We start from the raw sequence: 57,671 nt of genomic DNA, 5'->3' as shown, positions 1-57,671 counted from the left end.
CTAGGTTCAGCGCCTCGATGAAGCTTTCGGTGGTCTTCTTGACCAGCGGATCGTCGCTGTTGCGCAGTTCCTCTACCAGCTCGACCGAGGCCTTGGCGCCCGCTTCCATGATGTCTTCGGGGAAGTTGCGGACAATCACGCCATGATCTTCGACCAGCGTTTTCAGCGCACGCGGGTCATTGGCGATGAAATCGGCCGAAACCTGATCGTATTCCGCCTGGCTCACATCGCGGATGATTGCCTGAAGATCGTCAGGCAGTTCCTGATACTTCTTCTTGTCCACGACAAGTTCGGTCGCCAGACCCGATTCCACGAAGGACGGCATGTAGTAGTTCTTGGCGACCTGGTAGAACCCGAGCGCCAGATCGTTGTAGGGGCCGACGAATTCGGCGGCGTCGAGGGTGCCCGATTGCAGCGCCTGGAAAATTTCGCCAGCCGCCATGTTGGTGACCGTAGCGCCCAGTTTCTCCCAGACCTGACCACCCAGGCCGGGCGTGCGGAAACGAACGCCCTTGACGTCCTCGACGCTGTTGAGTTCGTCGCGGAACCAGCCACCGGCCTGGGTGCCGGTGTTGCCCGACAAGAAGCCCTGCACGCCGAACTGGTCATAGATTTCGTCCCAGATTTCCTGACCGCCGAGGAAGCGGACCCATGCGGTCAGCTCGGGCGTGGTCATGCCATAAGGCACGCCGGTAAAGAACGACAGGGCAGGGGATTTGTTCTGCCAATAGTAAGCCGCCCCGTGGCTCATTTCCGCGGTGCCATCAATCACGGCATCCAGCGATTGCAGCGGCGGCACCAGCTCGCCTGCCGAGTAGACCTGAACGGTCAGGCGGCCGCCCGAGGCTGCCGTGATACGATCCGCCAGACGCTGCGCGCCGACGCCAAGGCCGGGGAAATTCTTTGGCCATGTGGTGACCATGCGCCAGGTGATGTTGCCCTGGGCAATGGCCGGTGAGGCCAGAGCCGTGGCGGCGGCACCCGCACCGGCAATACCTGCTTTACGAATAAAACTACGACGATCCATGTTTCATACTCCCGAAATGGAAAAGTTCCGCGGCACATGAGTCTTGCAAACGCAAAATGCCGCTTCGCCCGCCCAGATAATCGACGCTTTCGGGAAATGTCCATGCTTGGGGGCGAATTGAAATGAATGGGAATGCGCCGGTCTAATTCAAACATGTTTTGTACTGAAAACCGGACGGAAGATTTCGGCGTCTTCTAGATGATGCAGGTGCTATGGCCAGATTTCGCAAGCGCTGGAATACCCGGTGCGGCTCCGGGCGAAACCCCGATCAGGTTCGCGGGGTTTCGGTCCCCGCCAGCAGCGCCCCGATCTGAGAGCCGAGAAGAAGCTCTGATACCTGGCCAAAGTGGTGTGCCCGCAGGTTTCCGTTCTGGTCGATCAGTAGCAGGCTGGGTGTTCCGCGAAGCCCGTAGGCTGCCATGGTCAACGGAATGGCGTCCGGTCCCGCCGTGTCGACACCCACGGGGAAGGTTACGCGGAATTCATGCAAGAACGCCTGCAACGAGGTAGGGGTCATTGCAGAATGATGCTCGAACACCGCGTGCAGGCCGATTACGGCGAGCTTTTCTGGCGGGAAGGCGCACTGTACTGACTGCGCCAGCGGTATGCCGTGCAGAATGCAGCCCGGGCAGAGCATCTGGAACGCTTCGATCACCACCACTTTGCCGCGCAGATCATCGAGTGACAAGGCAGCGTCAGAGTTGAACCATTGCGATACGATCAGGTCGGGTGCGGTGTTCATTTTTCTCTCCTGTCGTTGGTGGTTGGCGCAATTGTCTGAAACGGCACGCTACCACAGGTAGTCTTGCGTTTCGCGAAGCCCAGTGCATCTGGCATTTCGCGAAACGCGCAGTGAGAGTTTTCAGTCGACCCGGCCGGGCAGAGACAGATCCCCTGATGCGACGTCGAAGACATCCGTGACACAGGCCAACGGGGCGTGCAGGTCGGCGTTGATGCGCAAGGCCGCCGTGACGCCGTCATAGGACGCGGTGTCAATCAGATCTGCCTCTGCTGCCGCCAATGCCACATTGATCGTGATCTGCGGGCCGTCGAATGTCGGCGTATATCCCGGGCTGTCGAGGAACATCGGCACGCCGGGCCAGGTTGCCGGCATCTTTGGTGTTTCGCCAGCCGGGATATCGCGCACCGAGAGCGCGCCGGGACCGCAATCGTCGTTTGCCACCAAAACCAGCCAATGGCTGTGCCAATGCGCACCATCGTTTCCGGTATCGCCGTCGACATTCTCATCATAAAGCGGTGTGTCGTCGAAATCGGGATGGTTGGTCGCTGCAAGCGCCAGAATGCCGGTGCCACTTTCGAAGCCGACGGTTTCAGGATCAAGGGTGGTGGGCCAGACATAGGCCCAGATGGCGGAGCCTGCAAAATCGCCCGTGGCATCCGGCATGGCCGTTCCGGCGGCGCCATTTGCCGTCATGTGAAAGGTGATCACGCGCCCCTCGCGGTGCACATGCGCCTTCAGGATGTCAAAGGCCGCGACAGTTCCGGCCGTTTCACCCGTGATCACCGCGCCCTGATGGGCATGATCCCCGTCGGCGAGCGCGGCGGTTCCGGCGATGCAGAGCGCGCCGAGTGCAAGATGTTTCATCATTGTTTCGTCTCCCATTGGTTGATGAGGTGATTGGTAGTAGCGAGTCGAAACTATTGCAATGATAATTTCGACTCGCTACAAAGGCGTATGAACGAAATGGATCAGATACGCGCCCTGATCGCGCGGTTGGCGCGATTGGACGCGGCCGATGGCTGGACGGGCGACCTGAACCCCGCACAGCGAAACGCACTGGATTACCTGTCGCGCGCCAATAATCTGTCGCGTGCGCCATCGCATGTGGCGGGGTATCTGGGGTCGACGCGCGGCACCGCGTCACAAACGCTCAAGGCATTGCTGCGCAAGGGCTATGTGACGGAAGAACGCTCTGACAGTGACCGGCGGTCGATCCGCTACGATCTGTCAGAGGCGGGGCAGGCGGCGCTTCTTGAGCAGTCACGCCTGCTGGGTGCGCTTGGCGAAATCCCACAGGACGAGCTTGCCGAATTACACGATGTTCTGGCCCGCGTTCTGGAGGCTGCTGCGCGCCGCAACGGGTTTCAGCCGTTCGGGATTTGCCGGACTTGCCGCCATTTCGACGCGCGCGGATCGGGCGGGTATTGCAAGCTATTGAGCATTCTGCTGGCCCCGCCGGAGATCGAAAAGATCTGCCACGAGCACGCGTCTGCCTGAGATGCGCGCGGTGCAGCCCGCGTCTCTGTCGCGGCTCACCGGGTCACTGTTACAGGGTGATCACGCGGAAACAGCGTCGCGGATCGCGGTAACGGCGGCAAGCATGTCTATGGTGAAGCTCTCGATCAGGTAATCCGGCCAGCTGGAGAGTTTGACGGCCATGAAATCCGTCTCGGGATCGAGGTAGATCAGTTGGCCGAAAACGCCGCGTGCCATGAAGTCGCCGCGCTCGGCGTCATGGATCCACCACTGACGGCTATAGGCGCCCTTGGGTGAGCTGATCGTGTAGGGATCGCCAAAGACGCTGGGATCGCCCGTGCGGCTGCCTGTGACCCAAGATTCGGGCACGACCTGCGCATCGCCCACGCGGCCACCATTCAGCATCATCAGGCCAAAGCGCGCATAGTCGCGCAGCGTCGCGTTGAACCCGCCATCCGCGAGCGCCGTGGCAGCGCCATCGACGGTAAAGAACCCGTCACGTTCGCAGCCCAGTCGCGACCAGATCCGGTCCGACAGCAGCGCTGAAAGCGATTGGCCGCTGGCCCGTTCCAGCACCCAGGCCAAAAGGTCGGTTTCGATCGAGCGGTACTTGAACGCCTCGCCATGGGGGCGTTCCTGCGGCAATGTCAGGATCACGTCGCGGATGGTCGGGATCGCCTCGCCATAGGCGGGGGGGCGCCAGCCGCTGGCGATGTCGATGCGGGTCATGTCAGAGCCCGGTGTGCCGTAATCTTCGACAAAGCGCACGCCCGAGCGCATATCGAGTACCTGATCCAGCGTCGCCGCGGCATAGCCGCAATGCGCCAGTTCGGGCACGATATCCGCGAGCGGCACATCCAGCGCCACCTTGCCTTCGCCGTGCAATACGCCGACCAGCGCGCCGACGATGGATTTTCCGACGGATTGCGACAGGTGCGGCGTTTGCCTGCGCATGTCGTTGAAATAGCTTTCGGTAATTACATGGCCCCGGTGCATCACCAGAAACCCGTCGGTGTAGCTGCTGGTCAGCCAGTCCTTGACCGATTTGGTGCTGCCGTCGCGCGCGGTGAAAGTGACCGCGTCCAGCTCTTGCAGATCGCTGTGGAATGGGCGCATAGGCGCTGTGCCGCGCCACACGTCGGCGGTGGGAAACAGGCTGCGCATGTTCTGGAATGACCAGCGGTTGAACGGGGGCAAGTCCCAGTTTTCCAGCGTCGGGCGTTTTTCGGGCGGCGGGGGAAACCCGCGCATGATGCCCAGATCTCGTGCCGTACGCGGGTTTTGCTGCGTCGCTGCAAGGGGGGATGTGGGCATCGGGAAAATTCCTCGGTTCAATCGGAAAGCGGGCGGGGCAGATCGCTGCCCCGCCCTTGGCTGAAGGTTATTGCTTCAGCTTGGTCCAGATCTTGTTGTACATGTCCGTCACTTCCTGCGAGCAGGGCTTGACGAAGTCGGGCGTGGGCGCGTCCGCTGGCATGACGATCTCAGGTGCGCTCAGCATCTCTTCGTCCATGAACGCCTCGGAGCCCTTGATACCATTTGCATAGCGCGCAAAGTTCGAGATCAGCGCGGCGTTCTCGGGCTCCATGATGAAGTTCACGAAGAGTTTCGCGTTCTCCATGTTCGGCGCGTCCTTCAGAACCGCGACGTTGTCCATCCAGCCGGTGAAGCCTTCGACCGGATAGGCATATTGCAGCGTCGGGCGTTGGGCGCGGGCGCGCATGGCGGCACCGTTCCAGTTCTGGCTGAGATCGACGTCGTTCGATGTCAGCTTTTCGATCGTGGAATAGTCCATCGTGCGCCAGTACTGCTTGGCGTTGATCAGCAGCTCGGTAACGTCGCGCAACTCGTCGGTGTTGGAGTTGCAGCGATCATAGCCCTTGTAGCGCAGGCCGGCATTGATCACGTCATGCATATCGTTGAGCATGTTGATCCGGCCTTTCAGCTCTTCTGGCGGATCGAACATCAGGGCGAGCGTGTTGATATCGCCGCCAAAAACTTCGGTGTCGACGGTGAAGGAAGTTGTACCCCACTGCCATGGCACCGAGTAGTTGCGGCCCGGATCCCACCAGACATCAACCCACTTGGGGTCCATGTTGCCGAAGTTTTCCATCTCGTTCGGCTTGATCTCTGCCAGCATGCCTTGCTCGATCATGATCTTCACGGTCGAATCGCCGGGCACCACGATGTCATAACCAGTGTTGCCTTCGCGGACCTTGGCCAGCATCGTCTCGTTGGAATCGTAGCCATCGAGATTGACTTCGATATCGTATTTTTCCTCGAACTTTTCGATCAGCTCGGGGCTGGTGTAGTTGCCCCAGTTGTAGATGTTGAGCTCGCCCTCGGCGAGGGCCGGCGTCGCGAGCATGAAGCTCGCCGCGACCAGCGCGGGTATGGAACGTTTGAGTGTCATCGAAGTACCTCCTGTTGATTATCGTCTGTTGGTTATTTCTTTTTGTTTCCGAGAGTGAAGAACGCCGAGACCAGCACGATCGACAGCAGCAGGAGCAGTGTCGAGACGGCGTTGATCTCGGGCGTGATGCCACGGCGGATCTGGCCCAGGATGTAGACGGGCAGGGTCGTTTCACCGGGGCCAGCGACCATCAGGGTGATGATCACATCGTCGAGCGATACCACGAAGGCCAGCATGCCACCCGCCACGATGCCGGGGGCCAGCAACGGCATGGTGACCTTGCGAAACACCTGGATCGGTGTCGCGTAGAGGTCTGCCGCCGCCTGTTCCAGCGTCAGGTTCATATCCTCCAGCCGGGCCCGGATCGGCATGTAGGCAAAGGGTATGCAGAACACGGTATGCGCCAGCATCAGGTAGCCGATGCCGGTGACGCCGGTCAGCTGCTTGATGATCGAGAAGAACGACAGGGTGGCGACGGCGGTGACGATCTCTGGGATCATCAGCGGCTGGTTGATGATCGCATAGCTCAGCATCTGGCCACGGAAGGGCGGCGTGCGCGTGGTGGCCAGCGCCGCCATGGTGGCAAATGTCGTTGCGAACAGCGTCGAGACGGCCGCTACCTTGAGCGATACGATCGTGGCGTTGCGGATGCCTTCGTTATCGAAGGCGGCGTAATACCAGCGCAGGCTGAATTCGGTCCAGCGCACAACCGACCGGTTGTCGTTGAACGAGAAGATGATCAGCACGACGATCGGGGCATAGAGGAACACGATGCAGAACCAGGCCATGAAATCAAAGCCGGGCTGCTTGCGCAGGTCCTTCATCTTGCGGCGAGGTTCAGCCATGACTGTTGCCCTCCTTGCCAGCGTAGCGGACATAGACGATGAGCGACATCATCACCACCACCATCAGGATGAGCGCCGCCGCTGACCCGAAAGGCCAGTTGCGCGAGCCACCGAATTGCAGTGCGATCAGGTTGCCGATCATCAGCTCCTTGCCGCCGCCCAGCAATTCGGGCGTGATATAGGCCCCGAGGCCGGGGATGAAGACGAGGATGCAACCGGCAACGATGCCGGGCTTGGCCATCGGCACGATCACGTGCCGCAGCACCTGAAAGCGCGTCGCGTAAAGATCATAGGCGGCCTCGACCAGGCGGAAGTCCAGTTTTTCCAGTGACGCGTAAAGCGGCAGCACCATGAAGGGCAAGTAGCTGTAGATCAGGCCGAGAAACACCGCGAAATCGGTGTAGAGGATCGTCAGCGGCTGATCGATCAGGCCGATACTCTGAAGGCTGAGATTGACGATACCTTCGTCGCGGATGATCAGCAGCACCGCATATGTGCGGATCAACAGGTTCGTCCAGAACGGGAGGGTGATCAGGAAGAGCCAGAAATTGCGCTGAGACGGTGGTTTGCTGGCGATGAAATACGCGGTGGGAAACCCGATCAGCAGCGCCCCGACAGTGGCCCCGAAGGCCAGCCCGATGGAGCGGCCATAGATGCTGAGATACGTCCCCGAGAAGCTGAGCGTGTCGTCAAAGATGTCCCGCTCGAACAGGAATTGCACATAGGCGTCGGTGGAAAACTCCCACGTGACCCCGCCATAGACGCCGGGGCTGAGAAACGAATAGATCAGCGTAATGGTCAGCGGAAACAGCCCGAAGACGCCAATCACGATCAGTGTCGGCGCCAGCAGTTGCCGGCGGCGGCGGCGGGTGTCCGCTTCGACCCGGCGTCTGGCCTCGTCAAGACGCGCATCGGCGCCGCTATGTTGCACCGCGCCCATCAATCTACCAGCACCTGAACCCGGTCGGGCAATATCAGCCCGACCTCGTGACCGTCATCGAGAACCTCGCCGGTGGTGCGTACGATCACTTCGGAGCCGCCTTTGAGTGCGACATGAACGTTACTGCCGGCCCCGAAATAGACCACGTTGGTCACGGTGCCTTTCAGCTTGGCGGCGCTGTCGCGGGCATCGGCCAGGCGCATGTTTTCCGGTCGGATCGCGACCGACACCGCCCCTGCAGGCACGTCCGCTTCGGGCAGGTCGGCAGGCAGGGTGGCCCCGCCGGGCAACGTGACGCGGCCCGTTGTGCCGCTGACCTCGTCAAGATCGACCTCGAAGATATTGATATCGCCGATGAAATCGGCGACGAAGCGGCGCGCCGGCTGATTGTAGATCTGCTTGGGGCGTCCGACCTGAAGGATATGGCCTGCCTTCATGACCGCGATGCGGTCGGACATGGTCAGCGCCTCTTCCTGATCGTGGGTGACGAAAACGAAGGTGATGCCGGTTTCGCTTTGCAGCCGCTTCAGCTCTATCTGCATTTCCTTGCGCAGCTTGAGGTCAAGCGCCGAGAGCGGCTCGTCCAGCAGCAGCACCTTGGGATGCGGTGCCAGAGCACGGGCCAGTGCCACGCGCTGTTGCTGCCCGCCCGAGAGCTGGTCGGTCTGCCGGTTCGCCAGATGCTCCATCTGCACCAGCGCCAGCATCTTTTCGATGGCCTGTTTGATCTCGGATTTGGAGCGGCCCTGCATTTCAAGTCCGAAGCCGATATTGCGCGCCACGGTCATGTGCGGAAACAGGGCATAGTTCTGGAACACGGTGTTCACCGGGCGCTTGTAAGGCGGCAGATGTCCGATCTCTTGCCCATCCAGCAGGATGTTGCCCTTGGTCGGCAGTTCAAACCCCGCGATCAGCCGCAAGAGCGTGGTCTTGCCACAGCCCGATGGGCCAAGCAGCGTGAAGAATTCGTTCTCGCGGATGCTGATCGAGACATCATCAAGGGCGTGCACTTTCGAGTCGCCTTCGCCGAATGTCTTGGTCACGCCCTCGGCCAGAATCATGTTCTTGGCCGATTTACCCGACATGTCTGCCGTATCTTGCGCCATGCGCGCCCCCCTGTTTGAGTGCTGCAGGCCGATCTCGGGCCGGTCTCTGCAGGCCACTCAGCCTAGGCCGTAGCAGCGAGTCGCGTAAATACCCCATCGGGGATAGGGCGCGACCTAGCAGACGATTGTGTGTCAGGGAGGGGCGCCCGGGCGGGATGCCTTGTGCATGAACTACCTGCAATTACAGGGATAAACGCCCTTGCGACGCTTTTCCCGCAGTCAAGACAGGCAGAGGGGGATTCCCTAGGCTGGACGGGTCAGGGAGGCGAGAAACATCGAGAAAAGCTCGCTCTGTGCTGAAATATTCAGCTTTCGGTAAAAATTCCGGCGATGGATCTTCACGGTGCCGGGGCTGACGCCGATCCGCTGTGCGATGGATTTCGACGAATGCCCCTTGAGGATGAGGATCGCAATCTGGCGCTCGCGATCGGTGAGTTCTTCGGCACCGAACCGGGCCATTGCGGTCTCGATCTCCTGTTGGGCTATGGCGGGATCAGAGGTTGGTTCCGGGGCAGGGCGGCCGACGGTGAAATGGCGCCGGTTGATGGCGGCAAACACCGGCAGGATACGCCGGGTGCGGTCCATGTCGCGTTGGGAAAAGCGCGGGCTGTCCTCGGTCCGGCCGACCGAATAGAAAAGATGCTGGCCGTTCGGCAGGTCAACGAAAATTGCGGCCTCGTCGCGCAGCCGGATCGAACTGTAATAGGTGTTGAAATAGCTTGAATGCTGAAACCGGTCCGGGGCCACATCCCGCAGACGAAGCGCGTCGCAGGGGCGCGTTTCGGTGTAGGCCACATAGAACGGATCGAGCATGTAGGCACCATCCAGATAGCGATCCACGACATCGGCGCGGCGCTCGGCACGCACGTCGTCATAGACATGCTCCGGCGGGCGGGTGCCGTCCAGCCGGGTCAGCAGACAGCCCTGATAGGCCATAGCGCAACTCAGGTATTCGAGAGCGCGCAGCACGAAATCGGCACGCCCGATGCTGGCGACGGCGCGAGCCAGTATGTCCTCGGTGGTAGGGGCGGATGCACGGGGGTGATCGGTCATTGCAGGTCTCGTGCCACTGTTATGTTTCGCGCCAAACCAGCGGCACGTGGTCTAGGTGAATTGGTCTAAGCCCCTGGGGGTATTGTCCGGGCTTCTGATCTGCCACAGTCTAAGCCTGCAATGCGGGATTGAGAAGGGGCGGGTTTGGCCCCGGACGGAGGAATGAAAGATGGCGCAACAGGCCGATATGGTGATTCTGAACGGCAGGGTTCTGACGATGGACGACAGCAGCCCGCGGGCCGAGGCGGTGGCCATCGCGGGTGGTCTGATACAGGCGGTGGGCGACACCGCCGACATCCGTGCGCTGGCCGGGCCGGGCACGCAAGTGGTGGATGCGGGGGGCGCGACGGTTCTGCCGGGTTTCATCGACAGCCATGTGCATCTGTTCCAGGGGGCGGCGTCGCTTGAATTCATGTCGCTGGACGGCGTTTATGGTTTGGCCGCATTGCGCGAAGCGATCAACAAATACGCAGCCGAAAATCCCCAAGAGCCGCTGATCCTTGGGATGGGCACGAGCTATGGCATCTTGGACGGGGTAGAGCCGACACGGCACGACCTCGATGCGATCCTCGCCGATCGGCCCGTGGCGCTGCTTGCACCCGATATTCACACTGTCTGGGCCAATACGAAGGCGCTGGAGCGCGCGGGCCTGTTGCACGGTGCCAAGGTGGCCGAAGGCAGCACCATCGTCATGGGCTCGGACGGCAAGGCGACCGGGCTGTTGCTGGAAACGGGCGCGTTCGGGCCGGTCATCAACCTGAGCAAGACCGGCGGGCGTGACATGCTGGGCTACGTGACCGGCAACGACCCCGAGCCGCCTGCCACGGCGGCCGAGCGCGCCGCGGATCGCGCGTTGATCACTCGGGGCCTGAAGCATGCCGCGTCCAAGGGCGTGACCACGATGCACAACATGGACGGCAATTTCTACCAGCTGGAACTGCTGACCGAGATCGACGCGGCGGGCGATCTGGCGGCGCGCATGCAGGTGCCGTTCCACCTCAAGAATTTCGACCCGCTGGACCGGCTGGAAGAAGCGGCCGAGATGAAGCGTAAATACACGGGCGATCGGATTTGGTCGGGTGTGGTCAAGATGTTCATGGACGGCGTGATCGACGCGCGCACCGCACTGATGATCCGGGGCTATCCGGATGCGCCGGATGTGACCGGCGACGCGGTATTCGAGCCAGAGCATTTCAACGAGGCCTGCCGCCGGATTGACGCGTTGGGTCTGCAGATCTGCGTGCATGCCATCGGCGATCTGGCCGTGCGCCGCACGCTCGACGGCTACCAGGCGGCGCGCGAGGCCAATGGCGCGCGCGACAGTCGCCACCGGTTGGAGCATATCGAGGTCATCACGCCCGAGGATATCCCGCGCATTTCGGCGCTGGGGGCGGTGGCGTCGATGCAACCGCTGCACTCGGCGGTGGGGGGGCATTTCGGGCCCATTCCGCAAGGCACGATCCTGCATGACGACCAGTACCCGTACGCCTTTGCCTGGCAGCGTATCCGCGACAGCGGCGCGCCGCTGACATTCTCGACGGACTGGCCGGTGGTGCCGGTGGACGTGATGCCCAGCATTCAGGCCGCCGTGGCACCGGTGGACCCCGGTGCGCCCTGGGATGTGCGGCCGCAATCTCTGATGGATACGCTGGCCAGCTATACGCGGGACAACGCCTGGGTGGAGTTCAGCGAAGGCAGCAAGGGCCAGTTGGTGCCGGGGCAGTTGGGCGATGTGGTGGTGATGGACCGCGATATCGAGGCGATGGCGCCGGGCGAGCTGGGCATGGCCAAGCCATTGCTGACCATCTGCGGCGGGCAGGTGACCTACAGCGCCTGAGATTGCGTTACGCGGTAAACTGGCACCATTCTTCGGGCGGGCGTGTCAGGGCCGGGGCGCGGGCCAGGAAGAAGAGGTTGTTGGCGGGCATATCCTCGACCGCCACGATGTCCAGCCGCCGCTCGGTGAGCCAGCCGCGCATGTCGTCGGCATCCTTGTAACCGATCTCGGGATCACTGGCGCGCAGGCTGGCGTGAAAGCGAGCGTCGCCTTCTGAGGTGGCGCGGCCGCTGCGCAGGAACGGCCCGTAAAGCGCCAGCAGCCCGCCGGGGGACAGCGCCGCGCGCGCCTGTGACAGCAGCACCAGTGTTTCGGGCTGAGAAATCAGGTGCAACAGGTTGACCAGCAGAATCAGGTCGAAGCGCTCCGATGTTGCCGCCCAACGCGGCGCCGTGGCGTCGAGCGTCATCGGGGGATGCAGATTGGGCAGGGCGGCGGCGCGCCTGTAGGCGTCAATGCTGGCCAGCCGGTCCGCGTCGATTTCTGAGGGGTACCAGTCGAGGCCGGGCAGGGTGGTGGCCAGATGCACTGCGTGCTGGCCGGTGCCGCTGGCGATTTCCAACGCGCGCCCTGTGGGTGGGGCGTAGCGCGTCAAGGTCTTGGCAATGGCCTGCGCGTTGCGGTCTGCCGACGGGGCAAACAGGCGCCCATCCTCGGTGGTTTGGGCAAAGGATGCACTGGCGGGCAACTGGGTGCGTTTGGGCATGTCCTGAATCTCTGCGCCGGACTACGGATCACTCGCGCAACTTAGCAGCTGCGCGGGCGATCTCCTAGTCTCCGGCGGGCGATCAGGTCGCGGTGTTGGCGCGTCGCGCCATCCTGGCCTGCGCAAAGGACAACAGACGTTTGGTCTTTTCGTCCCACAGGTGCAGCCGCGCACTGGCAAGGCTCTGACGTATAGTCAGTTGATTGCCATCGGCCAGTTCGGCGTGATCGCGCAGCACCTCTGGCAAGCGGTAGAAAGGGATGCGGCTGTAAAGATGGTGCACATGGTGAATGCCGATATTGGCACTGAACCAGTTCAGCACCGAGGGCAGCACATAGTGCGAGCTGCCATGCAGCGCTGCATCGTGCAGTTTCCAGCTTTCTTCTTCATCCCAATATGTGGTTTCGAACTGGTGCTGTACGTAGAACAGCCAGACACCAGCCGTCGCCGCCAACAGGGTCGATGGCAGGAAAATCAGCAACACCGGCATGATACCACCGAAATACACGATCGCGGACAAGGCGACGATGATCGCCATGTTGGTCCCCATCGCGCTGAGCCAGTAGCGTGCATTCGCCATTACCCCAAGGGGCAGACGGTTTTGCAGCAAGAACAGATATCCGGGCCCAAGCCCAAATAGCACGATCGGATGCCGATAGAGCCGGTATTTCAGGCGTTGGAACCACTTCATCTCGCCGTACTCATCGACCGTCAGCGTATGGACATCGCCCATGCCGCGCTTGCCCAGATTGCCCGAACTGCTGTGGTGGACCGAATGAGTGTGGCGCCAGACGTCATAAGGCGTCAGGGTGAAGACGCCGATGGCCCGGCCCAGCCAGTCGCTGACCGTCCTGTTGTTGAAAAACGCGCCGTGCCCGCAATCATGCTGGATCGCGAAGAGGCGCAGCAGGAACCCTGCATTGAGAACCGACAGCGCAAAGCTCAGGAGATAGCTGTAGGACAAGGCCCACCATGCCAGCGCCCACAACAGCACGAATGGCACGATGCTGACGCTCAGTTCGAACAGGCTCTGGATCTGCCGTGGTTCCCGGTAGGCCGCGAGGATCCTGACCCAATCGCGCGGCGCGCGTGTGGTCGTCTGTGTTTCCTGGACGTCAAAACTATCTGTCATGCTGCTTCTTTATTATTGTTTATATGGTGCCTCGCGCCCGGCCGGGGCGCTTGGTGAACGCGCAATATACACGATACTCTTATGTAGTGCTGAGTTCTTGCAATAAAAGATGCGCAACAGAATTATTGCGAAACGCGTTATGGGTTCGGATAAACCACCTGACAAACATAGCAAGCCGTAACTTCGGCTCGGGCAGAGAAAAGCGGCATTTCTCGGCTCAATGCCGCATGTTTTGGCTCGCAGGGGCCGGGAAGGTCGGGTTTGGCCATGCCATCGCGATCGGATGCCGTGTTGCGTTTTTGGCTCGCGCGATAAAAAAAGACCCCGCGCGGGGCGGGGTCCTTCGGGCATCAAGTGGTGCGCTTATTGTGGGATGGTGCCTTCGATCCCTTCCACGTAGAAGTTCATGCCGAGCAGCGTGCCGTCATCGGCGATCTCCCCGTCTTCGAGCCATGCCGAGCCGTCCTGCTTGTTGAGCGGGCCGGTGAAGGGGTGGTATTCGCCCGAGGCAATGGCCTCCTTGAGTGCGATGGCCTCAGCCTTCACATCTGCGGGCACCCTGTCGGTGATCTCGCCGATGCCGACCATGCCGGGGCCGATGCCGTCCCAGGTCGGAACGCTCTCCCAGGTGCCATCCATGACGGCGCGGGTGCGGGCGATATAGTAGGGCCCCCAGTTGTCGATGATCGAGCTGACACGCGGGCCGTCCTTGTAGGCGGCCATGTCGGAGGCCTGACCAAAGCCGATCACGTTGCCTGCCTCTTCGGCAGCGGCAAGCGGTGCGGTACTGTCGGTGTGTTGCAGGATCACATCCGCGCCCTGTTCGATCAGCACCTTGGCCGCGTCTGCTTCTTTGGCGGGGTTGAACCATTCAAACACCCAGACGATCTTGAACTCGACATCCGGGTTCACCTTCTTGGCGTGAATATAGGCCGAGTTGATGCCGCGGATAACCTCGGGGATCGGGACCGATCCGATATAGCCGACGATGTTTGATTTCGTCATCTTGCCCGCGATATGGCCCTGCACCGCGCGGCCTTCGTAAAAGCGTGCCGAATAGGTCGATACGTTCGGCGCGGTCTTGTAGCCGGTCGCGTGTTCGAATTTCACGTCCGGGAACTTCTTGGCGACGTTGATCGTCGGGTCCATGTAGCCGAACGAGGTGGTAAAGATCAGATCCGCGCCCTTCAGCGCCATCTGCGTCATGACGCGTTCGCTGTCGGGGCCTTCGGCGACGCTTTCGACATAGACGGTTTCGACCTTGTCACCGAATTCCTTCTCGATGGCGAGGCGAGCCTGATTATGCTCGTAGGTCCAGCCTCCGTCGCCGATGGGGCCGACAAAGACGAATCCGACCTTGGTTTTTTCCTCGGCAATGGCGGTGCTCGCCAGTCCCAGCGCCAGAACGGCTCCGGTCAGCAATCTGGTGAATTTCATAAGAGTTCCCCCTGTTGTTTCAAGTTCTGCCTCAGCTTGAGGCGTGAAAGACCCGCCCGAGTGAGCCGGGCGCCCTGCTGCGGTCCGCCGACAGGATGACCAGCACCAGGATCGTGATCAGATAAGGTGACATGGAAAGGTATTCGACAGGAATATCAACCCCTGCCGCCTGCAGGTTCAGTTGCAGCACCGTGACCCCGCCAAAGAGATAGGCGCCAAGCAGCACGCGACCGGCCTTCCACGAGGCAAAGACAACCAGTGCCAATGCGATCCAGCCCGCACCCGCGGTCATGCCTTCGGTCCATTGCGGCACCCGCACGAGGCTGAGATAGGCCCCGCCCATGCCCGCACAGGCCCCGCCGAACAGGATCGCCAGCACCCGCACGCGGACCACCTTGTAGCCCAGCGCATGTGCCGCATCGTGGTTTTCGCCCACCGCGCGCAGGATCAGCCCCGCGCGGGTGAATTTCAGCAACGCCCAGACCACCAGCGTAAGGGCCAGACCGAAATACACCATCCAGTCATGCGCGAATACGATCGGTCCCAACACCGGGATATCGCCCAAGAGCGGGATGTCCAGCTTGGCCGTCGGCGGCGGCTTTACTCCGACATAGGATTGTCCCAGCAATGCACTCAGTCCCAAACCAAAGAGCGTGAGTGCCAGCCCCGAGGCCACCTGATTGGCCAGTGCGAACTGCGTGAGACCGGCAAAGAGCAGCGACAGCAGCGCGCCACCCAGCGCAGCACCAATGAAGCCGACAACAGGCGATCCGGTCTCGACCGCGATGGCAAAGCCGCAGATCGCGCCGGTGATCATCATGCCTTCGACCCCGAGGTTCAGCACGCCCGCGCGCTCCACCACCAGCTCGCCCAATGCTGCCAGCAGGATCGGTGTGGCCGCGACCATGAGCGAGGCCAGAAGCAGGATCGGGTTGATCGAGGAAAGGTCCATCAGGCTGCCTCCGTCCGTATCCAGCGCAGCCGGAACTGCACCAGCACATCCACCGCCAGCAGGAAAAACAGCAGCATTCCCTGAAACAACTGGATCGCTGCAGCTGGCAATTGCAGGTTCGACTGCGCGATTTCACCGCCAATGTAAGTCAGCGCCATCAATAGCCCCGCCAGCATGATCCCCACCGGATGCAGCCGCCCAAGGAACGCCACGATGATCGCGGTAAAGCCGTAGCCGACGTTGAAATCAATGCTGATCTGCCCCGAAGGTCCGGCGACCTCGAACATCCCCGCAAGCCCGGCCAGCGCGCCCGATGTGCCAAGGCAGAACAGGATCAACCTATTTGGCCGGACCCCCGCAAACCGCGCGGCGCGCGGGGCCTGCCCGGTCAGGCGGATGTGATAGCCCAGAATATGCCGGTTCAGCAGGATATACGCAAAGATCACCGCGATCAGCGCCGCCGCCACGCCCCAGTGTAATCCGCTGCCGGTGATCAATTCGGCATTATGAGCGGCCTCGTATTGCTGCAAATTGCGGCTGCCGGGAAAACCGTGGCCTTCGGGGTTGCGCATCAGCCCAAGGGACATCGCGGCCAATAACTGTTCGGCCACGTAGACCAGCATCAGCGAGACGAGAATTTCGTTGGTTCCGAACTTCACCCGCAAGAGGGCGGGTATCATTCCCCAGGCCCAGCCGCCAAACGCGCCCGCAACGATCATCGCCGGAAAGATCAGCACGTTTTCAGACGGGTAGGCGGCCAGTGCCACGCCCGCACCGCAGATCGCGCCGAGGATATACTGCCCCTCGGCACCGATGTTCCAGATGCCCGCCCGAAACCCCAGGCTTAGGCCGATGGCAATCAGGATCAGGGGCGCGGCCTTCACCAGAAGCTGTGGGCGGTAATAGAACGCAAACTCGCCAAAGAGCGGTTCCCAGAAAATGGTCGCGATCGCCTCGACCGGGGACTTGCCCAAAGCGGCAAAGAGCGCACCGCCGGCGATCATGGTGATCACCACCGCTACGAGCGGTGTCAGATACACCCACATGCGTGAGGGTTGTGGTCGCTGCTCCAGCCTCAGCATGGCACGCCACTCCGAGCTTCTTCTTTGCGAAAATACTCAAAAACCGGCCGCTTAGACATGCGCCACCTCCATACCATGTGCGCCGCCCATCATCAGGCCGATCTCGTCTACGCTCAGCCCCTGTGCCGGGCGGATCTCGGACAGGCGCCCTTCGTTCAGCGCGCCGAACCGGTCAGAGATTTCCATCAACTCGTCGAGGTCCTGACTGATGCAGATGATCGCTGTGCCTTTTGCCGCCAGATCCAGCAGCGCTTGCCGGATCGCGGCGGCGGCGGCGGCATCGACGCCCCATGTGGGCTGGTTGACCACCAGCACAGAGGGCCGTTGCATTACCTCGCGGCCGATGACGAATTTCTGCAGGTTGCCGCCCGACAGCGCCCGCGCTGCCACGTCGGGGCCGGGGGTGCGCACGTCGAATGCGCTGATGATCCGGCGGGCGAACGCCTCTGCCGCGCCCCAGCGCAGGAAGCCGCGCTGCATCAAATGTTCGCGTTCGGCACCGGTCAGCAGGGCGTTTTCGGTCAGGCTCATGTCCGGGGCCGCGGCATGACCCAGCCGCTCTTCGGGTGCGGTCAGCAGGCCCATCTTGCGGCGCGGGCCGGGGCCGAGGCGCCCGATGGGCTCCCCCATGAAGCGCACCGCCTCCGCGTCGCTGCGTATCTCGCCGGAAAGCGCCGCCAGAAGCTCGTCCTGGCCGTTGCCAGCGACCCCGCCCAACCCGAGGATCTCGCCCTGCTGCACGCTCAGGCTGATGCCCTTGAGCGATGTGCCGAAGGCACTGGGCGACGCGGCGTTGAGGTCTCTCAGCTCCAGCGCCACTTCGCCCAAGTTGCGCCTGGCCCGTTCGGGCGCGGCAAAGGCGCTGCCGACCATCAACTCGGCCATGTCGCGGGCGCTGGTTTCGCGCGGGATGCAGGTGCCGACATTCTTGCCCAATCGCAGGATCGTGGCGTGATCGCATAGCGTGCGGATTTCCTCCAGCTTGTGCGAGATATAGAGGATTGCCACCCCTTCTGAGGTCAGCTTGCGCAGGGTTTCAAAGAGGATGTCCACCTCTTGCGGCGTCAGCACCGATGTCGGCTCGTCCATGATCAGCAAGCGGGGGTCCTGCAAAAGGCAGCGGATGATCTCGACCCGCTGGCGTTCACCGGCTGAAAGCTCACCCACCGTGCGCGAGGGATCGAGCGGCAGGCCGTAGGTTGCCGACACATCGCGGATTCGGGTGGCCAGATCGCCCATCGGCGGCGGGTTTTCCATTCCCAGTGCCACGTTCTCGGCCACGTTGAGCGCATCGAAGAGCGAGAAATGCTGAAACACCATCGCCACGCCGGCGGCGCGCGCCGCACTGGGCCGGGTGGGCGCGAATGGCTTGCCATGCAGCATCATCTGGCCGCTGTCGGGGCGCACGAGGCCGTAGATCATCTTGACCAGCGTGGATTTCCCCGCGCCGTTCTCGCCCAGCAGGGCATGGACTTCGCCCGGCTGGATCTCGAAGGACACGTTGTCATTGGCGACCACGCCGGGATAGGCCTTGGTCAGGCCTGACAGGCTCAGCAACGGCGTACTCACGCGCGGTTCCCTTCTTGGCGGATGTGGATCTGCCCGGCCTTGCCGCGGCTTGGTCCAAGACCCGCCGAACGCGGATCAGGCGCAGTTTTATCCAGTGAAAGCTTGCGCGACACGTCCGCCGCTGCGTTCAGACGAAAAGAAATGTGCATTCTGCGCTGCCCGCCGCGTTACCTCCGCCCTTTTGGTGCCCACCTCGATGCGGCGTTGAGGCGCGCGGGATTCCTGAACCAGAAGCTACGCGGCGGCAGGACAGTTTGGCAAGGGCCGAGATATGGCCGTGTCCCGTGGTCCGGCGCCGCCGGGCCGTCGATCCCCTTGCTTTGCTGGGGCTTTGCTTGACGCAACGTCACTCTTGCCTGAGCCGCGTAAGACCTTCCTGGTCTTTGCCATTTGTCGCGTGAGCATTCGCATGAATTGCAGGTCGACGGACAATTGGTCATTCGCCCATCGCTCACAATCTTCATGACCGCCCCCAAAAGGCCCGCGCGGCTCTGTCACTGGATCGGGTTGACCTCAGCCGCGTTTGCGGCGTCGAACCATGCCCAGCCCTGCCAAGCCGGCGCTCAAAAGCCAAATACCAGCGGGCAGGGGAACAGGCGTCACCGGCGTCAGGCTATCGAACTGAAAGGTTACTCTATCTCTTTCTGTATAGGTCGAGCTCGGCACGCCGCGGGAGTAATGCAACGAATCCACGTACAGAATTGAATCTCTCCAGTCGCCAAGGTTGAGCGAGATTGGCAGGCTCGCATCCGAGAGCGCGGTTTTTGAATCGTCTAAAAAATTGAAGGAAAGAGAGTTTATGTACCGACCATCCATATCCGAACTATAGCTGGGCGTACCGACTCTCAGCGCATCAGAATTTGCACTGTCGTTGTACACCGTAAGGCTACTGGGTAGCCGTTCGAACAGGGACATGTCGATCCCATCAATGGTGATGATGGGGGCGACATATCTGATTTGGTTGGGGGAAAATTCTATAATGACCGTGTCATCAAGAGTGATCTGACCGGTGATCGTGCCCATGGCCTGAATGGTATCGGTCAACGAAACTCTAGTTGCGTCATACGTTCTCGAGCTGAAACTTGCCGAGTAGTCGTAGGTGTAGGTCGCCGCCAGGGCCGCTGTCGAAACCATCCCCAAGGCTGCTGCAAGCAATAACGTTTTCATGAAAATTCCTCCCAATAATGTGAATTTACCCTAATAATATGGGCTTTTAGGGTAAGAGATGCCGGGTATTTGTCAATGTGAAGCTGTTCGAGTCGGCATTCCCCACAGGTGGCCGGCCCTTTGATCGCAATTGCGTCTGACAAACCCAGCGGGCCAGGTGTTTTGCCCTCAGAAGTGCCGGTTGCGGTCTGTTGAGAGCTGGAATGAGACCAGATCGGGCCGCAAGAACATGCCATCCAGATGAACCTGAGGCAGGGTCAAGAGCAAGCGCCCTACAGCAAATCAAATTTGAGGGCGCTCCGAGAGCAACTCGTGATTTCAGTTCACCTGCAAACCCTTTAGACTGGGTCGCATGAGCAATTCCCCCCGATTCATTCACCTCAGGGTTCACACCGAATATTCGCTGCTGGAGGGCGCGATGCGCCTGAAAAAGCTGCCGGGCCTTTGCGTTGATGGCGGCATGCCTGCGGTCGCGGTCACCGACACCAACAACATGTTCGGGGCGCTGGAATTTGCCGTGGGCGCGCAGGCGGCGGGCGTTCAGCCGATCATGGGCTGTCAGGTCGATCTGGCCTATGTTGACGTGGCGCCGGGCGAACGCCCCAAGGCCCCCGCGCCGGTTGTTCTGCTGGCACAGAACGAGACCGGGTATGAAAACCTGATGAAGCTCAACTCGTGTCTCTACCTGCGCGGCGACGGGCAGTTGCCGCATGTCACGCCGCAGGAACTGGCACAGCACGCCACCGGATTGATATGCCTCTCTGGTGGGCCGGACGGGCCGATCGGCAGGCTGTTGCGGGCCGGGCAGCGCCCCGCCGCCGAGGCGCTGTTGGGGCAGATGGCCGCCGCTTTCGGGGATCGGCTCTATGTGGAGTTGCAGCGCCACCCCGGTGAGGGCGGCGCGCCCGAGGCCGAGCGGTTGTCTGAGCGTGGCCATGTCGAGATGGCCTATGCGATGGGGCTGCCACTGGTCGCCACCAATGACGTCTATTTCCCCAAACCCAAGATGTACGAGGCGCATGATGCGATGCTGTGCATCGCCGATGGGGCCTATGTGGATCAGGCTGCGCCGCGCCGCCGCCTGACCGCGCAACACTATTTCAAAAGCCCGCGTGAAATGGCGGCGCTGTTTTCGGACCTGCCCGAGGCGCTTGAGAACACCATCGAGATCGCGCAGCGCTGCGCCTTTGCCGCCTATCGCCGCGATCCGATCCTGCCGAAATTTGCCGATAACGAAGTTGACGAGTTGCGCCGCCAGGCCAAGGAGGGATTGGCCGAACGCCTGAAGGTCATTCCCCACGCAGCGACTGTCGAGGAATATGAAGCGCGGCTGGAATTCGAGCTTGGCATCATCGAGGGCATGGGGTTCCCCGGCTATTTCCTGATCGTTGCCGATTTCATCAAATGGGCCAAGGACCGCGATATTCCGGTGGGGCCGGGGCGCGGATCGGGGGCTGGTAGCCTCGTGGCCTATGCGCTGACAATCACGGACCTTGACCCGCTGCGCTATTCACTGCTGTTTGAGAGGTTCCTGAACCCTGAACGTGTTTCGATGCCGGACTTCGACATCGACTTCTGCATGGATCGCCGCGAAGAGGTGATCCACTACGTGCAGGAGAAATACGGCCGTGACCGGGTGGGGCAGATCATCACCTTCGGTGCGCTGCTGTCCAAGGCCGCCGTGCGCGACATTGGCCGTGTTTTGCAGATGCCTTACGGTCAGGTTGACCGCCTGTCCAAGATGATCCCGGTCGAGGGTGTCAAACCCGTCAGCATCGAGCAGGCGCTGGCGCAGGAGGACCGGCTGCGCGAGGAGGCACGCAACGAGGAGGTCGTGGACCGGCTGCTGAAATACGGCATGCAGGTCGAGGGGCTGTTGCGCAATGCATCGACCCACGCGGCGGGCGTGGTGATCGGCGACCGGCCTCTGGATGAGCTGGTGCCGCTCTATCAGGATCCCCGTTCGGAAATGCCTGCGACCCAGTTCAACATGAAATGGGTCGAACAGGCGGGGCTGGTGAAGTTCGACTTTCTCGGGCTGAAGACGCTAACCGTGGTACAGAACGCGGTGCAGCAGATCCTGGCGGGGGGGCGTTCGCTGCATATCGCTGCCGATGGCAGGCAGCTTTTCGAGCCGCCCGAGGGGGCCGAGAACGATATCGGGGCGATCCCGCTCGATGATGCGGCGACCTACGAGCTTTATGCCAAGGCAAAGACGGTCGCGGTGTTCCAGGTGGAAAGCTCGGGCATGATGGATGCGCTCAAGCGCATGAAGCCCAACTGTATCGAGGATATCGTGGCCCTGGTGGCGCTCTACCGGCCCGGCCCGATGGAGAACATCCCGAAATACTGCGAGGTGAAGAACGGGCTGAGCGAGCGCGAAGGGCTGCATCCATCCGTTGATCACATCCTGGACGAGACCCAGGGGATCATCGTCTACCAGGAACAGGTGATGCAGATCGCGCAGGAAATGGCCGGCTACTCCCTGGGCGGTGCGGACCTGCTGCGCCGCGCCATGGGTAAGAAGATCCAGGCGGCGATGGATGCCGAGCGGCCGAAATTCCTGAAAGGGGCGGCCGACAACGGTGTGAGCAAGGAGAAGGCAACCGAGGTCTGGAACCTTCTCGACAAGTTCGCCAATTACGGTTTCAACAAATCGCACGCCGCCGCCTATGCTGTGGTCAGCTACCAGACCGCTTGGCTGAAGGCCAACCACCCTGTCGAATTCATGGCGGGGGTGATGAATTGCGATATCCACCTCACCGACAAGTTGGCCGTGTATTTCGAAGAGGTGAAGAAGGGGCTGGGCCTGCCCTATGCGCCACCTTGCGTGAACCGGTCCGAGGCGACCTTCATGGTCAAGGAAGGCACGCTGCACTATGCGCTGGGCGCGCTCAAGAACGTGGGCGTCGAGGCGATGCGGCTGATTGTCGAGGGGCGCGGGGGGCAGGATTTTGCCACGCTTTACGATTTCGCCCGACGGGTGGATCTAAAGCGGATCGGCAAGCGCCCGCTGGAGATGCTGGCGCGTGCTGGCGCATTCGACGTGCTGGACCGCAACCGCCGCCGGGTGTTCGAGGCGGTGGAACCGCTGATGAGCTACTCCGGCGCGATCTTTGAGCAGAAGAACTCCAATCAGGTGTCGCTGTTTGGTGAGGCGGGCGATGACCTGCCCGAGCCGCGCCTCAGCCCGGTGGATGACTGGCTGCCCGCCGAACGGCTGACCGAAGAATTCAAGGCAATCGGCTTCTACCTCTCGGGGCACCCGCTGGACGATTACATGGCGGCTCTCAAGCGCAAGGACGTCAAGACGCTGGACGAGGTGATGAACCTCACGGCACGCGCGCCCTGCGTGCTCAAGATGGCGGGCGTCGTGGCCGGCAGGCAGGAACGCAAATCGGCGCGCGGCAATCGTTTTGCCTTTGTGCAACTGAGCGATACAACGGGCGGCTACGAAGTCACCATGTTCTCCGAAACGCTGGAGAAGTCGCGCGAATTCCTGGAGACCGGGACGCATGTGGTGGTGACGGTCGAGGCGACGATGGAATCTGAGCAGCTGAAGCTTCTGGCGCGCAGCGTGGCGCCGATTGACGGTGTGGTGGCCGACGCGGGCAGCACCGGGCTGCGAATCTTCGTCGAAACGCCGGATGCGATCGGCTCGGTCGCGAGCGTTCTGGAGAGTGCGCGGGAGGTGGCCAAGTCGGCGCGCCCGGGGCCGATCCGTTTTTGCTTGATGGCTCCGGACCTGCCGGGCGAGGTGGAACTGGACGCAGGGTGTGATTATCCGGTGAACCCGCAGATCAAGGGCGCGATCAAGAGTCTGGCAGGTGTGATGGAAGTCGAGGAAATCTGACGAACGTTTGGAATGGGCCGAGATTTTTCGCAGAAAAATCTATCCCGAACCAAGATTTTTCTGCGAAAAATCGATGCGGGTTCTAGTAATGCGGTGGGCGCTCATCACCCAGCACGACGGCGGCGCCGCTGCTGTCTTCGCGCTCTGCCTCGCGGCGCATAAGCATTTCGGTCCGGCGGGTGAGCACGGCGATTTCGGCCTGTTGCCGGGCCACGACATCCGACAGGTCGTCGACCGCGCGCATCAAGTGGGCCAGTTTTTCTTCGATTGCATCCATACCTGCGCTTTACCCGAGAGGAGGCGTCTGGGTCAACGCTTCAGGTATTCTCGGAAAAATGAAAGGATAAGGGCGCGGCTTGCCCCGCGCCGAGCCATCCGGTAGACCGCGCGACAGGTGCAAAACCCTGGAAGGCCCACCCCATGTCCAAGCCCAAGAAAACACCGCGTCCCAAGGCCGAAACACCCAAGGGATTCCGCGACTATTTCGGTGTGGAAGTCACCGAGCGCAAGGCGATGCTGGATGCGATTGCCGAGGTATACCATCGCTACGGTTTTGATGCGCTGGAAACCAGCGCCGTGGAGACGGTTCAGGCGCTGGGCAAGTTCCTGCCCGACGTGGACCGGCCCAATGAGGGCGTTTTTGCCTGGCAGGAAGCTGATGACAAGGATCAAGGCGACTGGCTGGCGCTGCGCTATGATCTGACGGCACCATTGGCGCGGGTCTATGCGCAGCACCGCAACGATCTGCCGACACCCTACCGGCGCTTTGCCATGGGGCCTGTCTGGCGCAACGAGAAGCCCGGTCCGGGGCGGTTCCGGCAGTTTTATCAGTGCGATGCGGACACGGTCGGCGCGGCAAGCGTGGCGGCGGATGCCGAGATTTGCGCGATGCTGGCCGATACGCTGGAAAAGGTGGGCATTCCGCGCGGCGATTACATCGTGCGTGTGAATAACCGCAAGGTGCTGAACGGGGTGCTGGAGACGATGGGGCTGGAAGCCGATGCGACCCGCGACGCGGTGCTGCGTACCATCGACAAGTTCGACAAGGTCGGCGAGGCGGGGGTGCGCGAGTTGCTGACAACGGGACGCAAGGACGCTTCTGGCGCTTTTATCGACGGGGTCGGGTTGAGCGAGACGCAGGCGGGACCGGTTTTGGCATTCCTTACCTCCAAGGCCGAGCAGGCAGCGGATACCCTGGCCAATCTGCGTAATGCGGTCGGTGAAAGTGCCGCTGGTGCGGAAGGCGTCGATGAGTTGGAAGAGATGGCGGCACTTCTTGCCGCGCAAGGATATGGCCCCGATCGGATCGAGATCGACCCATCCGTGGTGCGTGGCCTCGGCTACTACACCGGTCCGGTTTTTGAGGCCGAACTGACCTTCGAGATCCTCGACGACAAGGGCCGCAAACGCCAGTTCGGCAGCGTTGCGGGCGGCGGGCGCTATGATGATCTGGTCAAGCGGTTCACCGGGCAGGCGGTGCCTGCCACGGGTGTCAGCATCGGGGTGGACCGGCTGCTGGCAGCACTGCGCGAGAAGGGCCGGATGGCCAGCGAGGCGCGCGGGCCGGTTGTGGTTACGGTGATGGATAAGCAGCGCATGGCCGATTACCAGGCGATGGTGGCGGAGTTGCGTCAGGCGGGCATTCGCGCCGAAGTCTATCTGGGCAACCCAAAGAATTTCGGCAATCAGTTGAAATACGCGGACCGGCGCGGCAGCCCGGTGGCCGTGATCGAGGGCGGCGACGAGAAGGCCGCAGGCATGGTGCAGATCAAGGACCTGATCCTGGGGGCACAGATTGCCGAGAGCGCGACGCTGGAGGAGTGGAAGGAACGCCCCAGCCAGTTCGAAGTACCGCGCGAACAACTGGTCGCCAAGGTGCGCGAGATATTGGAGAGCCAGAGCTGATGCCGGAAAAATCCGCGATCATCGCCGAGGCGGCTCGGCTGCGCGCTCTCTTTGAGCAGGCGGGAGCGGTCCCGGTAGAGACGGCGATCCTGCAACCTGCTGCGACGCTGCTGGATCTTTACGGCGAGGATATCCGCGCGCGGGCCTACACCACCACGGATGCGCTCAAGGGCGAACAGATGTTACGGCCCGACTTCACCGTGCCGATCGTCGAGATGCATATGGCGCACGGGGCCGAGCCCGCGCGCTACACTTACGCAGGCGAGGTTTTTCGCCGGCAAGAGGACGATCCAGAGCGCGCCAGCGAATATTTGCAGGTGGGCTACGAGGTCTTTGCGCGCGACGATTCAGCACGCGCCGATGCCGAAGTTTTCGCGCTGATCCACCGGATTCTGGAACCACTGGGCCTGCGCGCCGCGACAGGCGATATTGGCATCCTGATGGCAGCGGTCAACGGGTTGCGCACGACCGAACGCCGCAAGGCGGCGCTGCGGCGGCATATCTGGCGACCGCGCCGGTTCCGCGCATTGATCGACCGGTTTTCGGGGCGCGCGCCGGTCCCAGAGAGCCGCGCGGCGCTGCTGGCTATGGATGATCCGATGGCACAGGCCGGGCCGCTGATCGGGCTGCGCGACGAGAGCGAAATTGCCGCCCGGATCGCGGCGCTGCGCGAAGATGCCAAGGCCGCGCCGATCTCGGATGCCGAAGTGGGGCTGATCGATGCGATCCTCGCAGTGCGCGAAACCAGTCTGGATGCTCTGAAGCAGTTGCGCGATATCGCAAAGGATCTGCCAGCGATTTCGGCGGCAGTTGATCAACTGGCGGCACGGCTGGAGGCGCTGGAGGGGCAGGGGATCGACGTGGCGGCGCTGCATTTCGAGGCGTCCTACGGGCGCACGCAGATGGAGTATTACGACGGGTTCGTTTTTGGCTTTACCGCCGAGGATCGCCCTGACCTGCCGCCAGTCGCGACCGGCGGGCGCTATGACGCGCTGACCCGGCGGCTGGGGCAAGGGCGCGAAATCCCGGCGGTGGGCGGGATGATCCGCCCCGGGCTGGCCTTGGCGCTGGGAGAGGCGCGATGAGTGTGAAACTGGGTGTGCCCTCCAAGGGGCGTTTGATGGAAAAGACGTTCCAATGGTTTGGCGAGCGCGGGATCACATTGAGCCGCGCGGGATCAGAACGCGAATATGCCGGGCAGGTGGCCGGGATCGACGGCGTGGAACTGATCCTGTTGTCGGCGGGCGAAATCCCGCGTGAACTGGCGGCGGGGCGTATTCATCTGGGTGTCACCGGCAACGATCTGGTGCAGGAGAAGCTGGTCGGCTGGAACGCTCACGTCGAGGCCATGGCGCCGATGGGGTTTGGTCAGGCCGACCTGGTCCTGGCTGTGCCAAGCGCCTGGGTCGATGTGGGCACGCTCGACGATCTGGATGCGGCCGCGGCGGCATTTCGGCAGGTGCATGGATTCCGTCTGCGCATCGCGACCAAGTATCACCGACTTGTTCGCGAGTTTCTGCGCGACAACGGCGTGGCGGATTATGCGCTTGTGGACAGTCAGGGCGCGACAGAAGGAACGGTCAAGTTCGAGACCGCCGAAGCGATTGCCGACATCACCTCTTCCGGTGATACCTTGCGGGCCAACCATCTGAAAGTGCTGGAGGATGGGTTGATCCTGCGAAGTCAGGCAACGCTGTTCCGGGCGCGGCAGGCCGAGATCGGGGATGCAGACCGGGCAATCTTGGCAGAGCTTCTGAGCCGATTGCAGGTGTCGTGACCACATCTGTTGGGCCGCAACGCGATGCGTTTGGCTCTGCGCTCGTCTGGGCCGATGGCTTCATCGTCGAATAGGTACGAAATCAGGACAATAGAGCAGTGACCAGGCCCCGGATGGGGGCCTGGCCGATGCGCTTAACTCAGAAGCGGTAGGTCGCGCGAACCTGGTAGGTTGTTCCGTCGATGTCGGTGGCGGTGGCGCCCACGTTGTCAAACTCGTGATACAGCACCTCGCCGCCGAGCGAGATGTTTTCGGTCAGCATATGCTCGTAACCGGCACCGTAGAATTTGCCGTCTTCACTGCCGAGGCCGCCGACGTCCACCTGGGCATAGCCGCCCGTCATGTAGAGCAGGCCGTTGCCGATCTTGACACCGCTGCGCAGTTTCAGGCGCCAGATGCTGTCAAGGTTGGTGGTGGGGCTGAGGCCGATATCGGCGAAATCATAGTCAGCGCCGACACCGACGACGTATTTACCAAGATCCCAGTCATAGCCCGCGGTCAGACCGCCAATGACATCGTCGCCGTCGAGATTGGCAACATTGGAATCGATATCGGCATAGCCAAGTTGGCCACCGGCATAGAAGCCGGTCCAGTCGGGGCCAAAATTGGCCACGACGGGTGCGGCGGGAGTGATTGCAGGCTCGGTTGTCGCGGGTTCAGGCGATCCGGCGAAGGTTGGCAGAGCCACCGTGGTGGAAAGAGCTGCTGCGATCAGGGTTGCTTTGCGAAACATTCAAATGTCCTCTTTATCTGTTCAGCCTTTGGTCAGGCGTCACTGCGATATGTGCGCCATCGGCATAACAACAAGGCCGGGCGCCGCCGCGTTCCATCACCCCTGCGTGATCTCGCCGAGTGGGATGGCAGGATTTCGCCTGCCGCATGTCGCCGTCTTGCCGCGAGGGAAATGATTGTTTGTTTTCAGTGTTCTGCGCGGTGGGGTGCAATCGCGACATGTCATCGGACAATGTTGCGGAATTGATGCAAATCGCATGATTTATCAGGGCGATATGACGCTCTCGTTCGGAATGGGGTCGGACAAACCCGGCAGGCTTCAGATCACGCCGATATCTGCCAGCGCTGCCGACAAGGCTGCGGGCAATGCGTCTTCGTTCTGCCGTGTTCGGGGCAGGTCCGGGGGGGCCTCGCTGCCCGGCAGGTAGCGCCAGCCTTGAAACGGGCGCTTTTGGACCGTGGTGGTGCGGATGATCTCGGGCGCCAGAACGATGCCGCAACGTCGGATGCCATCCTCACGCACCACTTCGTCCAGCCGGACGATGCTTTGACGGCACTGTACCAGCCCCTGGATTACCCAGTAGATCGAGCCGCCCTGCAAAAGCTCGGCGTCGCGTCGGGGCCACATCCGCGTCACATGGCGCGGCAAGCCATCGGGACCGCGCGCCTGCTTGCTGCTCTGCCAATCAATCAGGCTCTCGACACTTTCGGTGCCGACGCTGAGCTTGATCAGGTTGAGGGGGGCGGCTGTCATGGATACAAGGGTATGGGATTCGGGGGGGAGTGCAATAGAGGGCGCGCGCAATTTTGCCCCGGGTTGAAAAAAATGATGCGCGCCTGTGGACCCTAGTCGATATTGGGTTTCTTGGCCACGCCAAGGCACCGGCTGAGCCCCCGATGCCCGTTATGGTCGATTGACCTCGGGCGCGGCCAAGGATACTGTGGATACCTTCCTCCACAACCACCGGATATAGAGCAATGAACCGTTTTTCTGCCCCGATTGCCGCGCAAATCTGGAACATGAAATATCGGTTCAAGACGCCTGAAGGCACGCCGATCGATGACACTGTCGAGGATAGCTGGCGGCGCATCGCACGCGCCTTGGCCGAGGGCGAGGCCGAGCCGGCGGCCTGGGAAGACAGGTTTTACACCGCTCTTGAGGATTTCAGGTTTCTACCTGCGGGCCGGATCACCGCCGGGGCAGGGACGGCGCGGCGCGTGACATTGTTCAACTGCTTCGTCATGGGCACGATCCCCGATGACATGGGCGGCATTTTCGACAATCTGCGCGAGGCGGCGCTGACCATGCAGCAGGGGGGCGGCATCGGCTATGATTTCAGCACGATCCGTCCGCGCGGTGCTGATGTCAAAGGGGTCGGCGCGGATGCCAGCGGGCCGCTCAGCTTCATGGATGTGTGGGACGCGATGTGCCGCACCATCATGAGCGCGGGCAGCCGTCGGGGCGCGATGATGGCGACGATGCGCTGCGATCATCCCGACATCGAGGATTTCATCGCCGCCAAATCCGATGCCGCACGGCTGCGGATGTTCAACCTCAGCGTATTGGTCACGGATGATTTCATGCGCGCGGTGGACGAGGATGGTCCTTGGGACCTGCGCTTTGGTGACAAGGTTTATCGCACTTTGCCGGCGCGCGACCTGTGGAACCGGATCATGCAGGCGACCTATGATTTCGCCGAACCCGGCGTGATTTTTATCGACCGGATCAACAAGGCCAACAACCTGAACTATTGCGAGGATATCGCCGCAACCAACCCATGTGGCGAACAGCCGTTGCCGCCCTATGGCGCATGTCTGTTGGGATCGATCAATTTGGCGCGTCTGGTGCGCGATCCGTTCGAGAAGGGGGCTGCGCTGGACGAGGAGGCCATGACCGAGCTTGTGGCGACTGCCGTGCGGATGATGGATAACGTCGTGGACGTGTCGAAATTCCCGCTCGAGGCGCAGGCCCGCGAGGCGCAGGCCAAACGGCGGATCGGGCTGGGGGTTACCGGGCTGGCTGACGCACTTCTGATGGTCGGGCAGCGCTACGGCAGTGACGAGGCCGCAAGGCAGACGGGTGACTGGCTACATGCGATTGCACGAGCTGCCTATCTGGCGTCGGTGGACCTCGCCAAGGAGAAAGGCGCCTTCCCGCTGTTCGACGCAGAGGCGTTTCTGGCCAGTGGCAACATGCAAGGCATGGACGCCGACGTGCGTGAGGCGATTGCCAAGCACGGTATCCGCAACGCGTTGCTGACGTCGATCGCGCCGACGGGCACGATCAGCCTTTACGCGGGTAATGTGAGTTCGGGCATCGAGCCCGTGTTCGCCTATGCCTACACGCGCAAGGTCCTGCAAAAGGATGGCAGCCGCACCGAAGAGGAAGTGGTGGATTACGCCGTGGCGCTCTGGCGCGAAAAATTCGGTGATACGCCATTGCCGGATTACTTTGTGAACGCGCAGACACTGGCCCCGGCGGATCACGTCAAGATGCAGGCCGCGGCACAGCGTTGGGTCGACAGCAGCATTTCCAAGACGATCAACTGTCCCGAGGACATCAGCTTTGAAGAGTTCAAGAACGTCTATATGCAGGCGTGGGAGCAGGGGTGTAAGGGATGCACCACCTACCGGCCAAATGACGTGACGGGGTCGGTTTTGAGCGTGAGTGAAAGCGCCGAACTGAAAGGCGCCACGCTCGCGGAGCGTCTGAGCGATGCAATGGCGCGTCGTGACATGAACGCGAAGAAACTTGCAGAGAAAGCGGGGCTGAACCCAACCGGCGTCTCCGATATTGTCAACAGAAAGTCGAAATCGCCAAAAGCGGAGACCTTGGCGAAGATCGCCGAAGCGTTGAACTATCGCGTTGCTGATCTGCTTGGCGAACCATCTGCTTCGCCCGAACTAGTCGCCCAATCCGACGTCGAACCGCAGACACCCCACGGCGACGTCATCTACATGTCCGAGCCGCTGGACCGGCCGAACGAGCTGGAGGGCGCCACCTACAAACTCAAATGGCCCGACAGCAACCATGCGATCTATATCACCGTCAATGATATCGTGATGGGTGGGCATCGCAGGCCGTTTGAAGTTTTCATCAACTCCAAGAACATGGAGCACTACGCCTGGACCGTGGCGCTGACCCGGATGATCTCGGCCGTGTTCCGGCGTGGCGGCGATGTCAGCTTTGTCGTGGAGGAGTTGAAAGCGGTGTTCGACCCGCGCGGCGGCGCATGGATGCAAGGCAAATATGTGCCATCAATTCTGGCGGCCATTGGCGGGATACTCGAGCAGCACATGGTGCGCACCGGATTCCTGCAGGGCGAAGGCATGGGCCTGAAGTCCGATCCGCAGGCCACTGTGGTGAACCTGGGCTCGAACCGCACCCCTGCCTGCCCCAGTTGCGGCCAGTATGACTTGCGCATGGTCGAAGGCTGCATGACCTGCGGCAGCTGCGGCCACAGTAAGTGTGGCTGACAGTTATCGGGACAGGTTAAGGCAGAAACAGCAATAGTCTTCTCAAAAGCAAGCAATAGCGTGCGCAAGGCCTGTCAAGAGTTAATTCTCTTGACGGGTTCTTGTTTTTGCGGGCCAGATTTATCGTTTAAAGCTGGATACTTGTCGTGATCTAGTGTCTCCGGGAGTGTTGCGTCCCGCATTATGCGTAGCTGCATCGGCTTTGGCTCTCCCGACAGTTCAGGAGCGGGGTTGCAATGCAGAGAAGCGGTTGTGCCCCGTTCGCCTTCTAAAAGAGGGCCATCTTGGGTGGTCGAGAAATAATGGAGCCCAAATTGTTTATTCTCGCCGCACTCCATCAGGCGACCGCTAAACCGGCGGATAGTTGACATAGACCGCAGATGTGGCCTATCCGGTGTCCATCATGACTTACAGTATTCGGCATATTCAGGGCGCAATACGCGCCATTTGAACCCCACCCCGGGGGCCGGTCACTTCTGTCATTTTTCCAACAGCACTGACGCCATCATGGCCGGGCATTTGCCCGTGGCCCTCCCGGTTTTTCAACCAGAGGAGACAAACCATGCCCAACCAACGCAAATTTTCGGCCACCAACAAGATCATCTGTATCGGAACCGCATCGCGCCGCGCTCATCGGTATCGTGTGGGAGCTGGTCATGGATAAGCATCAAACCAACCGCTTTGCCGTTGTGTCACCCGATCTCGTTACGCCACACCTTGCGGATATGGAGCAGGATTTCATCCGCGCTTGGATCCGTATGAAGGAGAGCCTCATGCTTGGGGGCCGTGTTCAAGAGCTTGGCTACCGTCAGGAGAAGAAGGCAAAAGACCTTGCGGCCGATGCCCATGCCCGTCGCTTGCGTCAGGTTGGCATGAGTGCCCTGTCAAAAGAAGCCCGAGCTCAAGTTACGGCCTTGGCCCGTGCTGGCGCAATGCTCAATGGGCCGTCATGCGAGGACGAAGTATATCAATTCGCGGCCGACCTTCATGCCGAGAGCCCTTGGATGCGGGATGTTTCCGCATGGGTGATGAATCAGTTGCTTGCACATATCGAGAAAGGCGGGTGCGGGCTTGCCCTGCCACCCGTGATCCTTGCGGGGCCGCCTGGCATCGGGAAGTCGCATTTTGCCCGGCGCTTGGCAGAACGTGCTGGAACGCCTTCGCGTTTGATCGATGTGGGCGGCGGCAGCGCCGGGTTCCGGATCACAGGAACGGAGAAAGGTTGGAGCACGGCTCAGGCGGGTATTCCTGTCGAGACGATCTTGTCCTCGCATGTCGCAAATCCGGTAATGGTAGTTGATGAAGTTGATAAAGCCGGAGAGATGCGGAGCGAAAGTGGACGGTCAACGAGCCTGACCACGGCATTGTTGCCATTGCTCGACGCAGGGACGGCACCGAGTTTTGAATGCCCGTTCCATCGGTTGTCTTTCGATATGTCCCGAGTGATCTGGATCATGACGGCAAATGACGCTGATCTCATTCCTGCACCGTTGCGCGATCGGGCCCGGGTCTTTCACTTGGAAGGCTTGAAGGGGGAAGATGCTGTCGATCATTTCGACCGGTTGACGACCCATTGTTGCGATCAAGCCGAATTGGATCAATGCCGCGCCTTCATCACGCGGATGACAGAGACCCCACGTGGGATCAGTCTGCGCCAGATCCGCAAACTTGTGGATGCGCTGCAGGTATCGACTGCGCCATTTGGTCATTAAGAACCCGCTGGATCCACACCTGGGTCCGGCCATGCCTTGTATGCCAGCCGCATGACCGGCGATCAAAGTGGTCGAGGACGGTGTGCGATGTCATTCTCCTCCAAGACCACCCATTGATACAGAAGTCCGTAATCCAAGCCATCAGGGCTGAAAGGAACAACATCGTATTCGCGGAGCGCGGCACGCAAGGATTGCCAACTTTGGCCTCGCAATATCGCCAGTTCTCGAAGCGTGACGAAGTTTCCTTTGAAAGCAACAATGTCTTTCTCTTGCATATAATATTGCTGAGCGCGGGTTTTCGGGTTCTGCGCCATAGTAGCCGGTGTATGCCCGTTTTTGATCAGGCGCCCGGCTTGCGGTGGCTTGAGGCCAACAGAACGAGCGAACGCCTCAATGGTCATCCCCGGTGCATCAGGCACTTTCAGAAGGCTTTTCAACTCTTCAAAATGAACGAGAATGCCCGCGTAATCGTTTTGACTATGCAGCTTACCAATACCGGTAAGTCGACCCTCGGTAATCATCTGAATGATTCGTCCTGGTCGGATCTTCAGTCGCTGACTGGCTTTTGCCAAATCGACCCATTGCTGCCGGGGTATCAGCACCGTTTCAGCTCCTTGCAGGAGATCGTTGATGAAGGCGCGCGCTTGCGCAACATCCCACAATGGCTTGTGCCCAACGCCTGAAAGCGAAGGTGGGAAATAACCATCTTTGCGAAGGAGTTCAAATTGCGAGCGTGACAGGTTTAGCGCGCTTTGTAGTTCTAACGCGCTGACTTGCCGGTTGAGACCGTTGAGAAATGGGGCGGCGGCATCAACGTCGAATACATCCCAACGGTCATCACCTTCGCTGCCTATTATTTCCGCCTCAGCCAATAGCTTGCGCAATCGACGTGGATCCATGCCCACCTCATGGGCTGCTGTGATGACAGAATGCTTGCGCCTCTTCAGCACGGGTTCGCCCAGCAACTCGTCTGTGGGCCCGAGTGGCCAGGTTTCCAAGATATGATCCCGCAAAAGCGCTCGGAACGGTGCGTAGTCGTCCCCTGTCAGGTCATATGAGAGGCGATCATAGAGCACTCCGTATTTCTTCTTGGGCCCTTCCCAAGGTTCTCCAATCTCATATTTGAGTTGGTTCAACGCCTCAAGGATCGCGGCTTCGCCCTTGTGCGCAACCTCATAGCCCATTTGGTAAAGTGCCCATTGTGATCCTTGTCCGACCATAGACGTAGAAAACTCCAGACGAACCAGTGCCCGCCCCAACAGGTCGCAAAAGACGCAAGCTGCGTAGAGTGAATGTTGATCGAGCCAGCCCGTGCCGGGCCTATCCAATAGACGGCGATCCAGGTATTCATCAAAATCCGTGGGTTCCCGGACTTCTCCATCCATTTCGCCGGACAAGATTGCGGGGGCTATTTCTTTGAAGCGTTCAGATGTGTCAAAACGGCGTGTCAGATTTGACTCTTTCCAAAGATCGATTAGCGGCAGCCCATGCAGGTGGCAGTATGTCGAATGCCTGGGCTGCCAGTTCCCTTTGATCGACATGGAGAGATGGGGGGGCAAATCGGATGCTGCAGCGTCTTCTCGCAGGCAAGCCGGGCATCCCCGCACGATTGTGGCGCGGATCCCCCGCGCATGATACGCCTCGCCTCGAAAAAGGTAACTTCTGGAAGCAACGTAGTGTGGCGACCAAGCCCGGATATCATTGACGTTGCTGCCTGATAAATCCGACAGCTTCTGCAATGTCGCGTGATCACCATCTATAACTGTCTTGAAAGGCAGCCCCATGTCCCGTCCGAATTCGACCACTTCAATACCGTTCCGTGCCGCCAGACGAGACATCAAGGAGAAACCGGTCTCGCGTGATCCCAACGAAACCGTAAGTGGTAAGCGATTAGTCAATTGATGTTCCAAGGCATTTTTGCGTTGCATATAGTGAACGTTATAACTTGGCTTGATATCCTGTTAGAGCGTTGATTGCAGCTATTGAGTGGCAGTATGGGTGGATCGGCCATGCGGCATCGTTCATTTATAGCATCCACGCCCTACAGAGCGCTTTGTGGCAAAGCGATGTCCGCTTCGGCTACTATCCTCGTCTTTCCGATTTATCGCTTGATGTGCTGTCGGGCGTATTTTGTTGAAAAACTCGTGCTTGATCGAAGCGTAAGTTGCTGATTCAATTCTTCTGACGGGCGGGAGGGTTTGACGATGATGGGGCCGAGACAGGAAGCACAGGCAGCACTTTTCTACGAGTTCTCGCTTGAGGATCATGTCCCGCAAGACCACCTGCTGCGATCGATCGACCGGTTTGTCGACCTGAGCAGCATCCGTGCCCATTTGGCGGATTTCTACAGCCACACCGGCCGTCCCTCCATCGATCCCGAGCTGCTGATCCGGATGCTGCTGGTCGGATACTGTTTCGGCATCCGGTCGGAACGACGGCTCTGTGAGGAAGTGCATTTGAACCTGGCTTATCGCTGGTTCTGCCGTCTCGATCTGAACGATCGCATTCCAGACCATTCGACCTTCTCAAAGAACCGCCATGGCCGTTTCCGCGAGAGCGAGCTGCTGCGCCATCTGTTCGAGACGACAGTTGCACGTTGCATCGAAGAAGGACTTGCCAGCGGGCAGCGCATGGCAGTGGACGCCAGCCTGATCGAAGCGGATGCGAACAAGCAGAACTCAACCCCGAAGGAAGAATGGGATGCGTCGACCATCGATCCGGCAGACGCGGGGCGCGCGGTCCGCGAGTATCTCGACACGCTCGACGATGCCGCATTTGGCGCTGCCAGCGATGTCCAGCCCAAGTTCACCTCGCATTCCGATCCGGCCAGCCAGTGGACTGCGGCCCGCAAAGGGCCTGCTTTCTTTAGCTATTCCGACAATTACCTGATCGACACGGATCACGGTGTTATTTTGGACGTCGAAGGCACCCGTTCGATCCGGCAAGCCGAGGTTGGATCGACGAAGACCATGCTGACACGGGTGAAAGACAAGTTCGATCTGGTCCCTGACTGGATGATTGCCGATACCGCCTACGGCTCCGGCCCGATGCTCGGCTGGCTCGTGGATCGCAAGATCGATCCTTACATCCCGGTGATAGACAAGGCCGGACGAGAGGACGGCACCTGGACACGCGCAGATTTCGACTGGGATGCGCAGAACGATCAATACATCTGCCCCGAGGGTCACGCGCTCAAGCAGTTCCGCCGGAATTACTCTGATCCAAACCGGGGGGCGACGGGCAAGGGCACCGCACGCTATCGCGCCTTGAAAGAAGTCTGCCAGGTCTGCCCGTCCAAGCAAAAATGCTGCCCCAACGCTGATGCGCGCAAGATCACCCGCGAGGAGCACGAAGATGCGCGTCAGGTCGCTAGGGATCTGGCCAAAACCGCAGAATACCAGATTGCAATGAAGCTCAGGAATAAGGTCGAAATGCTCTTCGCCCACCTCAAACGCATTCTCGGGCTGGGACGACTGCGATTACGTGGGCCGTGCGGCGCAAATGACGAATTCCTCCTCGCCGCCACCGCCCAAAACCTACGCAAACTAACCAAGATCCTTCCTGCACCGCAGCAAACGCGAAAAGCCTGAGAGGAAAGGCGCGCGCGCCCGATTTGGAACGGCTATTTCTGCGCGCGCAAACGTCTGTTTTTCCACAGAATCGGCGGAGAGCAGCCGTTCGCTGCGGTGTCCTCAAACAAACGGTTTGGGGCAGTGACAAATCTGCGTTTGGTGTGAAATCCGCTTTGGAGCAGCTGACAAGGTTGCCATTTTTTACGCCGTTGCCCGGCAAGGGCTCTCGAATGAGCCGCTGTGTTCACGTCGGCACGGTCGGCCCTTCGCGACGGATTCAGGCTTCTGAAGTTGGGTCAGCAGCACTTTCGAGGGTGGCCACTGTGGGTTCCTCGGGCGGCCCGAAGGCGAACTGCGTCTCGCACTTTTCGTGCGCACACACCGGTTTGCTCAGGCCGAACGGACGCTTGTATTTTGTTCGTCCACAGACGCATTCGAACTGCGCACGGAACCGCTTAAACTCGTCCCACCTGGTCTGTTCGTCGCCCACCGAGCCGTCGCCATATGGTCCATCCTGAAAGTGGCTTCCGAAATTCTCTATGTCACCCTTAATGAGACTGGTGATGAAGCGATTGTTGACCCCTGGCACATCGGCGGGGGTCAGCTTGAGGTCGCGGAGGAACCCACCGATCGCCGAGGCCAGCTCGGAGCGTTCATAGGAATAGGCCTTCTCGAGTTGTCGGATGCGGACATTAACTCCGAACCCGCGCGCAATGCCCAGCAACCATTCCTCCTCAGCCTGGCGCATCTCGTTGGCGGCAGATTCTCCTTTGGCCCAACGGTCTGCAATCATCTCATCGCTGACCTTGTGATCGGCGAAGCGTGGGCCGAATGCCGGGTCCAGTCCAATGATGCGAGTGAATTGCCAGTCCTTCGCTGCCAGTTGGTCCTTCAGGTGATTGAAGAAACGCTCGTCATGGGTGGCGAGGATGATCTGGCTGTAGGTGAACATCTTCGCAAGCATTGCACCGATCGCGCGGCGGTGATCGGCATCATAGGATGTTACGACATCGTCCAACGCGATCATTGGTGCAGCACCGTTAAATTTCTTGATTGCCGCGAGGCGGAGCGCGAGCGCGACCGAATGAATCTGCGAGTCGCTCAAATAGCCGCCCGGGGCGACGCTCGGACGGTTCTCGGCGAAATCGATCACCAGCTGCATGCGTTGCTGATTGCTGTCGTCCTCGGGGGGTAGCTCCAGCCGGATCGGCTTGGCACTGTCGCCCTGAATTTCCTTGTAGATCTCGTTCATCGGCGCCAGTAGTGTGTCGAGCAGCGACTGGACCTTTTCGCGGATCTTGTTAGAGACGACCGTGGCCTGCGCGACAAGTGCTTCATGCAGTGCGGTCAGTTCCTCAGCGGTTCGCGTTGCCAGAGCAACATCTCTATGAAGCGTCATCAGCCGGTCGATACGGGCCTTGGCATTCACCCAGGTATGCTCGCCCTGCTTTGCTTCGATGTCCGCTATCTCCTGGTCGAGGTTGCACAGACGGCTCTCCAAGTCGGCGACAACGGTGGCGGATTCTGGCGCATCGGAATCTGGCCATTTGCCGATCCCGACTTGATAGCCGATGAGTGCGGTTTTGGGCCCATCGCCATCATCGTCGGGCAGGTGCTCAATCATGGCGGGAAGGCGCGCGATAATTCGGTGGTGCGTTTGGGTGGCGGCGGTCTCGGCATCGTCCATCGCAGCCTTCGCGTCATTGTAGCTTCGTAGGTCCTGAAGATGGTCTTTTAGCAGATCGCGGATCGCGGGCACGCTACCAGCAGCGGTGGCGTCGATTACCGTGGCGCATACAGGGCAGGCGTCGGGCGCGGTTTCGTCGTCGGCAAACAGTTTCTCGGCTTCGTTCCATACCGACCGGAAAACGGTGCCGGCCGCCTTATCGCGCTCGGCGGCCTCTGTCACCTTGGCTTCATCCCATTTGACCAGTGCCTTGTCGAATGCAGCGATAGCGCCAGAGAGCTCCACGTCGCCTCCGTCCTCAGGGATAGCTTTCTGCCACAACGCCACGACAGAATTACGGATCTGTTTCAGACCTGCGAGCCCTACTCGTTTTTCCTCTGCTTCGACACGCTCGCCGACCTCGGCATAGCCCTCGTCTTCGGAAACGAGTGCTCCAAGCGTCACCTCCGGATCGAGTGGTGCAATGACGTTCACGTTGATAAAATCGAGGACGGCTGCATCGTCCCACGCCTGAACGGCCTGGTCGGTTTCAGTCCGCAACAGCTTGGCGATGCGATCCTGTTCGGTAGTGCTCTCTGCAGCGGCTTTCACTTCGCGGCGTAGAAGGCGAAGGTTTTTCTGAACTTCTACCAGCGGTGAAAGCTGGAGCCAGTTTGCCACGTCGCTGTAGCGATCTTCAGGGCTATGAATTTCAACGAAGTTGCGCAGGGTATAGCCGCGAATGATTGGCGGGACGATGAAACCGGCCTTCATTGCGGTCGCGACCGCGTGGATCGGGCGTGAACGGCCTTCAGCGGCACGACTGCCCTCGGTCTTCGTCTTGCCGGTGATTGTCGTAAACTTGACCGTCGGCGCGATGCCCGCTTCGAGCGCGCCATTGTGCATTAGCGCGGCCGGTCCGGCCCGATTGTCGCGGTTGCGCTGCCCGAGCCGTTCGAGCGTGCCATGTTCGGAGAAGAGATATTCGAGGGCGTCAATAACACTCGACTTGCCCAGACCGTTCGGCGCGAAAATTGCCAAGCTGGGCTTTTTGCTGAAATCAAAGGTCTTGGGCTGAAGATAGGCACGAAAGCCTTTCAGCGTCATTGAGTGGAGAAGCGTTGGATCAGCCATCGGTCTGCACCTCAGCTGGAGCCGCGCGCTTCACCGCTAAAGCGACGATTGCGGCCTTCGCATTGGCCACGGCATTGGCATGTGGCGTTACGGTCAGTAGGTGATCGGATAGAATGCTCGCAAGATCGGCGTCCATATCAGTCGACGCGTTTAGAGTTTTGGTCACACCTGCCAGGAAAACGTCGGGTGTTTCCGGGGGGCCGACCTCCGCTTGGACGATTGTCGAATCCAACGCCACAGCATCGTCCGGTGCTTCCATTTCGTCTTTTTCCACCAGTCACTCCATCAACAATTTCTTTGCGTAAACAACCAAAGCAACGCACCGAGCATCTTTGTGCATGTGCGGGCAAATTAGCGAGAATGTGCTCGGTCGAAAACAGGAGATGCAGCCATTACCGCAGTTCGCGGAAATTTCACCAAGGGGACTAATTCAATCACCTTCTCGACCGCCGGACACCTTGCTCAGTCCGAGGGAATTCCAGCATGGCGAAGGATGTAGTTCAAGTCGTCGAGGCAGCGTTGACGTAGTTCGTCTAGATAGCGCGCCAAGGCAGGCTGCCGGATATCAAGGAAGTCGCCGACGCTCGCGATCGTGCCGTCTTTGCGACCTTGTTCGAGCTGCTTGCGTAGAAGCTTCAGATGCGCGTCAATCTGGCCAAGGCCCTTTCTAACAAAAGCATCGTCCAGCTCGCGATAGCCCCCGATCGCTTTGCGAATTACCTGCCGGCTTTCGCGATCGACAAGTTCTCCAGTGCGCAGCGCCTTTTGCGTGTCCTTCAGAGCATTCAAGAAATCGCTGGAGGTCTCACAGTGCAGCGGCACCTCGAAGGCAGGCCGCGCAAACGCCATAGCGATGGTGCGCAGAATGATGTCGTCGAGATCCTTGGGCGCACGCACTTGGATCACATCGCGATAGTATCGGCACTGGAGTTCGGGATAGCTGTTGAGATGCGAGATGCACTCGTCCCATGTCCAAACGATCGCGACCCGATTCCGGCCCGCTTGCTCCCACTCTTCGTTGATTTCCTCAACCCATCCCTGCACCTTGATGTCGCGGCGGGCGGTTGTCGCAAGGATCCACATGTCGAGATCAGGTTTGAAGCCGAGAGCCTCGTCAGCCGCGTCGCGCAGGAACTTGCGGGTGATCGGACCTCCCGGATAGGGGTTATTGTTTTTGTCGAGGTCGGAGAGACGCTTACACTGGATACCTATCCGTCCAAAGCGGGGCGATTTGCCGAAAACATCTACGCCATATTGTGCCTGACCGGGGCGGCCAACCTGCTGCGCATTGGGAACGTCATAAACTTCTGTCAGAAGACCCGAGCAGAGCTCTTCGAATTCCTGCCAGTAGAGCGGTGGCTGGAAGAATTGTCCGACATTTCCCAAGGATCACCCTCCAAATTTTTTCGTGATCGTCGCGAAGCATCAGGCGACCAGTCGCAGGTGGCTCCTTATGCTATATCCAGGTCGGATAGTGGAGATGTTTTTTGCAGGTCCACCGGAGATACACAAACCCCGTGGATTGCCTTCGCGCCCTTCATCGACAGAAAAAGCGGACGCTTACCCGTAGACCATCGAACGGCGGCTATGGGCCGTCAGCGTCGAAATGACACCACGTTATCCGCGCCTTGGATCGGGTCTAATTGCAACGCGGCATCCCAAAGCGGCGTTTTGTGATAGACCCGTTTTGACAAGCCATGACCTTCTTCGGATTGCAGCAGTCCTGCCCAGCAAAGAGGGCGAAAGACGGCGGCAGATAGGACGCTGGCGGGGCTGTTCCAGCCCAAACTGTCATCTCCGTAAAGAATGCCAGCCAGGCGTGCAGCAGTGATGCCGTCACCAATTTCGTGGTTAATGATATTCAAGAAGATATCCCAATTGCCCAATGGCGCTTTGGTTTGCATGCTTTCGGCGTGGTCAAATCGGAAGAGGAAAGCAGGGATGACCGCAAGAAAGGCGGCATCCGGCGATTGCCCCAGTCCCTTACCTGTTTTGGTAAGCCGATAGGTGCCTTGGTATTTTCGGCCCCATTTCAGACCGTCCATCAAGGCATGCAGGTATTCCAACGGCGCTACGTCATATTCGTTCAGGACTTTATTGACCCGATAGAGCTCTTCTCCTGTCCAACCAGGGAAATCTATGTGTGTCACGGCCCACTCTATAAAACGCCGGTTCCAAGCGCCAGATTTGGTTAGACCGATTTCGCCGTGTTTAAAAATGTAGGTTGCTGCAACCATATAGGCCCGAGTCATCGGAGAATGTGATGTGACCAGTTCTATTGGTGGCGCTTGAAACTCAATCATTGCATCCTCGGCCTGGGGTTAAGATTTATGATGATCTACAATTTTGCAATCGCACGGAAGCGGTATTACAAGCACCCTTCGTAACTCTGGGCTTTCAATTAAGCCATGCAGGCAAGGGAAGCGCGTTTAATTCGTTCCGGATATCTTTCCAGCGAGGTAACTCACGATCAAGGACGCCTGTAAATTTGGTATCGTGACGTGGCGAAATCAGATGCGCCATCTCGTGTAGAATGATGTAGTCAATCATTCGCTCGGGCTTCTTGGCGAGTTCCGAATTCAGCCAAATAGTTCTTTTCTCCGGATTGCAGCTGCCCCACTTTGTTTTCATCGGCCGAATACCCCACTTTTCAGGATTTCTTTCCAAGCGCGCGGCCCAAAATGAGATGCGCGGGGTTGCAAACGCTCGAAGTTTAGTCTTCATCCAAACTTCCATCCAGCGCCGCATCTGATCCGTGCTGCTGCCGCAGGGCACTTGCATAAGCAATCGCTCGGCGCCGTGACGTGAAATTCGGTGAGTTTTTTTGTCCCAGCTTTGAACATTCAATCGCAACGACCTGCCAAACAAAAAATGCGTTTCACCTGAAACAAATAGGCGCCCTGTCTGTCGTTCTTGCTGTTTGAACTGTGATTGCTTTCGTCTGATCCACGGCATCCTGTTGAGGACAGCGATCCGAATAGCGTCGTTACTAATTGAGTAAGGGGCAGCGACCCTTACTCGACCCAACGGGGGATAGCAGCCTATATGGAGATTTTTGATCGTTTTGCGCACGATCTCGACTTCGAGACCTCCGATCTGTGAAACCTCAGTATTCATGTTGGTTCTTCAATACTTCAAATATCTGCTCCACCGTTTCTGGGTCATCCAGGATCGGTTCCAAACAGCGTCGCACCTTTCTTTCCTTCATTGCATTGCCTCGCCAGCCGAATGGGGCTGTTTCGCGCACGGTGGAGTCGACTTTCAACGCCAGCTCCTCGTTGGCATCAAGATTATCATACAGTGCCTTTTTGCCTGCGCTATCCACCGTTTTGGGGTATTCTCTGCCGTGGCCAGCCTTGGCATCCTTTACAAGTGCAGCGATGCGCTCAAGATATTCAGCGTATTCAATAGCATCTTCGCGCCGTTGACGGATAAGATCAGTCAGCAGTTCGGACATCTTCTCGTAAAACCGAGGATTAACCGGACTTTCTTCGATAATCAGTTTTCTGACGTTGTTTTCGATCGCTTCAGCGACATTCTCGCGTTTGCGTTTTGATGCCGGAGGCAGATCGTCTTCTGCAGCGGCCCCTTTACTTTCAACCAGGTCGATCAGGCTAATGTCGTCGAGGTGGGATATGATTTCTGAGTCTTCGGCCCGAATGTAACTATCGATCAAATGCCGCATGGCAGGCTCGTAAAGCTTCATGTCCACGGCGTCACCGCTGTGTAATCTTACCGCATCCCTGATCCCGATAGCACGCTCCACTTCACGCCGACATTCATCCAACTCAAGATCGTTGAAACCGGTGCCTTCGGGTTCTGCGGCTACGTTGGCGTATGCTCGGGCATAGCGTCCGGAAATCCTGTAGAGCGCCTGACGGCGTCGCGATTTTTCTTCTGCATCCGGATCGTTGTCGATGCCCTGTGGACTGGAAAAATATGTGAAAATCTCTGCATCCGACTTTGGTTGTTCTACGCCATCCATAAGGCCCAACCAAGCGTCGCGGGCAACACGTAGATCCTGATCTGCCTGATCGGCACGATCAGTGATCAAGCCTTCAACGTCCTCTTTGTCGAAGGCATCGAATGCCTCGGAGGTGTAATCTTCGACGGCACTTTCGATGTTCCGAAACAGGTCTTTATAGTCGACGATATAGCCGAAATCCTTGTCATCACCATCGAGACGGTTAACGCGGCAGATTGCCTGGAAAAGACCATGATCGCGCATCTGCTTGTCGATGTAGATGTATGTGGCCGTCGGCGCATCAAAGCCAGTCAGGAGGCGGCTGACGACAATCAACAGCTTCATCCGCCCCGGTTCTTTCTTGAACAGCCGCAGCGCTTCCTCTTCGTAATCTTCTTCTGAGGTTTCGCCCAGGAGGTCCGTATAAACGCGATGGACATACTGCTTTTCTGTTTCGCCCATGCCGGTCTCTTCGCCGGTGATCTCAGGTGCTGCGCGTTTGTAAGAGGTTACAATCGCGCATTTGTCAGCCAAGACAGAGCCGGACTTCTTGAAGATTTCGAAGAACTTGCAAGCCTCTGGGATTGAACCCGCAACCAACATAGCGTTGCCCATGCCAGAATGCAGACGCGGTTTCATCTCCATATCCATTATGATGTCGTTGGCGATTTGCTCCAGCCGGTCGCGGCTTGACAGCACCCGTTGCAAAGTGCCCCAGCGTTGCTTCAAGGTCGCCTTGGCGTTCGGGGTCAACCCTTTGGTCTTCGCCTCGAACCATGCGTCGATCTTGCCCGGCGCGCTGATCCGCTGGTCAATGTCTCGCGCCTCATAGCGCAGATCCAATACCACGCCATCTTCGACCGCCTCATCAAAGCGATAAGGCTTACCGATATAGGGGCCAAATGTCTCTAACGACGTGCCTTTGTCGGACTTCAGTAATGGCGTGCCGGTAAAGCCAACAAACATTGCCTCTGGCAGCACTTTGCGCATTGCATTCGCGAGCTTACCAGACTGGGTGCGGTGCGCTTCATCGATGAAGACAAAGAATTCGCCGACAGGTGCGCCGATATTGGCGTTCTGGATTTCAGAGATCAGGCCCTCCATCTCGCCCTCTTCGCGCTTGCCGAATTTGTGGACGAGCGAGCAGATGATCCGGTCGGTTGGATCGGCCAACGCGGCCATCAAGTCGTTGCCGCTGCGGGCGCGGCGCACCTTGTCGCCGGTGTTGCCGAATACGTCTTCAATCTGGCTGTCCAGCTCCTTGCGGTCGGTGACGATCAGGATGCGGCCATTCGGAAATGTTTCCCTGATCCAGCGCGCTAGCATCACCATGATCAGGCTTTTGCCGGACCCTTGGGTCTGCCAGATGATCCCGCCCTGTTTTTCCCGCACACGGTCTTGCGCCGCCTTCACCGCGAAATATTGGTTGGGCCGCGTGATCTTTTTGATCCCTGCGTCAAACAGGGTGAAGTCGTGGATGATCTCAAGGAACCGCGCAGGGGTCATCATCTGGGTGACATCACGGTCCAGCGGGCCGGTGATATCGCTGTCTTCCTTCCAGGCCAGCCAGTAGGGCTGTGGCGTCAGGATCGGAGCATAGCGCAGGCCCTCACTGTCGTTGCCGGCGAAGGTGATCTGCACTGTGGTAAAGAAGTGCCGGATAAACTCAGGCCGCTGGTTGTCGAGGGTTTGGCGGATGCCTTCGCCGACGCCCACGGTGGATTTCTTCAACTCGACCACACCCAGAGCGATGCCGTTGACGTAGAGCACCAGATCGGGGCGTTTGTTCCAGGCCTTGGCGTCTTTGCCTTTGATGGCGACCTCTTCGGCGACGCCCATGTCGTTGGCGGCGGCGTCAGACCAATCGATGAAGCGGACGGTGACGGGGGCCTCGCCCGGGCCGGGGGCGACGGCCACGCCGTAGCGGAGCATCTCGTAGAAGCTCTGGTTGGCCTCGTAGAGCTTGGTGCCCTCCATCCGCGCCTCGCGTTTCAGCAGGGTGATGCCTTGGGTGACGATTTCGGGGGCGTAGCCTCGCGACAGGAGCCAGGGGCGCAGCAAATCCTCCTCGATATTGGCGTTGCCCTCGCGCTTTTGCCAATCACCGAGGTAGCGCCAGCCGAGGCCGCCGGGCGCGTCTGTCTGGTGTGCGCTGAGCAGGTCGATGACCCTGTTCTGCGCCTTGCGTTCCGCCTCGCCGATCTTGCTCATGGCCCTTATCCCTATCTCTTGAAATTCATTCGCTTAAAATATCGTCAGACCAGCCTGATCCGTCCGGTCAAAAGGTTCTGCATCATGCCCTCCTTCACCTGCCGTGCCTTTTCGAGGCGGGCTTCGAGGGCTTGGATTTCGGCGTCCATGTCGGCTGAGACAAGGGCAATTTCTGCTTGCTCATCGAAACGTGGAATAGGCAGTTGCAACTCAAGAAGGCGCCTTTTAGAGAGATTGTAACGTGTTGCACCTTGGGCCAAGTGTTTGATGCGGCTACGCCCAACTCCGCTCCGGATCAAAAGCGCCATAAACCTCGGAACAAAGTTTGCGCCTGGCAATGGTCGAAAACCGAAGCAAAAACTGTTCAGATATAGATCGTCCGTCTCGAATGGAACCTCGGCGCACAAGCCGACCTCTTCTGGTGTTTCAGATGATCCGTTGAAGAGTAGATCCCCCCTTCTAACATGATTCTGCCGTTCTGTATTTGCGATGCAAACCCTTGGGAATTCCCTCTTGGGAACAACTTCATTGGTCAATACATCCAAGAATTCGACATAGCGGCCATCACCATGCCCGAAGTCTTGCTTGGACTTGCCTGAAAGGCCGCCGTAAGTAGTTCCAAAGTTTCCAAGACTCGTCTCGCCCCACTCCCCCGAGAACCCCGGGAGGCGGCGCTTGGCGGTCAAGAGGTCCTGCATCGCGCCCTGCTTGATGAGCCGTTTCTTGGCGATCAGCCGCTCCAGCCCCTCAATCAACGCATCCGCATCCGAAAGCGCCTCGGCGATGGCTTCTTGTTCGGCGTGCTCCGGGATTGCAATTTCATGAGCGTGGAGGTTGTTTCGATTCAAAGTCGGGACGGAAGTGGCAGCATCCAGCTTCTCAAGCCCAAAAGCTCCCAGAGCATATGCAACGAAACGCGGCGAGTTGCTTCCAAATTGGTTGCCCCAAAGTGTGGTGTCATGAGGCCAAAAAGGTTCACTTGGTAAATAGACCTGCCCAAGTAAGCCCTTCCGACCTGTCACGATCGCCGGAGGGCGCACTTTGCTATCTTTTGTAAAGTATGACACTCCAGAGGACGAATAGACCGGCACAGTTCCCGGCTCGCTCGTAGCTTGCGTCAGGTCGAACCCCCTCTGAAGTTTGCACAGAGATGAGAGAGGCACGATCCGCCAGCCATCGGGGCAAAAGGAGGCGGGCGGTTGAGCTTGGATAGGCTCGGACTTGTTCATGCGGCGAAGCCCATGGCGGCGAGGTGTTCTAAAACCTTTGCTTCCAGAACTTCTATCTGGTCGTCAATCTCCGGCAACGTATGCCCATACCGCTCCGTCAGCACCCGCACCCGGGCTGTCAGCTTCTCCGTCCGCGCCTCGATCTCGGCCTCGATCAGCTCGGCGATGTCGGTCAGCCATTTGTCATCTACAACCAGCGTGCGGATCTCTTCCTCGGTCAATTCCGGATATTTCTTCAACGTGGCCTCGGTCAGCGCCTCCTCGGCCTCCTTCACCGCCTTCTTAGCCGCTGTTTCTGCTGTCATCAGTTTGGCCACCTGTTTCAGCAACTTGTCCTCTTCGGCGTCGGCCTCGCCGGATTTCTGCCGAGCCTTCGCCGATGCGGCGGTCAGCTTGCCCGCCTCGGTCAGCGCATCGGCAAGCAGCCCGCCCTCGACCCCGTGTTCCTCGACCAGTTCCTCGATCTCGCGGCCCAGCTCCTCTGCCTTGGCCTGCGCATCGTCCGGCGCCTGTTGCATGTCCGGAAAGAACCGCGCGACGATCAGCGCGGGCGGGATGACATCGGCCACAAGGCGCACCTTGTTCACGGTCAGGTCGGCCTCTTCCAGCCATTTGACCTTTTTGCCGTCAACCTCCTTGCGGGCCTCGCGCAGCTCCTTGGCCGCGTCCCAGCCTTCATGGGCGATGATGAACACATCGTCCTGCATGGTGTCCGCCCAGTATGACATGAGCCGCTGATAGGCCTCATACTGGTCAATCAGCGGGGCCTCGGCAAAGCGGGTCAGCATATCCTCGGCGATGGTATGGATCAGGTCCTTCGGCTTGTCGCCGATCTGGATGCCATCCATGAGCGGCTTGTTCTGATCTGCCCAGCCGTTGAGGATCGTCTGGACCTGGGTTCTGAAGGCGTCAAATTCGGAATGGTTGCGGATGGTGGTGCGGACCTCCTCCGGCTCGATCAGGGGATCAGAATAGCCTGCGCGTGGGTTTGGCCCAAAAAGGGTGGCACGCACGCCCGGCATGACGTCCCAGAACTCGGCCAGCAAGTCGATGTCGCGGTTCGGCACGCCGCCTTTCAGGTGCGCCTCGATATCCTGAAGGTCTTCGGGGTCAGAGCCGTCGATATAGCGCGGAATGTTCAGGTTGAAGTCATTGCGCGTGATCTCGGCATAGGGGACGAGGCGGGAGTATCCCTTGATCTCGGCCTCGCGGGTGTAGGCGTCGGTGATCTTGTGGATGTCGCGCTCGCGCAGGCGGTTTTTGTTGCCGTCCTTGGTGAAGCCACGGGAGGCGTCGATCATGTAAACCGGGCGATCGGCGCAGGCACCGGATTTGTCGAGCACGATGATCGAGGCAGGGATGCCGGTGCCGTAGAACAGGTTCGCAGGCAGGCCGATGATCGCCTTGATGTAACCGCGCTTGAGGATCTTTTCACGAAGCTCGGATTCCTTGTTGCCCCTGAAAAGGACCCCATGGGGTAGAATGACCGCGCCGGAGCCTGTGGCCTTCATCGAGCCGAGGATATGGAGCAGGAAGGCAAAGTCGCCGTTCTTGTCTGGTGGCATGCCAAGATCAAAGCGTCCAAAGCGGGTATCGGCGGTCAAGCCTGAACCCCAAGCCTTGGCAGAGAAGGGCGGGTTCGCGACCACGAAGTCGAAGGTCTGGAGTTCGGTTTCGGATGCCTTGAATTGCGGTTCGCCGATGACGTCGCCCTGAGCGATCTCGGCATCCTCGCGCCCGTGCATGATCATGTTCATCTTGGCGAGGCCGCGCGTGGTGATGTCCATTTCCTGCCCATAGATGGTCAGGCTGACATCGGCGGCGTCCGCAGCTTTTAGCAGTAGCGAGCCGGAACCACAGGTGGGGTCATATACGGTCTGTTGCGGGCTGGTGGCACGGTTGACGCCCGCAACAGCAGCAACAATGCGCGAGACCTCGGCCGGCGTATAGAACTGCCCTTTGCTCTTGCCTGACTCCGTCGCGAAGTTTCGCATCAGGTATTCATAGGCATCGCCCAGAATGTCGTCGCCATCCGCCCGATTGCGGCTGAAGTTCAGTTCTTCCCGGCTGAAAATGTTGATCAGCGCGGTGAGCGTGGTGATCATCTTGGCACCGCGCCCGAATTTTTCGGTATCGTTGAAATAGGCGCGGTCGATGACGTTCTTGAGGTCGTTGGCTTCGGCGATCCCGGCGATGGCGGTGTCGATGCCTTCGCCAATTTCCTTGGTTCCGCGCAGGCTCCGGATGTCTTCGAAGGAGCAGCCTTCCGGAACCTCGATAAGTGCGTCTGCCTGACCAGCCCGGTCAGAGACGTATTTCACGAACAGCAAGGTGAGGATGTAATCCTTGTAGAGCGAGGCATCCATGCCGCCTCGCAATTGGTCACAACTGTCCCAGAGGGATCGGTAAATATCGCTTTTCTTGATCGCCATGCTGCGCCTTTACAATTTGGTGGCACCGCAGCGGGTGCCGTGTGCTTTTGTTTTGTGGCCAGTATGATCGCAAATGATCAGCTTTCTCAAGGTGTTTGCCCAATTTGTGCGAGAGATATCCCCGCGCTTTTATTCACAGCCTGATATCGGCTCGAACAAACTTTCGATGATCGTGCTTCAGCTGCCAACGATGAGGGGATGTGCCGCATCCTCGAGTTTGATCACGAACGAATTGTCGAACCCGGTAGTCGGTCGCAACTGAAGGCGAGAAGCGTCTCCATCACAGCATGTGCGCGCCAAATCTTTTTACGATGAGCTTTGGAAACGAAGAACAGCTTCATCACGATTGAAGTTTGTGAAATTGTTTGTTCGAAGCACCTTGGCCGATTTGACCGGTCCACCGTTGAAATTCGAGGATGCCGCGTAAGTCGCTAAGCTGAAGGAAGTGAATTGAGCAACATTGGCCAAAAAGAGCTTGATCACTTTCACTGGCTGACCATGGCCCTGTCGTTGCCGGAAGAAGGCGTTGCAAAATATTTTCCTGACGAGCCAGCGAGGATTAAGCGCCTTGTTGAGGTGCGCTGGCCCCATGGCCCGACGTGTATTCGATGCTTGGGCGATAGTATCACCAAAATTGAAACCCGGTCTCTTTTCCAGTGCCGAAAGTGCCGGCATCAGTTTTCAGCTACATCAGGCACCGCATTGCATCGAACTCGCCTGCCGCTCGGGAACTGGTTTCAAGCTACAGAATCACTCATCCACTACCATGTGGATATTTCTCTCAGATATCACATGCCCGGACATGCGTTGGCTCAAAAACTTGGCATTCAATATGTGGCCGCGCGCCGAATACGGAAGGTGGTTCTTGCTGATATCGAGGAAGGCGGATATAATTTTTTGCGGTCCGCCGTCTGCGTTCAGGCATTGAAAATACCAACAGGTGTCACTGCATACAGCAATGATCACCTGCGGTGGCTGGTTGAATTACGATTATCCGGTTTACGGTTCCGTAGCTGAGCTAAGCATACACTTTGTCCACGTCTTTGCGATGGGGTGGGCTATGCACACCAGATGTAGTGCCTTATTCTCTCATCAAACGAAGAGCGTTTTTAGATGACGCGCAACCAGTGAAAGGACTGAATAGGCGATTTCTGAAATGGATTTCATTTCGTTGAAAAGAAATTCTTCTGGTCAGGAGAACTGACATCGACTTGAAAAAAATGAAAGGCCGTTTTTTTGTCTAAGTGCATGATAATAAATGAATATTGACTCCGTATTCATGCTGTGGAAACTCGGCGTGCGTTCGGTTGAAGCAGACCCACCGCCAAAGGAAGGTTGGTAGCAAAATACAAATGAAAAAGCGCGCACCAATGGATGGCGCGCGCAGAAAGTTGGGGCCAAGACTGCCCTCATATCACTTGTCAGCTTAGAGGTCGAAAACGATCCTGGCAAGCGCAGTCACAGCCTCAGATGAAAACCTCAACCCCCGGGAATTTAGATTCCGGGACTGGAATAGCTATGTCTTTGCCTGAAGGTCACGACCCAACACCGCGTAGAACAGCCAAATTGCCCGCGCTAGTGGTCGATCCCATTCATGGGGTCCTGCCGTTTGACGGGGCACTAAATCCTTTGACGCGGAGCAATACGGCTCATCGCGTATCCATGACCTTTGCGACGCCGGCAACGGACGGTCAGCGGAAAGTCTATCATTTCGGGAGTGAAGCGGAATTGGCAGTCGCACTTGTCGCGCTGATGTCTCCCGATCTTCATGGTATTGAGGTTCAACTTCCTCCCATCGAATATTCGATCGAAGGAAAGACAAAGTCGAGAAAGCACTTCTTCGATCTGCGAGTGACGTTTCGTGATGGTTTTCGCAGAGCTATTTACGTGAAGAACGGTTCGCGATTGCGAACACGGGAGATTCAGGACGAAATCAATGCCGTCTTTAACTGGATCCCGTGCGACTTTGCGGATGATGCCATTGCCGTGAACGGTGATGATTTCACGCGCGCCTATCGCGACAATCTGCGTCGGGCTTGGCACTTGTATCAGAGGCCGGATCCTGAATCCGATGCCCTCGTTGAAGCCGTTGCTCGGAATGCAAATTATTGGTCTCTCCAGGATTTGATCGAAAGGTGTGATCTTGCACCAGCAGCCGCTTGGCAATCTGCTATGAGGCTTATCTCTCGTGGAGTGCTCGGTGCCAACTGGCATGCCGTCATCAATGTTCATTCGCAGGTGTGGCTGAACGTATGACACACAAGCCCCTCTACAAGGTGTCTACTGGAGCTCGCCTTATTCTCGAGGACCGCCGTTGGGTGGTCGCGGGCAAGGATCCGGAAGGGTATGTTGTTGAGGGGCTCGACGATGGCGAGTGCATAACGATCTCATATAAACGGGTTGATGACGCAATCCGTGCAGGAAATTGCGAAGTTATCTCACCGTCTCAGTTGGAAGCCGCGAAGCGGCTTTCCGACTTTACGGGTGGATATACGCGGATGGCCCAGCTCCCTGTAAAGGAGCAGGTTGACGTCAGGAAACGCCTGATCCTGGTTCTCGCAATCGAGCGTCTGGAGGCGGAAGGGCACAAGATTACGCAGAGATTTCTTTGTCGAGCTGACATCAGAAAACGTCTGAAAGATCTGGGGGATGAAATCGGCGGTGAAAAGGGGCTGTTCAGTGCCCGGCGCACAGGAAAGACCGAGGCAAGCTTTGAAATCCTCAGTGGGAGGACACTGCAGAAATACCTCAAGCTTTACCGTGAGTATGGTGAAAACCCCGTAGCTTTGATGCACAGGGAAAATCTCAAAGGGCCGCAAGGGGATGCCCGTAAGAAATTGAATACGTTCCAGGAGCGTTTCATCGACTATGTGATAAAGCACTTTCTAAACGCGACCAAAGTGAAGCTGGCTCCGCTGTTCGAGTTGGCGAAAACCCAATTTCTTCCGGCTGTAGAGGGCATTGCGCAAGGATTTGAATTTCCCTCCATCACAACAATCCGCACTCGCCTCAAAGCGGTCTCTGCCACCATCAAGACGCTTGGTCGTGAGGGAAAACGGCAAGGGCCAAACCTTAAAGGAGCAGGATCAACAGATATTCGAGCATTGATGTTCGGGGAGAGAACCGAGGTTGATCAGGTTTTGTTGTCGATCTTTACTGATAAATCCGGTCAGCTGAGTTGTCGGACTATGAGTCGTTCGGAAGCTGCGAAGAAAGCTGATGAGCTTGATCCAGATGAAATCCAAAGGTCGTGGCTCAACCTTACTTGTGATGTTGCGTCAGGCATGCCCCTCGGTTGGGTCCTTTCGGAAACGGCCGATGCCGACCACAGCATGGCTCTGTTTCGCATGGCAACGCGGGATAAAACTCGTGAGAAGGTTCGTTATGGGTGCGAACGTGAACCTGCTCCTGCAGTGGGATTGATGATCAGTTCGGCAGACAACGGGACGGCAACACGTAATGGGAAAGTCAGAGCGGGGCAGCTTGGCGTCGGTATGACCGCAATCGATGGACGCACCTATCATGCGACTGATAAGCCGTATGTTGAGAGCAAGTTTGGGACATTGCAATGGCAGGTGTTGAACTTTCTACCAGGCTACGCTGGAAGCAAGCCTGGTGAATTGCCGGGATATGATCCGAAAGGCAGTGCCAAACTGACCCATGAACAGCTTTTCGGCATCATCACGCGTTATTTCGTGGACGAATACCCTTTCGCGGCAAGCCGTGGGACTGGCATGTTTGGAGCAACACCATATCAAAAAATGGAAGAACTCATCGAAACTTATGGACCTATTGAACCGCCCGGCCAAGAAGATCGGCGTATCCATCTTGGTGTGAGCCGGACGGTTTCTATTACTTCAGAAGGGGTAAAGATCTTCAATCTCCCCTACAATTCTACGCAATTGCAGCAATATGCCGACAAGGCGGCTGACAAGAAGGTCACGGTCCATCTCGATCCTGATGATCTTCGGAAAGTGTCCATTACCATCGAGGGCAGTAACAAGATTTTGCATGCAAGGCTGACTATGACGGCGCTCAATGATCTGACTCTTAATGAGGCAATTGAGCTGATGACTGCCGCGGTTGCCGCGAATCCTGTGAAGCGGCAGCTCTATGAAGATCATCTGTGGAAGGCAAAAGAACGGCGGGCGAAAGAGATGGGCTTCTTCTCGTCACCATTGGTGCCGGATAGCTATTTGGGCGTCGAAGCATTGCAAAAAGCAGCTGATGCTCTGTTGGCGGTGGAGTTCGTCCCTTCAGGGCCATCAGCGCCAACGGTTCCGCCAAGTGGCATCATGGACCGTGGGGGGCACCCTGCCGTCCACAAGGTCACCGGGCCGCCGACTGCCATTAAGCGCCCTCAATCTGAGAAACCGTCTTCGGCTGCCAGCTCGCCGATATTCAAGCCAATCAAGGAGAGCAAACTGTGAATCCGTTCATTCTTCCCGAGGTCAGAGAGACTGCCGAGTGCTTTTCAGGTCGGCACTACCAGTTTAATCGCAGCCAAGAGCTCCAAACGTCATTGGCCCAGATTTTCAGCCGTCATCTTGGAAATCTTGAAGGTGGTGGGCGTTTTGAAACTGAAGGTCTTCTCGTCACTGGAGAATCCGGTTCCGGTAAAAGCAAAGAGGTCGGGCATCTCGTTGAAAAGTTCAACGATAATAAAGCCATACTGCCTTCTGGTGAGACAGCCAAAATTGCCAGTTGCCTTCTCGATGGCAAATCCGGATGGAAGGGGCTTGGCAAAAAGAGCGCAAAGGCGATCGGTTATCACATCGACGAGAAAGCCAGAAATACGCAGGATCGAATTTGGGAAAAGTTTGCGTTGCAGGCCAAATTGCAGGGCTACGTGGGCATCCACTACGATGAGGCGCAGCATATTTTTCGTAAGAAGTCGGAAGCGGAAAGCCTGGCAATTCTCGACTCTTTCAAGACTTTGCTCAAATCGCAAGATTGGCCTTTGATGCTGATTTTCACGGGAGTTGAGGAGCTTGCAGGATACATCGAGAGTGAACCGCAGCTTTTTCGGTTGATGACGACGCACCACTTTAGCGACATTATCCTTCCTGAAGATTTTCAGACTATCCACGAGGTCGTTGGCAGTTATGCGATTGACGGCAAAGTTGAAGTCGCGGGCGACCTGGCTGGGGAAGATTTCTACAATAGGCTGGCAACGGCTGCCGCATTCCGCTGGGGTCTGCTTATCAAAATAACATCTGACGCGATCGCCAGCGCCCGGTTGAAGGGGGCCGAGCGGCTTGATGTCGAGCATTTCATTGATGCCTGGGTCAACAAAACCCAGATGCCTCGTTTCGTGACCCCGTTCACGCATGACAGCTATGAAACCATGTTTCGACGCGACAACCCGTTCCTGAAATCCATTGAAGATTAAGATCAAACAGTATGAACGGTATCAACTCTCATATATGTTTGAACGCTCTTTTGTCTCCACACCGGTCCAGTTAACATGTGGATGCCCGTAATCGATTAGAATTTGAGATAGTAATGGCAGTGAAACTTTTGGACGCAAAAGGGATGGAGAGATCCCTGCCCAAGCTATTCAAAAAATACGAAGAAATTTATATCTCGGCAGCGTGGGGTTCAAATGGCCCGGTTGCTGAAAGTCTTCTCCAACACGTTGATAAATTCCGTTTCGTCGCCTTCGGCGTTGCCTTCTGCCATACGGATCCGGATCTAATTGATCGTCTCGTTGGCGTGAATAATGCATTTATCGCTGATGTAGCTAAGGGGACTTTCCATCCAAAGCTCTATTACTTCAGAACTGGTGATGAAGCAGAAGCGATAATTGGGAGTTCGAATTTCACATCGGGTGGCCTCGGGGTGAACGTCGAAGCCAATGTTCACATCAAAGGCCCTCGAAAAGCCCAAGTTTTCAGGGAGATTGAAGCGGCTCTGAATGATTATAAGCTATTTTCCAGGCCTGTTTCTCACGAACTTGCATCAATGTATCGGCTTCAATTTGAAGCTGCCCAAAAGCTAAAGAAACCGGATAATCCGACGCTTCCTGGGGACGGCAAGCGAGCAGAACAGTTTTCATCGCCAATCGCTACGATGACGTGGGAAGAGTATGCAAGGTTGGTTGAAAATGACCCGCAGCATTCGTTTGAGGGTCGCCTCTCACTATTGCAGGAGGTGCGTGCGATGTTTGCTCGATCAGCCTCTTTCTCCGACCTGTCAGTTCATGAATGGAAGGCAATTGCGGGAGTTATTGGTGAAAGGCAAATGGAGGAATCCGGTCTTAATCAACATGATTGGGCATGGTTTGGGTCAATGAAAGGTGCGGGGGCTTTTGCAAATCGGATAGCAGAGCGTGATCGATATCTTGTATCAGCTCTCGACAATATTCCGCGTCACGGACATGTTGAAGAGCATCACTTTACAGAGTTCTGTAAGGATTTTTTATTGGCGTTTTCGAACTCTAAAAGAATGGGGGCGGTGGCAACGGCCACAAGGTTGCTTGCGATGAAGCGGCCAGATGTCTTCATTTGTATCAGCAAGCCCAATGAAGACGGCGTTGCGAGAGCTTTGGCCTGTGCAAAAAGCACTTTAAAGCTTGAAAACTACTGGGAGAAAGTGATCGATCCCATACGAGTGTCACCATGGTATAACCACCCAAAACCAGCCGGAACAGAAGGGGAGCTATGGGAAGGGCGGGTCGCAATGCTTGATGCGATCTATTACGATCCAAATTGAACGCGGAACTGAACTTGAGTAAACTAGCCGAGTAGTGTCGAGAACGTTCAGGCTGTCAATTTCAATGCCCTATCGCAGAGCACTAAATGATTATTGCTATCAAGCAAAACCTAGTTGGCGTTGTATCCATGAACACCCCGCGTCAATAGCGCTTCTTTCCAATGCCCCTCCCGAGCAATGATTGTTGCATCGTCAGTCTGGAAGGGCCAGGATTCAAGCAGTGTCATTCTAAAGTTGGCGCGTGCATAATCTTTACCCGCATCTGCTACGAGCCCGATCATATCACGGTTCCAGCCATGGCCGGTTGTCATGTATTGGCCCCAACGGGACCATATGCCAGTCTCTCCATAGGCTGAGCCAACATACTTCTTCCCAGTCGCCTTGTCCGCAATGACGTAAACACCTTTCACATGGCGAAGAGCCGTCTTCCAATCGGCTCTCTCATTATGCCAGATGGCTTCGAGGCGAGCAAAGTCGTGGCTGACGTCGCCGTAGCCAGGGAAAGCAAGCCCGCCATAGGGCTCTTTTAAAACCTCAGAGACCGTCAGCCTCTCGTTGATGTTTGACAACAAAAAGCTTCTCCCCCGGCTTACCGCCCCTGTCAATTTCAGGCGGCCAATCAATGCTGATCCTTTGTCAACTGGTTCGATCTTATATCCCCTGTCTCCGATCTCATTACGCTTGATAACCCGGAAGATCCCCCCAAAGAGCCATGTCTCACGTTCAGGATAGAACGCTGCCAGCGAGATAATAAATTCACGGTTGAATTCATTTTTGGCGTTACGCCAGCTATTCCATCCGATCCATCCCTCGGGATCCTCTGCGAGAACATCAAGCGGCTGATGCTCACCGTTCCAACGGGCCGCATGAACCTTGTAGTCGTCAAAATCTGTGATCTCCAGAATGGATGACAAAGTTAACATGTGAGTATCCCACTAAATTTCGCTACGCATATGAATGATGTAGCTCAATCCAGCAAGGCGCATCATTACAGATACGGAACCTCGTAAACGGGTAGTTGCGGTCATTGCAACTCCGACAACATATACGAGGGGCTCGTTGGCCCGGCTGAACATTGATGGCATTTCTTGATATTCTGCCTTTCAGTCATGGGAGATTTTTCGGTTTCTTACCGAGTTGCGAAGTTTATATTCAGTCTAAATTATTGAATTTTATAGATAATGATATCAAATTAGATTTGCGCACGCTTTTGCTTTCTTGCGCACGCTATTGGTTTCCTTCAGGAGGCGGTGGACTGCTAACAACTTGAATCGAAATAGTTTTTCGATTCTTCGAATCGGTGCTTTTTCAGCTTTGAGAAGACTTTTGCTTTCTCTCCCTGGTTATTGATCCAACTACCAATTAATGGCCACCGGCGGGCTTGGAATTTCCATTTTGCAAGAAAATAAGGTCAATCGGGCGTTCGCGCCCGATTTTCCGTCTATCCCGGCGTTTTTTGCCTGAACACGGGTTCAACTCAGTCATGAGGGATATGGGGCGCCAAGAATGACGCCCAAAACGTTTTTCAGATTTTTCCTGAGCTTGGCCAAGGGTGGTCGCGCGCCTTGGTATGTGTGCACTGATTGCCGTTCGCCGTTGGCGACAACTCCAGGAGACGTGTGTCAACCACTCGCTCCGAGTGAATGCCTCGAAGTCGGTGTTCAACAACGGGTCCGGGGTCGGATCAAGAGACGGGAACCATGAAAAAAAGGGCGGCATTCGCCGCCCTTTTGTAAGACCGCATGTCTTTTTCCAGCGGCGCGCGCATGACGGTTCAGTCAGTATCTTGATCGCATGGCGGCAAGTGCC

General features: G+C 58.3%; 43 protein-coding genes (1 of these 43 running past the window's edge). 14 read left to right on the top strand and 29 right to left on the bottom strand.

Annotated elements, in window-relative coordinates; genetic code table 11:
• The 3 genes from O3306_RS02705 to O3306_RS02695 form a co-directional block, all read right to left on the bottom strand.
• Positions 1 to 1,027, bottom strand: the 5' portion of a protein-coding gene (locus O3306_RS02705; RefSeq protein WP_272002963.1) for a TRAP transporter substrate-binding protein. 68 nt of this gene lie to the left of the window's left edge; only the first 1,027 of its 1,095 coding nucleotides appear in the window; it begins with the start codon at positions 1,025 to 1,027; its stop codon lies beyond the left edge, outside the window.
• Positions 1,028 to 1,295: 268 nt separating this feature from the next.
• Positions 1,296 to 1,769, bottom strand: a complete 474-nt coding sequence (locus O3306_RS02700) for a redoxin domain-containing protein (RefSeq protein WP_272002960.1) — start codon at positions 1,767 to 1,769, stop codon at positions 1,296 to 1,298.
• Positions 1,770 to 1,889: 120 nt separating this feature from the next.
• A complete protein-coding gene (locus O3306_RS02695; protein WP_272002957.1) occupies positions 1,890 to 2,636 on the bottom strand; it encodes a hypothetical protein in 747 nt (248 codons plus the stop codon).
• A gap of 87 nt (positions 2,637 to 2,723) precedes the next feature.
• Between O3306_RS02695 and O3306_RS02690 the strand changes: the two genes are divergently transcribed.
• Positions 2,724 to 3,266, top strand: a complete 543-nt coding sequence (locus tag O3306_RS02690) for a MarR family winged helix-turn-helix transcriptional regulator (RefSeq protein ID WP_272002954.1) — start codon at positions 2,724 to 2,726, stop codon at positions 3,264 to 3,266.
• Positions 3,267 to 3,326: 60 nt separating this feature from the next.
• Here the strand turns inward: O3306_RS02690 and O3306_RS02685 are convergent, their stop codons facing one another.
• The 6 genes from O3306_RS02685 to O3306_RS02660 all read right to left on the bottom strand — a co-directional run bounded on the left by O3306_RS02685 (position 3,327) and on the right by O3306_RS02660 (position 9,602).
• Positions 3,327 to 4,559: a serine hydrolase domain-containing protein gene (locus O3306_RS02685; protein ID WP_272002951.1), complete on the bottom strand. Its 1,233-nt coding sequence runs from the start codon at positions 4,557 to 4,559 to the stop codon at positions 3,327 to 3,329.
• 67 nt (positions 4,560 to 4,626) lie between these two features.
• Positions 4,627 to 5,658, bottom strand: a complete 1,032-nt coding sequence (locus tag O3306_RS02680) for an extracellular solute-binding protein (protein ID WP_272002949.1) — start codon at positions 5,656 to 5,658, stop codon at positions 4,627 to 4,629.
• Positions 5,659 to 5,690: 32 nt separating this feature from the next.
• On the bottom strand, positions 5,691 to 6,503 hold the full coding sequence (locus O3306_RS02675) for an ABC transporter permease (RefSeq protein WP_272002945.1): 813 nt from the start codon (positions 6,501 to 6,503) through the stop codon (positions 5,691 to 5,693).
• Positions 6,496 to 7,443, bottom strand: a complete 948-nt coding sequence (locus O3306_RS02670) for an ABC transporter permease (RefSeq protein WP_272002943.1) — start codon at positions 7,441 to 7,443, stop codon at positions 6,496 to 6,498. The genes O3306_RS02675 and O3306_RS02670 overlap by 8 nt, the downstream gene beginning before the upstream one ends.
• Entirely contained in the window at positions 7,443 to 8,549 is a 1,107-nt protein-coding gene (locus O3306_RS02665) for an ABC transporter ATP-binding protein (protein WP_442969966.1), read from the bottom strand. Before O3306_RS02665 ends, O3306_RS02670 begins: the two co-directional genes overlap by 1 nt.
• A 243-nt stretch (positions 8,550 to 8,792) precedes the next feature.
• Positions 8,793 to 9,602, bottom strand: coding sequence for a helix-turn-helix transcriptional regulator (locus tag O3306_RS02660; protein WP_272002941.1), 810 nt, complete (start codon positions 9,600 to 9,602; stop codon positions 8,793 to 8,795).
• Between the two features lie 169 nt (positions 9,603 to 9,771).
• On the opposite strand from O3306_RS02660, the gene O3306_RS02655 reads away from it, so the two are divergent.
• Positions 9,772 to 11,439 carry an amidohydrolase gene (locus O3306_RS02655; RefSeq protein WP_272002938.1) on the top strand — a complete coding sequence of 556 codons (1,668 nt, stop codon included), beginning with the start codon at positions 9,772 to 9,774 and terminating at the stop codon, positions 11,437 to 11,439.
• Positions 11,440 to 11,446: 7 nt separating this feature from the next.
• Here O3306_RS02655 and O3306_RS02650 read toward each other — a convergent pair whose 3' ends face one another.
• From O3306_RS02650 to O3306_RS02620, 7 genes are all read right to left on the bottom strand, one after another.
• Positions 11,447 to 12,145: a DUF938 domain-containing protein gene (locus tag O3306_RS02650; RefSeq protein WP_272002935.1), complete on the bottom strand. Its 699-nt coding sequence runs from the start codon at positions 12,143 to 12,145 to the stop codon at positions 11,447 to 11,449.
• Positions 12,146 to 12,227: 82 nt separating this feature from the next.
• Positions 12,228 to 13,277: a fatty acid desaturase gene (locus tag O3306_RS02645; protein WP_272002932.1), complete on the bottom strand. Its 1,050-nt coding sequence runs from the start codon at positions 13,275 to 13,277 to the stop codon at positions 12,228 to 12,230.
• A 363-nt stretch (positions 13,278 to 13,640) separates the two neighbouring features.
• Positions 13,641 to 14,714: a BMP family ABC transporter substrate-binding protein gene (locus O3306_RS02640; RefSeq protein ID WP_272002929.1), complete on the bottom strand. Its 1,074-nt coding sequence runs from the start codon at positions 14,712 to 14,714 to the stop codon at positions 13,641 to 13,643.
• 31 nt (positions 14,715 to 14,745) lie between these two features.
• The gene (locus O3306_RS02635; protein ID WP_272002926.1) at positions 14,746 to 15,666 is read right to left on the bottom strand and encodes an ABC transporter permease; all 921 of its coding nucleotides are present in this window, start codon (positions 15,664 to 15,666) and stop codon (positions 14,746 to 14,748) included.
• Complete coding sequence (locus O3306_RS02630; protein ID WP_272002923.1) at positions 15,666 to 16,748, bottom strand: ABC transporter permease; 1,083 nt, start codon at positions 16,746 to 16,748, stop codon at positions 15,666 to 15,668. The genes O3306_RS02635 and O3306_RS02630 overlap by 1 nt, the downstream gene beginning before the upstream one ends.
• A 51-nt stretch (positions 16,749 to 16,799) precedes the next feature.
• Entirely contained in the window at positions 16,800 to 18,317 is a 1,518-nt protein-coding gene (locus tag O3306_RS02625) for an ABC transporter ATP-binding protein (protein WP_272002920.1), read from the bottom strand.
• 513 nt (positions 18,318 to 18,830) lie between these two features.
• Positions 18,831 to 19,484 carry a VPLPA-CTERM sorting domain-containing protein gene (locus tag O3306_RS02620; RefSeq protein ID WP_272002918.1) on the bottom strand — a complete coding sequence of 218 codons (654 nt, stop codon included), beginning with the start codon at positions 19,482 to 19,484 and terminating at the stop codon, positions 18,831 to 18,833.
• A 352-nt stretch (positions 19,485 to 19,836) separates the two neighbouring features.
• On the opposite strand from O3306_RS02620, the gene dnaE reads away from it, so the two are divergent.
• Complete coding sequence (gene dnaE / locus O3306_RS02615) at positions 19,837 to 23,337, top strand: DNA polymerase III subunit alpha (RefSeq protein WP_272002915.1); 3,501 nt, start codon at positions 19,837 to 19,839, stop codon at positions 23,335 to 23,337.
• 82 nt (positions 23,338 to 23,419) lie between these two features.
• Here dnaE and O3306_RS02610 read toward each other — a convergent pair whose 3' ends face one another.
• Positions 23,420 to 23,614 (bottom strand): SlyX family protein, encoded by a 195-nt coding sequence (locus tag O3306_RS02610; RefSeq protein ID WP_272002912.1) that lies wholly within the window; start codon positions 23,612 to 23,614, stop codon positions 23,420 to 23,422.
• Positions 23,615 to 23,757: 143 nt separating this feature from the next.
• Between O3306_RS02610 and hisS the strand changes: the two genes are divergently transcribed.
• The 3 genes from hisS to hisG are packed head-to-tail and all read left to right on the top strand — an operon-like array spanning position 23,758 to position 27,019.
• Positions 23,758 to 25,242: a histidine--tRNA ligase gene (hisS, locus tag O3306_RS02605; RefSeq protein ID WP_272002910.1), complete on the top strand. Its 1,485-nt coding sequence runs from the start codon at positions 23,758 to 23,760 to the stop codon at positions 25,240 to 25,242.
• The gene (locus O3306_RS02600; RefSeq protein WP_272002907.1) at positions 25,242 to 26,327 is read left to right on the top strand and encodes an ATP phosphoribosyltransferase regulatory subunit; all 1,086 of its coding nucleotides are present in this window, start codon (positions 25,242 to 25,244) and stop codon (positions 26,325 to 26,327) included. Before hisS ends, O3306_RS02600 begins: the two co-directional genes overlap by 1 nt.
• Positions 26,324 to 27,019: an ATP phosphoribosyltransferase gene (hisG, locus tag O3306_RS02595; protein WP_272002904.1), complete on the top strand. Its 696-nt coding sequence runs from the start codon at positions 26,324 to 26,326 to the stop codon at positions 27,017 to 27,019. Before O3306_RS02600 ends, hisG begins: the two co-directional genes overlap by 4 nt.
• Before the next feature lie 139 nt (positions 27,020 to 27,158).
• On the opposite strand, the gene O3306_RS02590 is transcribed toward hisG, so the two are convergent.
• Entirely contained in the window at positions 27,159 to 27,752 is a 594-nt protein-coding gene (locus O3306_RS02590) for an outer membrane protein (protein WP_272002901.1), read from the bottom strand.
• Between the two features lie 318 nt (positions 27,753 to 28,070).
• On the bottom strand, positions 28,071 to 28,505 hold the full coding sequence (locus tag O3306_RS02585) for a DUF1489 family protein (RefSeq protein ID WP_272002896.1): 435 nt from the start codon (positions 28,503 to 28,505) through the stop codon (positions 28,071 to 28,073).
• Between the two features lie 224 nt (positions 28,506 to 28,729).
• Here O3306_RS02585 and O3306_RS02580 point away from each other — a divergent pair, with 224 nt between their 5' ends.
• On the top strand, positions 28,730 to 31,228 hold the full coding sequence (locus O3306_RS02580) for an adenosylcobalamin-dependent ribonucleoside-diphosphate reductase (RefSeq protein WP_272002894.1): 2,499 nt from the start codon (positions 28,730 to 28,732) through the stop codon (positions 31,226 to 31,228).
• Positions 31,229 to 31,884: 656 nt separating this feature from the next.
• Positions 31,885 to 32,940, top strand: coding sequence for an AAA family ATPase (locus O3306_RS02575; RefSeq protein ID WP_272002892.1), 1,056 nt, complete (start codon positions 31,885 to 31,887; stop codon positions 32,938 to 32,940).
• 62 nt (positions 32,941 to 33,002) lie between these two features.
• On the opposite strand, the gene O3306_RS02570 is transcribed toward O3306_RS02575, so the two are convergent.
• A complete protein-coding gene (locus tag O3306_RS02570) occupies positions 33,003 to 34,868 on the bottom strand; it encodes a TniQ family protein (protein ID WP_272002889.1) in 1,866 nt (621 codons plus the stop codon).
• Positions 34,869 to 35,144: 276 nt separating this feature from the next.
• Here O3306_RS02570 and O3306_RS02565 point away from each other — a divergent pair, with 276 nt between their 5' ends.
• The gene (locus tag O3306_RS02565) at positions 35,145 to 36,530 is read left to right on the top strand and encodes an IS1182 family transposase (RefSeq protein WP_272002887.1); all 1,386 of its coding nucleotides are present in this window, start codon (positions 35,145 to 35,147) and stop codon (positions 36,528 to 36,530) included.
• Positions 36,531 to 36,789: 259 nt separating this feature from the next.
• Here O3306_RS02565 and O3306_RS02560 read toward each other — a convergent pair whose 3' ends face one another.
• The 8 genes from O3306_RS02560 to O3306_RS02525 all read right to left on the bottom strand — a co-directional run bounded on the left by O3306_RS02560 (position 36,790) and on the right by O3306_RS02525 (position 49,148).
• Entirely contained in the window at positions 36,790 to 39,312 is a 2,523-nt protein-coding gene (locus tag O3306_RS02560) for an AAA family ATPase (protein ID WP_272002884.1), read from the bottom strand.
• The gene (locus O3306_RS02555; RefSeq protein WP_272002881.1) at positions 39,305 to 39,586 is read right to left on the bottom strand and encodes a hypothetical protein; all 282 of its coding nucleotides are present in this window, start codon (positions 39,584 to 39,586) and stop codon (positions 39,305 to 39,307) included. Before O3306_RS02555 ends, O3306_RS02560 begins: the two co-directional genes overlap by 8 nt.
• A 188-nt stretch (positions 39,587 to 39,774) precedes the next feature.
• Positions 39,775 to 40,698 carry a hypothetical protein gene (locus O3306_RS02550; RefSeq protein WP_272002879.1) on the bottom strand — a complete coding sequence of 308 codons (924 nt, stop codon included), beginning with the start codon at positions 40,696 to 40,698 and terminating at the stop codon, positions 39,775 to 39,777.
• A 209-nt stretch (positions 40,699 to 40,907) separates the two neighbouring features.
• A complete protein-coding gene (locus O3306_RS02545; RefSeq protein WP_272002876.1) occupies positions 40,908 to 41,615 on the bottom strand; it encodes a hypothetical protein in 708 nt (235 codons plus the stop codon).
• A gap of 94 nt (positions 41,616 to 41,709) precedes the next feature.
• The gene (locus O3306_RS02540) at positions 41,710 to 42,429 is read right to left on the bottom strand and encodes a M48 family metallopeptidase (protein WP_272002873.1); all 720 of its coding nucleotides are present in this window, start codon (positions 42,427 to 42,429) and stop codon (positions 41,710 to 41,712) included.
• Positions 42,419 to 45,487 (bottom strand): type I restriction endonuclease subunit R, encoded by a 3,069-nt coding sequence (locus tag O3306_RS02535; protein ID WP_272002871.1) that lies wholly within the window; start codon positions 45,485 to 45,487, stop codon positions 42,419 to 42,421. Before O3306_RS02535 ends, O3306_RS02540 begins: the two co-directional genes overlap by 11 nt.
• Positions 45,488 to 45,531: 44 nt before the next feature.
• Positions 45,532 to 46,716: a restriction endonuclease subunit S gene (locus tag O3306_RS02530; RefSeq protein ID WP_272002868.1), complete on the bottom strand. Its 1,185-nt coding sequence runs from the start codon at positions 46,714 to 46,716 to the stop codon at positions 45,532 to 45,534.
• A complete protein-coding gene (locus O3306_RS02525; RefSeq protein ID WP_272002866.1) occupies positions 46,713 to 49,148 on the bottom strand; it encodes a type I restriction-modification system subunit M in 2,436 nt (811 codons plus the stop codon). Before O3306_RS02525 ends, O3306_RS02530 begins: the two co-directional genes overlap by 4 nt.
• A gap of 450 nt (positions 49,149 to 49,598) precedes the next feature.
• Here O3306_RS02525 and O3306_RS02520 point away from each other — a divergent pair, with 450 nt between their 5' ends.
• The 5 genes from O3306_RS02520 (at position 49,599) to O3306_RS02500 (ending at position 55,862) form a co-directional block, all read left to right on the top strand.
• On the top strand, positions 49,599 to 50,165 hold the full coding sequence (locus tag O3306_RS02520) for a transposase (protein WP_272002864.1): 567 nt from the start codon (positions 49,599 to 49,601) through the stop codon (positions 50,163 to 50,165).
• Between the two features lie 645 nt (positions 50,166 to 50,810).
• A complete protein-coding gene (locus tag O3306_RS02515) occupies positions 50,811 to 51,404 on the top strand; it encodes a hypothetical protein (RefSeq protein WP_272002862.1) in 594 nt (197 codons plus the stop codon).
• Between the two features lie 62 nt (positions 51,405 to 51,466).
• On the top strand, positions 51,467 to 53,578 hold the full coding sequence (locus tag O3306_RS02510) for a Mu transposase C-terminal domain-containing protein (protein WP_272002859.1): 2,112 nt from the start codon (positions 51,467 to 51,469) through the stop codon (positions 53,576 to 53,578).
• Positions 53,575 to 54,540: an AAA family ATPase gene (locus O3306_RS02505; protein ID WP_272002858.1), complete on the top strand. Its 966-nt coding sequence runs from the start codon at positions 53,575 to 53,577 to the stop codon at positions 54,538 to 54,540. The genes O3306_RS02510 and O3306_RS02505 overlap by 4 nt, the downstream gene beginning before the upstream one ends.
• Before the next feature lie 113 nt (positions 54,541 to 54,653).
• A complete protein-coding gene (locus O3306_RS02500; RefSeq protein WP_272002853.1) occupies positions 54,654 to 55,862 on the top strand; it encodes a phospholipase D family protein in 1,209 nt (402 codons plus the stop codon).
• 110 nt (positions 55,863 to 55,972) lie between these two features.
• On the opposite strand, the gene O3306_RS02495 is transcribed toward O3306_RS02500, so the two are convergent.
• The gene (locus O3306_RS02495) at positions 55,973 to 56,785 is read right to left on the bottom strand and encodes a GIY-YIG nuclease family protein (RefSeq protein ID WP_272002851.1); all 813 of its coding nucleotides are present in this window, start codon (positions 56,783 to 56,785) and stop codon (positions 55,973 to 55,975) included.
• Between the last annotated feature and the right edge of the window lie 886 nt (positions 56,786 to 57,671).

It is taken from the genome of Roseovarius sp. ZX-A-9 (genome assembly GCF_028369135.1).
Taxonomy (GTDB): domain Bacteria; phylum Pseudomonadota; class Alphaproteobacteria; order Rhodobacterales; family Rhodobacteraceae; genus Roseovarius.
This window is presented reverse-complemented; position numbering and strand designations above follow the sequence as displayed.

Bases quoted from the DNA above. Each gene is read 5' to 3' on its own strand.
- O3306_RS02695 (WP_272002957.1), bottom strand. From the start codon at position 2,636: ATGATGAAACATCTTGCACTCGGCGCGCTCTGCATCGCCGGAACCGCC.
- O3306_RS02525 (WP_272002866.1), bottom strand. From the start codon at position 49,148: ATGGCGATCAAGAAAAGCGATATTTACCGATCCCTCTGGGACAGTTGT.
- O3306_RS02635 (WP_272002926.1), bottom strand. From the start codon at position 15,666: ATGGACCTTTCCTCGATCAACCCGATCCTGCTTCTGGCCTCGCTCATG.
- O3306_RS02690 (WP_272002954.1), top strand. From the start codon at position 2,724: ATGAACGAAATGGATCAGATACGCGCCCTGATCGCGCGGTTGGCGCGA.
- O3306_RS02660 (WP_272002941.1), bottom strand. From the start codon at position 9,602: ATGACCGATCACCCCCGTGCATCCGCCCCTACCACCGAGGACATACTG.
- dnaE (WP_272002915.1), top strand. From the start codon at position 19,837: ATGAGCAATTCCCCCCGATTCATTCACCTCAGGGTTCACACCGAATAT.
- O3306_RS02565 (WP_272002887.1), top strand. From the start codon at position 35,145: ATGATGGGGCCGAGACAGGAAGCACAGGCAGCACTTTTCTACGAGTTC.
- O3306_RS02665 (WP_442969966.1), bottom strand. From the start codon at position 8,549: ATGGCGCAAGATACGGCAGACATGTCGGGTAAATCGGCCAAGAACATG.
- hisG (WP_272002904.1), top strand. From the start codon at position 26,324: ATGAGTGTGAAACTGGGTGTGCCCTCCAAGGGGCGTTTGATGGAAAAG.
- O3306_RS02610 (WP_272002912.1), bottom strand. From the start codon at position 23,614: ATGGATGCAATCGAAGAAAAACTGGCCCACTTGATGCGCGCGGTCGAC.
- O3306_RS02620 (WP_272002918.1), bottom strand. From the start codon at position 19,484: ATGAAAACGTTATTGCTTGCAGCAGCCTTGGGGATGGTTTCGACAGCG.
- O3306_RS02580 (WP_272002894.1), top strand. From the start codon at position 28,730: ATGAACCGTTTTTCTGCCCCGATTGCCGCGCAAATCTGGAACATGAAA.
- O3306_RS02585 (WP_272002896.1), bottom strand. From the start codon at position 28,505: ATGACAGCCGCCCCCCTCAACCTGATCAAGCTCAGCGTCGGCACCGAA.
- O3306_RS02540 (WP_272002873.1), bottom strand. From the start codon at position 42,429: ATGAATACTGAGGTTTCACAGATCGGAGGTCTCGAAGTCGAGATCGTG.
- O3306_RS02600 (WP_272002907.1), top strand. From the start codon at position 25,242: ATGCCGGAAAAATCCGCGATCATCGCCGAGGCGGCTCGGCTGCGCGCT.
- O3306_RS02535 (WP_272002871.1), bottom strand. From the start codon at position 45,487: ATGAGCAAGATCGGCGAGGCGGAACGCAAGGCGCAGAACAGGGTCATC.
- O3306_RS02500 (WP_272002853.1), top strand. From the start codon at position 54,654: ATGGCAGTGAAACTTTTGGACGCAAAAGGGATGGAGAGATCCCTGCCC.
- O3306_RS02670 (WP_272002943.1), bottom strand. From the start codon at position 7,443: ATGGGCGCGGTGCAACATAGCGGCGCCGATGCGCGTCTTGACGAGGCC.
- O3306_RS02545 (WP_272002876.1), bottom strand. From the start codon at position 41,615: ATGATTGAGTTTCAAGCGCCACCAATAGAACTGGTCACATCACATTCT.
- O3306_RS02530 (WP_272002868.1), bottom strand. From the start codon at position 46,716: ATGAACAAGTCCGAGCCTATCCAAGCTCAACCGCCCGCCTCCTTTTGC.
- O3306_RS02640 (WP_272002929.1), bottom strand. From the start codon at position 14,714: ATGAAATTCACCAGATTGCTGACCGGAGCCGTTCTGGCGCTGGGACTG.
- O3306_RS02655 (WP_272002938.1), top strand. From the start codon at position 9,772: ATGGCGCAACAGGCCGATATGGTGATTCTGAACGGCAGGGTTCTGACG.
- O3306_RS02650 (WP_272002935.1), bottom strand. From the start codon at position 12,145: ATGCCCAAACGCACCCAGTTGCCCGCCAGTGCATCCTTTGCCCAAACC.
- O3306_RS02515 (WP_272002862.1), top strand. From the start codon at position 50,811: ATGACCTTTGCGACGCCGGCAACGGACGGTCAGCGGAAAGTCTATCAT.
- O3306_RS02685 (WP_272002951.1), bottom strand. From the start codon at position 4,559: ATGCCCACATCCCCCCTTGCAGCGACGCAGCAAAACCCGCGTACGGCA.
- O3306_RS02570 (WP_272002889.1), bottom strand. From the start codon at position 34,868: ATGCAACGCAAAAATGCCTTGGAACATCAATTGACTAATCGCTTACCA.
- O3306_RS02680 (WP_272002949.1), bottom strand. From the start codon at position 5,658: ATGACACTCAAACGTTCCATACCCGCGCTGGTCGCGGCGAGCTTCATG.
- O3306_RS02700 (WP_272002960.1), bottom strand. From the start codon at position 1,769: ATGAACACCGCACCCGACCTGATCGTATCGCAATGGTTCAACTCTGAC.
- O3306_RS02575 (WP_272002892.1), top strand. From the start codon at position 31,885: ATGGATAAGCATCAAACCAACCGCTTTGCCGTTGTGTCACCCGATCTC.
- O3306_RS02590 (WP_272002901.1), bottom strand. From the start codon at position 27,752: ATGTTTCGCAAAGCAACCCTGATCGCAGCAGCTCTTTCCACCACGGTG.
- O3306_RS02495 (WP_272002851.1), bottom strand. From the start codon at position 56,785: ATGTTAACTTTGTCATCCATTCTGGAGATCACAGATTTTGACGACTAC.
- O3306_RS02630 (WP_272002923.1), bottom strand. From the start codon at position 16,748: ATGCTGAGGCTGGAGCAGCGACCACAACCCTCACGCATGTGGGTGTAT.
- O3306_RS02675 (WP_272002945.1), bottom strand. From the start codon at position 6,503: ATGGCTGAACCTCGCCGCAAGATGAAGGACCTGCGCAAGCAGCCCGGC.
- hisS (WP_272002910.1), top strand. From the start codon at position 23,758: ATGTCCAAGCCCAAGAAAACACCGCGTCCCAAGGCCGAAACACCCAAG.
- O3306_RS02645 (WP_272002932.1), bottom strand. From the start codon at position 13,277: ATGACAGATAGTTTTGACGTCCAGGAAACACAGACGACCACACGCGCG.
- O3306_RS02560 (WP_272002884.1), bottom strand. From the start codon at position 39,312: ATGGCTGATCCAACGCTTCTCCACTCAATGACGCTGAAAGGCTTTCGT.